We start from the raw sequence: 56,399 nt of genomic DNA on the forward strand, positions 1-56,399 counted from the left end.
CGGCACCCAGTTCCTGGGGCTGGCCGGAGCCGGCTACGACACCGGCATCGCGGTGTGGAACTTCGAGTGGATGGCCACGCTGGTCCTGCTGGTCTTCGCGGTGCTCATCCTGCCGATCTACCTGCAGTCGAAGATCAGCACCGTCCCGGAGTTCCTGGAGCGGCGGTACGACAGGCGTTCCCGGTACGCCTTCTCCGGGTTCACGGTGCTCACGGGCATGCTCATCGACTCCGCCGGAGGCATGATCGCCGGCGCGCTGGTGCTGAACCTGCTGTTCCCGGGGGTTCCGCTGCTCGTGCACATCGTGGCGATCGCCGTCCTGGCGGGCGTGTACGTGATCCTCGGTGGGCTGCGGGCGGTGATGATCACCGACACCATCCAGGGCGTGCTGCTGTTCCTGGCGGCCGGCATCATCTTCGTCCTCGTGTTCCGGGAGTTCGACTACCAGTGGTCGGTGTTCCCCGAGCTCGCGCCGGAGGACGGCTTCACCATCGCGCCTCCGCCCGACGACGACTTCCTGCCGTGGCCGGGCATCTTCACCGGGGCCATCTGGCTCGGCTTCTACGTGTGGGTCGCCAACCACGTCGTCGTCCAGCGGGTGCTGGCGGCGAAGAACCTGGACCACGGCAGGTGGGGGGCGCTGTTCGCCGGCCTGATGCAGCTGCCGCTGCTCGTGCTGCTGATCTTCCCCGGGATCCTCGCCCGGGACGTCTTCCCGGACCTGGAGAACCCTGACCTCGCCTGGCCGTCGTTGATTTTCGAGTTCATCCCCGTCGGCCTGCGCGGGCTGATCGTCGCCGCGCTGCTCGCCGCGCTGATGTCCACCTTGGACTCGGTCCTGAACGGGGCCGCGAGCCTGGTGATCAACGACTTCGTCAAGACGCGCGACAAGGAGTACAGCGAGAAGCGGCTGCTGCTGATGAGCCGGGTGCTCGTCGGCATCTTCATGGTCGTCGCGGTGGCCTGGGCGCCGGTCATCCTGCAGTTCGACACGATCGTCGAGTACTTCCAGTCGTTCCTCGGCTACGTGACGATGCCGATCGTCGTCGTCCTCCTCGGCGGCATCTTCTGGAAGCGCGCCACCGCGCAGGCCGCCTTCTGGACGCTGGTGGTCGTGATCCCGATCGGGGTGGCCGGCTTCGTCACCGGGGAGATCTTCGAGCTGTACGGCGTCCAGTTCCTGTACGCGACCGGGATCATGCTGCTGCTCAGCGTCGCCACCCTGGTGGCCATCTCGCTGTTCACCGAGGCGCCGGACCGCGAGAAGATCGCCGAGGTGGTGTTCGACCGGCAGACGTGGCGCGAGGAGTCCGGGGAGCTCCGCGGCAAGCCCTGGTACAAGAACTACCGCCACCTCTCGCTCGGCCTGGCGGTGCTGACCGTCGCGGTGGTGGTGCCCTTCATCTGAGCCGTGCCGACCGCCCGTGCCTCAGGTGTGCCCGTCGTCTTGCCGGCGTGCGCCGGCTGGTCGACCCCCGGTGCGGCCGGCACCGGCAGGGCCCGCCGGCCCTGGCCGCGCGTCGCGCGCAGGCTCAGCCAGATCGAGGTACCGGTGATCGTGGTGACCACCGCGAGGCTGATCGTGGTGGGCACGTAGCGGACGTCGATCTCCAGCAGCATCGTGATGCCGACCCGGACCAGCACCAGGGGGATGGTCGCGCCGCGCGCTACCTCCGGCCCGGTCCGGTGGTGCCGCCGCGATCCGGCCGCGTGGTCCCGGCCACGCCGGTGGCGATCGCGGAGGACCGGGAGAGCACGGCGGCGCAGCCCAGGAGAAGGCCCCACAGCAGGAACCACGGGTCCCAGAACAGGACGTGCCAGCGCAGCGCGGTCGGATCGGCCGGGCGGAAGCCGGTCAGCCCGACCAGGGCGATCGCGCCGACCCCGATCTGGAGCGCCCCGTAGGCCGTCAGGAGCGCGGCGCCCAGCAAGGCGGTGCGGGTGACCAGGCGCCGGGGGAGCGGCCGGCCCCACGGCTGGATCAGCGCCAGGGCCAGCGCGGCGGCGGCGAGCTTCAGCGCGGTCGTCGTCGCACCGAGGGTCAGCGCCGTCGTGCCACCGCGACGGGCGAGCGCCTCGAGCTCGCCCCCGACCGTGGACAGCAGCGCGGTGCCGCCCGCCGTCCAGTAGGCGCTGACCCCGGCGGAGAGCACGGCCAGGGCTGCCGCACCGTACGCGGAGCCGCGCCGCAACCGCTCCCGCCGGACGCCGGCCGACATGCTCCGCAGCGCAGCCACCTCAGGTCCTCGGCTCGGTGCGGGGAGCGGTTCCGGGTTCCACGAGGCGAGGATCCACCGCGTCGTCGACGGGGACAGCGCCGCGCCTGCCCCCCGTCGCAGCAGAGCCGCCGCGACCGGTCCTGCCGACCAGGTGACGCCCCACGCACGGCCAGGACCAGACCGCCCACCGCCAGGAGCGCCGGAGCGGTGGCAGGAGCGGGGAGCGCGGCGACGGAGGAGCGATCGACGACGGCGGTGCCGAGCACCGGCCGCCCGCATCATGCGGGTCTGCACCCGTCGACCAGATGGCCCCGCCGGCGGCGCCCGGAGGGAGATGATCAGGGCGTCCAGCGCGGGCTTGATGCCGAAGGCGCGGGATTTGTGTAACGGGCAGCCGAAATGGGCACCCATGGAGCGATGATGTACCGCGCCGCCGCCGCCGTGCCGTTCCACGACCGGGACCGGGTGACCGCCGGACTCCGCGGGCAGCTGCGTGTGATGGCGGCCGCCGCGGGAGCGGATCCGGACTGGTCGACGCTCCGGGTGCAGGGACCGGCCAGACCCGCTTCGAGCCAGGGCACCGAGCTGACCGAGTGGACGGCGACCGTGGTGGTCACCGGGGGCGCGCCGGCGCTCGACGACCGGTTGATCGACGCGCTCCGGCCCGCGGCCCCGCGGCGGGCGGCGGCGAGCGCGGAGGTGACGTCCCCGCTGGTCGACCGCTGAGCCGCACGGTCACCTGGTTGAGCGTTCTCTCACATTCGCCCGCCCCGCTGGCAGGTGGCCGGCCGGCGCGGCATGCTCGACGGGTGCCGAGGAGTGTTGCGTTGACGCGTCGTCGCGCCGTCGACCTCCTGCGCACGGCGAGCCTGCTCTAGCGCGCCGCGCCGCCCAGCCTCCGCGCAGACACCCCGCGCCGCCCGTCGTCGGCGTGCGCCACCGCGCTGCGGGCCGGGCCCCGCCCGTGCCCTGCCCCGCCGAGCCATCCAGAGGCCACCGTGATCGAGCTGTCCGACGTCCGCAAGGTCTTCCCCGCACGCCGCGGGGCGGCCGAGGTCGTCGCCGTCGACGGCGTGAGCCTGTCCGTCGCCGCCGGCGAGTTCGCCGGCGTCGTGGGCCCCAGCGGCTCCGGCAAGAGCACCCTCGCCCGGCTGGTCAACCTGCTGGAGCGGCCGACGTCGGGCCGGGTGGTCGTCGACGGTCAGCCGCTCACCGATCTCGACGCCGACGGCGTGCGGCGCGCCCGCCGCACCGTCGGCATGGTGTTCCAGCACTTCAACCTGCTCGACTCCCGCACGGCCGCCGGCAACGTCGAGCACCCGCTGGAGCTCGCCGGTACCGGCCGGGCCGAACGGCGCCGCCGGGTGGCCGAGCTGCTCGACCTGGTCGGCCTGGCCGACCGGCACGCGGCCCGGCCGGCGCAGCTCTCGGGTGGCCAGAAGCAGCGCGTCGCGATCGCCCGAGCCCTGGCCGCCCGGCCGAAGGTGCTGCTCTGCGACGAGGCGACCAGCGCGCTCGATCCGGCGAGCACCACCGGTGTGCTGGACCTGCTGCGGCAGGTGCGCACCGAACTGGGTCTGACCGTCCTGCTCATCACCCACGAGATGGCGGTGGTCCGGGCGGTGTGCGACAGCGCGGTGCTGATGGACCGCGGCCGGGTCGTCGACGGCGGCCCGCTGACCGAGGTGCTGACCCGCCCGCGTTCGCCGCTGGCCGCCCAGCTGCTCCCGGCCCCGCCCGTCGCCGGCCGCGCCGGCGACCTGGTCCGGGTCACCGTCACCGACGCCGCGCCGGAGGGCCGCGTGCTGCGCACCCTGGCCGGCGAGCTGGGGCTCGACGTCGAGGTGGTGGGCGGCTCGGTGGAGACCGTCGCCGGCCGCCGCTTCGGCCGCCTGCTGCTCTCGGTCACCGGTGACGACGGGCGCCTCGACGGCGCCCTGCAGCGGCTCCGGGACGGTGGGTCGCTGGTCGAGCGTGCCCGCCCGGGCGACGAGCCGGCGCCGTGGCGGGAGCAGGAGCCGGCGGCCGAGCCGCCGCCCGGACCTGACGAACCCCGGTTCCTCGACGCCCCGGAGGTGCAGCGGTGAGCAACTGGGACCGGATCGCCCCGCAACTGGCCGAGGCCACGTGGGAGACGTTGTACATGGTGAGCGTGAGCACGCTGCTCACCGTGCTGATCGGCGTCCCGCTCGGGGTGCTGCTCACCGTCACCGCACCGGGCGCGCTCTCCCCGAGCCCGGTGCTGCACCGCGTCCTCGGCCTGGTGGTCAACCTGGGCCGGTCGCTGCCGTTCATCATCCTGCTGGTGCTCGTCGCCCCGGTGACCCGAGGCATCGTGGGCACCACGATCGGGTCGACGGCGACGATCGTGCCCCTGACCATCGGTGCCGTCCCCTTCCTCGCCCGGCTGGTGGAGACCAGCCTGCGGGAGGTCGGGCACGGCAAGGTCGAGGCGACGCTGGCCATGGGCGCCCGCCGCCGCGACGTCGTCCGCACGGTGCTGCTGCCCGAGGCGCTGCCGTCGCTGGTCGCGGGCGTCACCGTCACCGTCGTCGCCCTCATCAGCTACTCGGCGATGGCCGGTGCCATCGGCGGCGGAGGCCTCGGCGACTTCGCCATCCGCTACGGCTACCAGCAGTTCCGCACCGACATCACCGTGGTCACCGTCGTCCTGCTGCTCGTCCTGGTCCAGCTGCTGCAGTGGGCCGGCGACCGCTGGGCCCGCCGGCTCGCGCACGCCTGATCCTCCGCACCACCCGACCCCTCGCTAGGAGAACCCCGCACATGCTCCGCCCCACCCGGACCACCCTCGCCGCCGTCGCCACCGCCACGCTGCTCGGCCTGACCGCCTGCGGGGGTGGGGAGGCCGAGCTGTCGGCGGCGGACGAGCCGCTGCGCGTCGGCGCCTCCCCGGTGCCGCACGCGGAGATCCTGCGGTTCATCGACGAGGAGCTCGCGGACGACGCCGGGCTGGACCTGGAGATCGTCGAGTTCACCGACTACGTGCAGCCCAACGTCGCCCTCGACGACGGCTCGCTGGACGCCAACTACTTCCAGACGGTGCCCTACCTCGAGGAGCAGGAGGCCAGCGCCGGCTACGACTTCACCGCGCTGGAGCCGGTGCACATCGAGCCGCTGGGCATCTACTCCGACTCGCTGACCGCGCTGGCCGACCTCCCCGACGGCGCCACGGTCGCGATCCCGAACGACCCGACCAACGCCGCCCGGGCCCTGCGGCTGCTCGAGGCCAACGACCTCATCACGCTGGCCGACACGGGCGACTCCGCGCCGACGGCGCTGGACATCGACGGCAACCCGAAGAACCTGGAGATCCAGCAGGTCGAGGCCGCGCAGCTGCCGCGTTCGCTGGCCGACGTCGACGCCGCGGTCATCAACGGCAACTACGCGATCGACGCCGACCTCTCACCGGCCGAGGACGCCCTCGCGCTCGAGGCGGCCGAGGGCAACCCGAACGCGAACCTGCTCGTGGTCCGCAGCGGCGACGAGGACGCCGAGCGGATCGTCGCGCTGGAGGAGTTGCTGCACTCCGACGAGGTGCGGCAGTTCATCGAGGAGAACTACTCCGGCGCCGTCCTGCCGGCGTTCTGATCCGGCCCGGAGGGCCTCGGCCGGGCACGTCCACCTGCTGAGCCGGTGCCGTCGCCCACCGGGGCCCTCCGCCCGAGCACGGCGGCCAGGGAGGCGTCGGAGGCGGCCAGGGCTGCCCGGTCGAAGGTGCTGCTGCCGGCGACCAGCTCGGCCGCCCCCGTGCGGTCGAGCAGCTCCACCAGCCTGCTCTCCACCTGGGCGGGCGTGCCGGCGATCGCCGCCGCGGCCGTCTCCTCGAGGTACTGCTGCTGGCGGGGGGTGCGGTGCGCGGCGCGGACGGCGGCCACCGGTTCCAGCGCCGGGAAGGTGCCGGTGGTGCGGGCCCGGGCCATCGCCCACGCCTCGGGCAGCAACAGCTCCGCGGCCTCCGCCGGGGTGTCGGCGACGAGCACGTCGAGGCTGATGGCCACCCGCGGCTCCGGCTGCTGCGCGGAGGGCCGGAAGGTGCGCCGGTAGCCGGCCAGCGCGGCCAGCCCCGGCTCGGGGTCACCGGCCAGGCCCAGCAGCGGGCCCCCGACGATGACCGGCAGCCCCAGCCCGGCCGCGACCTGCAGCCCGCGCCCGGTCGCCAGCACGTGCAGCGGCACCGGTCCGGCGGGCTGCGGGTGCAGGGTGATCTCCGCCGTGCCGGTGAGGTAGGCGCGCAGCTCGGCGAGGTCGGCCGGGAAGTCCCGGTCGGTCTCCCGCAGGGCGCGGCGTACCGGTGCGGTGAAGCCGGGGGAGCGGCCCAGTCCCAGGTCGACCCGGGCGGGGGCGAAGGCGGACAGGGTGGCGAACTGCTCGGCGACGACGAGCGGCTGGTGGTGCGGCAGCATCACGCCGGCCGAGCCGAGCCGGATGGTCGTCGTCCGGCCGGCGACGGCGGCCAGCAGCACCGCCGGGGCGGCGCCGGCGATCCCCGGCACCCCGTGGTGCTCGGCGACCCAGAACCGGTCGAACCCGAGCAGTTCCGCGTGGACGGCGCGCGCGACGCTGCCGTCGAGCGCCGCGGCGTCGGGTTCGCCGATCCGGGTGCGGGAGCGGTCGAGCAGGGACAACCGCGGGGACGTGTCGGTCACGTCGGAGCCAGCGCCCTCCGGCCGGGAGCTGTTCCGGCGGCCGCCTGGGGAACGCGGCCGGCAGGGACCGGCGGCGGACCCCGGGCCACCTCGCCCATCGTCACGCCGCCCCGGTGCTCATCCCGCGAGCGCCTGGGACGCCTGCTGGTCCAGGTGCTCGTACGCCCAGGCGGCGAGGGTGCCGGGCGTCGTGGTCACCAGGCTCCGGCCGTCCTCCGGGACGAACCCGTCGCGCAGACCGGTGCTCATGCCGAGGATCGCCTCGACCTGGGGATCGGTGAGGCCCGCGGCCCGCAACCCGGAGCGGATGGCGTCGTCGGGCACGCGCTCGGCGCGCACGGAGCGCCCCGTCGCGGCGGACACGACGGCCGCGACCTGGGCCCAGCTGAGGTCCTCGGGTCCGTGGACGGCCTGGACGTGCCGGCCCGTCCAGGCGGTGGACAGCAGCCGCACGGCGGCGACGTCCCCGACGTCACGCGGGTCGACCCACGGGAGGGGCATGTCCACCGGCAGGGCGACGCGGAGGACGCCCTCGCCGAGGCCCGGGTCGAGCAGCAGGTTGGTGAAGAACATGCCGCAGCGCAGATGGGTGACCGAGGCGCCGGTGCCGTCGAGCGCCACCTCGGTGGCGGCCAGGCCGTCGATGTCCCCGGCGCCCGTGCGCTCCTCCGCGCCGACGCTGCTCTGGAGGACCGTGCGCGCGATGCCGTTGTCGACGACGGCGCGGGCGGCGATCCGGCCCAGCCGGCGCTGTGCCTCGACCGGGTCGTCGTCGTCGGTGGGCGGGTTGACCCAGTACAGGGCGTCGGCGCCCTCCGTCGCGCGCAGGACCACGTCGACGTCGCGCTGGTCTCCCTCGACCGTGTCGACCAGGGCGCGGGTGGCCGGGTCGAGCCGACCGGCGTCCCGGAGCAGCAGCGTCGGCCGCTGCCCGGCCTGCAGCAGCAGGCGCACGACGCGCGAGCCGACGGAACCGGTGGGGGTGGTGACGACGATCTTCACTGTTCCTCCTCTGCGTGCGGTGACCGCCCTGGAGCGCACCCGCGGGCTCGCCGCCCACCGGTGCCGACACGACATGCTGGTGCGGGGTACCGACAGGAACGGCGTCCGGTCGCGGGGGTCCGTTCGACCGGGCCGGCACCCGACGAAGCGACCGGGCCGGTGCGGGCGGAGAGCAGGGCCCGACCGCGGAAGACGACCCGATCGGGGGCGTCCGGAGGGGGGAGGCGTTGGTCCCTGCCCTGGGCGCCGGGCACACTGCCGGTGTGACGGGCGGCGGCGAGGCGAGTACCGATCCCGGGCTCAGGCTCCCCGCCCCGCGCGGTGGCGACGTCGGCGGGCCCGAGGCGGGCGCGCGGCTGCTCGTCCCCGGCGAGACCTGCTGGCGGATCGAGCAGGCCACCCGGTTCGCGGTCTTCGTCGACGCGGCCGGGTACTTCGCCACCCTCAAGCGCGCGGTGCTGGGTGCCCGGCGCCGGGTGCTCTTCATCGGCTGGGACTTCGATCCCCGGATCAGGCTCGACCCGCTGGACGGCGGCCGACCCCAGGACGACCGGCTGGGCGCGGTGCTCGAGCGAGCGGTGGAGCAGAACCCGCAGCTGCACGTCGGCGTCCTGCAGTGGGACCTGGGGATGCTGCGCGCGCTCGGCCGGGGGTTGAAGCCGATCGTGCTCCTGGACCGCAGCGCGCCCGACCGGCTGACCTTCGCCGTCGACACCCACCACCCGGTCGGCGGCGCGCACCACCAGAAGATCGTGGTGATCGACGACTCCCTCGCCTTCGCCGGCGGCATCGACGTCACCGCGGACCGCTGGGACACCTCCGACCACGCCGACGCCAACCCGCACCGGTGCCGGCCGGCGACCGGACCCGCACCGGGCCGGCGCACCGGGCCGTGGCACGACGCGACGAGCATCATGAGCGGCCCTGCCGCGCGCGCGCTCGCCGAGCTGGCCTGCGAGCGGTGGGAGAGCGGCACGGGCGAGCGCCTCGAGCCCCTTCCCGAGGAGCGGGACCACTGGCCCGAGGGGGTGGAGCCCTTGCTCACCGACGTGGACGTGGCGATCTCCCGCACCCGCCCCGAGCACGGTGGGACACCGCTGGTGCACGAGGTCGAGCTGCTGTGGCTGGCGGTGATCGCCGGTGCCCGCCGGGCGCTCTACGTCGAGAGCCAGTACTTCGCCAGCCGGCGGATCGCCGAGGCGATCGCCGAGCGGCTGCGCGAGCCCGACGGCCCCGACGTGGTCGTGGTCAACCCCTGGACAGCCGACGGCTGGCTCTCGGAGAAGGCGATGGGCACCGCGCGCGCCCGGGTGCTGGAGATCGTCCGCGAGGCCGACGTGCACGACCGGTTCCGGCTCTACACCCCGGTGAGCGAGGGGGGCGCGCACATCTACGTGCACGCCAAGATCACCGTCGTCGACGACCGGCTGCTGCGCATCGGCTCCAGCAACGTGAACAACCGCTCGATGGGCCTGGACACCGAGTGCGACCTGGCGATCGAGGCGGTGGAGGGACGGCCCGGGGCCGACGAGCTGGCCGACACGATCGTCGCCTTCCGGGACCGTCTGCTCGCCGAGCACCTGGGCTGCGCGCCGGAGGACGTCACCGCCGCGATCGCCGACACCGGTTCTCTGGTGCGGGGCATCGAGCGGCTGCGCCCGCCGACCGGCCGCTCGCTCGTGCCGTTCGAGCCGCCCGAGCTCGGCCCCGGCGACCGGGCGCTCGCGGAGTCGGAGGTCATGGACCCCGAGAAGACGCCGAACCGCTGGCGCAGGGTCGAGCGGTTCTTCGCCCGCCGACGGCGGCCGTGGAACCGGGTGCGCGCCTGACCCCCTTCGCCGATGGCCCGGTGACCGGTGGGCGGGCGGGCACCCTGCCGCCGTCTGGTTCGTTCACCGGGGACAGCCCGGTACGGACGTCAGAGGCGTAGGCGCCAGCCGCCTCGGTTTCGAGGGAGGACCGTCCACATGACCCGCAGGAGTGATCCGCAGCGATCGACCACCACGTCGCCGTCGCCGGCAGACCGGCGGGCGGTGCGAACCCGGGTGCTGAGGGTGCACCGCATCGGAGCAGCCGCCGTGGGTGTCGTCCTGCTCGTGTTCGCCGCCCTCGGCTTCGCCCGTGGCGTGCCGTTCTTCTCGACCACCGGCGAGTCGGTGGTGGGCATGTCGGCGAACGGCCTGCTGTCCACCGTCTCCGTGATCGTCGGGCTCGTGCTGATCGGTGGCGCGCTGGCGGGAGCAGGCGTGGCCTCGACGGTCATGATCGTCGTCGGGGTGCTGTTCCTGGTGTCGGCGCTCGGCAACCTGGCCGTGCTGCGCACCGACTACAACGTCTTCGCCTTCGACTTCACCAACGTGGTCTTCTCGGCCGTCGTCGGCCTGGTCCTGCTGCTGCTCGGTGCCTACGGCCGGATCAGCGGCAACCTCCCGGTCGAGAGCCCCTACCGGTCACCGGACGAGGCGGGCGACGAGTCCGGGCCGGTGGCGGAGACGCCGCAGACGCCGGCGGAATCCGCGGCGGACGAGGCGATGCACGAGGCCGAACGGGCGGTCGCCCAGGGGCAGGCGACCGACGAGCAGCGTCGCCGGGTGGAAGCCATGTCGCAGGCGCGCTCCCGGAAGGACCGGCGGAGGATGTGGATGGAGTTCGACGCCGGAGCCCGCTGACCGGCCTCGACCGCGAGGGCGGCCGCCGCTGGTGCCCACCGTCGGTGGCCCGTCGCTACGGCTCCACGTCCATGCGCCGCACCAGGTCCCCGTCGAAGGTGTGGACGTGGCGGACGTCGGAGCGGTCCAGCACGACACCGCTGGGGTCACGGACCACCTGCCGGACGCCGACCTCGACCGAGCCGTCCCCGCGGTCGGAGACGCTGGTCGGCCGCAGGTTCGGCCGGATCTCGGCCCACTGGCGCTCCCAGTAGTGCCGGACGGCGTCGCGCCCGACGACCCGGCCGCCCTCCCAGCCGTTCGGCCAGTCCACGTCCGGCGCCATCGCCGACAGCACCGTCTCGATGTCGCGTGCGTTGAACGCGTCGTACAGCGAGCGCAGCAGGGCCTGACGGTGGGCGGTCATGCTGGTCGGCCTCCGAGGACGAGGTCGTGGGCAAGGGCTGCAGCAGACGATCCGTGACGGGCACCGTAGCGCGGCCGACGACCTCGTGGATCCTGCAACGGCGCTCGGCCGTCCCTGGTCCCGCAGGCGCGGTGGATGGGTGACCGGGCTGCCGCCGGTGCGGCGCGTACCGGTTCAGCCGTCGCCCGGGTAGGGCGGTGCGCTGTCGGCCACGACGGCACCTCGTCGGCCGAGCGGCTGCTCCGGCCCGACCGTCGAGTCGCGCACGGTCTGCCGTTCGGTCTCCGCGTTCACCGCGGCACCGAGGAAGATGAAGGCGACGGTCGTCCACAGCCAGAACATGCTGATCGCCACGCCGGCGAGGGAGCCGTAGGTCGACTGGTAGTTCCCCAGGCTCTGCACGTAGGAGAAGAAGGCCAGGGTGGTGCCGAGCCAGGCGATGGTCGCGAGGACCGACCCCGGCGTGAGCCAGCGCCACCGGGCGTCCCTGCGGTCGGGAGCGACCCGGTAGAGGACCGCGAGGGCCGCCGCCATCAGGATGGCCAGGGCCACCCAGGACAGCACCGAGGCGGCGGTGCGGACGGCGCCGGGGGCGCCGGCGAGCTCGGCCCCGAGGATGCCGGCCGCGGCGATCAGGCCGGCGAGCGCCACGGCTCCACCGAGCACGAACACGAGGGCGAGCCCGCTGCGGCGCAGGAGCCCCCGCGTCTCCGTCTGGTGGTAGGCGATGCAGATGCCGTCGATGAGGTAGGTCATCGCGGTCGTCGCCGTCCACAGGGCGACCAGGAGGCCGGTGATCCCGCGGAAGGTGAGCACCTGCGCCGAGGCCGCGGTGATCGTCGTGAGCTGATCGGCCACGATCGACTCGAGGTCGTCGGGCAGCACGTCCGCCACCTCGGAGAGCTGCTGCAACGCCGTCCCCGGGGTGTTCACGACGCCGTAGATCGACACGGCGGTCACCAGCACGGGGGCGACCGACAGCACGGCGAAGAACGCCACCCCGGCGCTCTGGACCATCAGCCGGTCGGTGAGCAGCTGGCGCGCGGCCCGCCGCAGCAGGATGCGCCAGTCCGCCGCGGAGATGCGGTGCGGCGAGTCCGCGCCGTACCGCTCGGTCCCGTTCCCACGGTTCCCCGAGCCGGTCGGGGGACGCCCCTGCCGGGCCACAGTCATGACCCATCCCACCTCCGGCTGCCGGTGGCCGCAACGGCGCCGCGGCCCCGGCGCGCCCCCATCGCCCCGCCGCCGGTGGCCTCACCCCTCCTGGGGGCGGACCACCGTCAGCGCGATCCCGGCGGCCACGCGGTAGGGGTTGGTGGTCACCAGGCCGCCGACGACCTTCCGCAGCCGGGAGATCTCCGCCCGGACGGTGACGCAGTGCGCCGCGTCGCCGAACAACGCGGTGCTCAGCCGGTCGGCGCCCAGCCCCTGCCGGCCGGCCTGGTGCAGCAGGAGCAGGAGGTCGGCGTGCCGCCGGGTCAGCGGGGTCACCCACGGGTCGCCGCGCGACCGGAGGCGGAGCACGGGTGGACCGGTCAGGTCCAGTTCGGCGGTGACGGCGTCCCCCGGCTCGCGCGGCCTGACCAGCCAGCCCTCACCGACCCGTTCGGGCGTGCACAGCCCGAGGCCCGGAACAGCGAGCACCGTGCCGTCGCGCGGCACCGCGACCCGGTCGCGCGCGCTGATGCCCGACCGGTGAGCGACCCAGCCGTGGTCGTCGACCAGCAGCAGCGGGCCGGAGACGGTGGCCAGGACACCGCGGGCCGAGCGGCGCAGCCGCTCCAGCCGCTGCTCGTGGTGCCGCCACAGCTGGGCCTCCGCCAGCCGGACTGCGGTCTCGACGAGCGCCGCGATGACCGGGTGCAGGGTCAGCGCGGGTCCGCTGACGTCGACGACGCCCAGCAGATCCCCGCTGACGGGGTGGTGGATCGGCGCGGCCGTGCAGTACCAGGGGTGCTGGGCCTGCTCGAAGTGCTCGGCGGAGAACAGCTGCACAGGAGCCGCCTCGGCCAGCGCCGTCCCGATGGCGTTGGTGCCGACGGTGGCCTCGGTCCAGCGGGCCCCCTCGGTGAATCCCAGCGCATCGGCGCGCAGCCGCACGCGCGCGGAGCCCTCGCGCCAGAGGATCACGCCGTCGGCGTCGGTCACGGCCATGAGGAAGGACGACGCGTCGGCCACGCTGCCGAGGACCTGCCGGAGCTCGTCGATCACCGGCAGCAGGGGTGAGCACCGGCGTCGGCGCTCGACCTCGGCGGGGCGCAGCGGTTCGCGGGCGTTGGTGCGCGACGGGTCCAGCCCGAGGCCCAGCGCCCGTGCCCACGAGCGCGCGACGACCCCGCGGGGACGGACGGGCGGCCGGTTCCCTCCGATCACCGCGTCGTGCACGCGCACCAGCACGCGGGCGTGCTGCGACAGGTCGGTACCGGGAGCGATCGCCGAGTAGCCGGTCACGCGCACCTCCACCTCGCCCAGGCAGCACCCGGCCGCGTGCAACACGCTGCAACGCTTCCGCCGCCGGACCCCGGGCGCTGTGCTGCACATCACACCACGTCGAACCGTGCCCGCAGGAGGTAGCCGGCCATGACGCAGACCCTCGACACGACCACACAGGCCCCGGAGCAGCGGGCGGAGCGCTGGCTCGCCGACTTCGCCGACGCGCTGCAGGCCCGCGACGTCGCGCGTGCGGCCGGCATGTTCGCCGCCACCAGCTTCTGGCGCGACCTGATCGCCTTCAGCTGGAACATCACCACCGTCGAGAACCCGGCGGGGGTGCGCGACCTGCTGACCCAGACGCTGGAGCGCACCGACCCCTCGTCGTTCGGGCTGGCAGAGCCGCCCGAGGAGGCCGACGGCGTCACCACGGCGTGGTTCACCTTCGAGACCGCCGTCGGCCGCGGCACGGGACTGGTGCGCCTGGTCGAGGAGGACGGTGCGCCGAAGGCGTGGACGTTCCTCACGTCGGTCCACGAGCTCAAGGGCCACGAGGAACCACGCGGCACGGCCCGGCCCATGGGCGCCGAGCACGGGGCGGACAAGCAGCGCCTCACCTGGCTCGAGCGGCGGCAGAGGGAGCAGGCGGAGCTGGGGGTGAGCGCCCAGCCCTACGTGCTCGTCGTCGGCGGAGGGCAGGGTGGGATCGCGCTGGGCGCCCGGCTGCGGCAGCTCGGCGTGCCGGCGCTCGTCGTCGACAAGCACGACCGTCCGGGGGACCAGTGGCGCGGCCGGTACAAGTCCCTGTGCCTGCACGACCCGGTCTGGTACGACCACCTGCCGTACCTGAAGTTCCCGGACAACTGGCCGGTGTTCTCGCCCAAGGACAAGATCGGCGACTGGCTCGAGTCCTACGTCACGGTCATGGAGGTCCCGTACTGGGGCAGCACGGTGGCCACGGAGGCCGCCTACTCGCCCGAGAAGGGGGAGTGGACCGTCCAGGTCGAGCGGCACGGCAAACCGCTGACCCTGCGCCCGGCGCACGTCGTGCTGGCCACCGGGATGTCGGGCAAGCCGAACGTCCCGGTCATCCCCGGGCAGGACGTCTTCCGCGGCGACCAGCACCACTCGTCGGCGCACCCGGGCCCCGACGCCTACGCGGGCAAGAAGGTCGTCGTCATCGGCAGCAACAACTCCGCCTTCGACATCTGCGGTGCCCTCTGGGAGAACGACGCCGACGTCACCATGGTGCAGCGCTCGTCGACGCACATCGTCAAGAGCGACACGCTCATGGAGATCGGGCTCGGCGCGCTCTACTCCGAGCAGGCACTGGCCGCCGGCGTCACGACGGAGAAGGCGGACCTGATCTTCGCCTCGCTGCCGTACCGGATCATGCACGAGTTCCAGATCCCGCTGTACGACCAGATGAAGGAACGCGACGCCGACTTCTACGACCGCCTGGAGAAGGCCGGGTTCTGGCTCGACTTCGGCGAGGACGGCTCGGGGCTGTTCATGAAGTACCTCCGCCGCGGCTCGGGCTACTACATCGACGTCGGCGCCGCGGAACTGGTGGCCGACGGAGAGGTGAAGCTGGTCCACGGGATCGTCGACCACCTCACCGAGGACGCCGTCGTCCTCGAGGACGGCACCGAGCTGCCGGCCGACCTCGTCGTCTACGCCACCGGGTACGGGTCGATGAACGGGTGGGCGGCCGACCTGATCAGCCAGGAGGTGGCGGACAAGGTCGGCAAGGTCTGGGGCCTCGGCTCGGACACGACCAAGGACCCGGGGCCCTGGGAGGGCGAGCAGCGCAACATGTGGAAGCCCACCCAGCAGGAGGCGCTGTGGTTCCACGGCGGGAACCTGCACCAGTCGCGGCACTACTCGCTGTACCTCGCGCTGCAGCTCAAGGCGCGCTACGAGCGGATCCCGACCCCCGTCTACCGCCTGCAGGAGGTGCACCACCTGAGGTGACCGCTGCCGCGCTCCGCGCCGTACCCCGCTGGTGACCGCACCGGTGCGCACGCGCACGGACCGGGGCAGGGACCTTCCGCCCTGCCCCCGCGGCGCCGGGAGGAGCACCGTGGTCATCACCAGCGGCCTCGAGGAGGCGGGATGACCAGCAGGGAGAACGCACGGGAAGGACCGGGGGGCGGACGCGAGCGCCGGACGCCCGATCCGCTGCGGATGACGGAGTTCGAGAAGCGGATCTGCGAGTGGGAGGCGCGGCACGACGTCGCCGCCCGCGGCCACCGGGCCGCCCCCGACATCGTGCAGCACTACTTCGCCCACGAGCGGCTCAGTCAGGCCGCCCGTCCCCGTCCGGCCGGTGCGCCCGCCGGAAGCGCGCGACAGCGCCCCCGGCCGGCCGCCGAGCAGCCGCCGTCACGGGTCGGGGAGCTCTTCCGCCGCCTGGTCCACCGCGGCTGACCGAGGGCGCTGCTCGCCGGGCGTCGCTGCGCGCGGACCGCGCAGGTGCCCGACCGTGACCGGGCCCGCCACGGCGGCGGGCCCGGTCACGGGGGAGCCGCGGCGCCTGCCGGGGACGCGAGGCGGTCTCGTATCGTCCTGCGCCATGCACCCCCCGGCAGCCGTCGACGCGGGCCGTGGCTGGGTGATGGTCGCCGCGGCGTTCGCCGGCATGTTCGTCACGTTCGGGATCGCCTACTCCTTCGGCGCGTTCCTCGAGCCCATGGCGGCGGAGTTCGGCTCCGGTCGTGGCACCACGTCGATCTTCTTCGCCCTGACCTCGCTCACGTACTTCGGCCTCGGGGCGCTCAGCGGTGTCGCGGTGGATCGCTACGGCCCGCGACGGGTGCTGCTCGTCGGCGGGGTCGCCCTCGGGGCCGGGCTGACCGCGACGTCGCAGGCCGGCGAGCTGTGGGTCGGCCTGCTCACCTACGGGCTCGGGGTGGGCATCGGGGTCGCCTGCGCCTACGTCCCGATGGTGGCCGTCGTCAGCGGGTGGTTCGAGCGACGGCGGACCATCGCGGTCGGGGTGGCGGTGACGGGGATCGGCCTGGGGACGCTCGCCGTCGCGCCCCTGGCGGCTGCCCTGATCGGCGAGCTGGGCTGGCGGAACACGCACCTCGTGCTGGGCCTGGCCGGCGCGGTGGTCCTGCTGGCGTGCGCCTCGGTCGTGCGGCGCCCGCCGGTGCAGGCGGGCCCGGCTGCGCTGACGCTGCGCGAGGCCGTCCGGAACCGGGACTACCGACGGTTGTACCTGGCGTCGGGTCTCATGGCCGTCGCGCTGTTCGTGCCCTTCGTGCACCTGCCCGGGTACGCCGAGCAGGCCGGCGTCGACCGGGTCGCGGCGGCGGCGCTGGTCGGGGTGATCGGCGCCGCGAGCACCGCCGGTCGGCTGCTGCTCGGACTGGTCGCCGCGCGGACCGGGACGTTGCGCGCCTTCCAGGGGTGCTTCCTGACGATGGGCGTGAGCTTCGCGCTGTGGGGCGTCGGTGGCGGGTACGGCGTGCTGCTCGCCTTCGCCGTGGTGCTCGGTGTCGGCTACGGGGGTTTCGTCGCGATCGGGCCCGCGGTCGTCGCCGAGCGCTTCGGCACCACCCGCCTGGGCGGGCTGCTGGGAGTGCTCTACACGAGCGCCGGCCTGGGCTCGGCCGTGGGCGCTCCGCTCGCCGGCGCGGCGGTCGATGCCTCCGGCTCCTACACGCCGGTGATCGCCGGGTGCCTCGTCCTGGGGCTGGCCGCCTACCTTGCCGTGCTGGGCGTCGGTCGCACCTGACCGCGGCGGCCGGTCCCGGTCGCCCACCTGCGCCCGGTCGAGCGGGGTGCCGGCCACTCTCACGCCGCGTGGTCGGTGGAGCCGGAGCGCGTAGCCGCCGCGCTGCCTCGCGCCCGGCCCGATTGCGGACCGCGGGGACCACATGTGAGCTGGGTCACGCCTTCGCCGCGCCGTCGCGGAGGTCCCGATGCGCGTCGGCCTGGTGTGGCGCACCGCGGCCGACGATCAGCACGGCTCGCCATGCCCGACCGACCGCGCCCCGGAACCGGAGCGGTGGGTGACCCGGCGTCGCCCCGACCGGCCGGCAGAGACGTCCGCGCCGATCGGCGCGGGTGACCACGGAGGGGACGCGCGCGACGCGGGCCGTCCAGGACGACAGGAGGATCGCGGTGGCAGGGAACAAGGCCGTCCGGTACATGGGACCGGGCAAGGTGGAGATCGCGGACCTGGACTACCCCAAGCTGGAGCTGGAGAGCGGCCCGGGGGTGCACCCGTCCAACGTCGGTCGCAAGACCCCGCACGGCGTCATCCTGAAGACGGTGACCACCAACATCTGCGGCAGCGACCAGCACATGGTGCGCGGGCGCACGACCGCGCCCGAGGGGCTGGTCCTCGGGCACGAGATCACCGGGGAGGTCGTGGAGAAGGGGCCCGACGTCGAGTTCCTCGACGTCGGGGACATCGTCAGCGTGCCGTTCAACATCGCCTGCGGCCGCTGCCGCAACTGCAAGGAGGGCCGGACCGGTCTCTGCCTGACGGTCAACCCCGACCGTCCGGGCTCGGCGTACGGATACGTCGACATGGGCGGGTGGACCGGTGGCCAGGCCGAGTACGTGATGGTCCCGTACGCGGACTTCAACTGCCTGCGCTTCCCCGACCGCGACCAGGCGCTGGAGAAGATCCAGGACCTCACGATGTTGTCCGACATCTTCCCGACCGGTTACCACGGCTGCTACACGGCCGGGGTGACCACCGGGTCGACGGTGTACATCGCCGGCGCCGGCCCCGTGGGACTCGCCGCGGCCGTGTCGGCGCACCTGCTCGGGGCCGCGGTCGTGATCGTGGGTGACCTGATCGAGGACCGGCTGGCCCAGGCACGCAGCTTCGGCTGCGAGACGATCGACGTGTCCAAGGGCGACCCGAAGGACCAGATCGAGCAGATCCTGGGCGAGCCCGAGGTCGACTGCGGCGTCGACGCCGTGGGCTTCGAGGCCCGCGGGCACGGCGCGGGGGCGCAGCAGGAGGCGCCCGCGACCGTGCTGAACTCGCTGATGGAGATCACCCGGGCCGGCGGCGCCCTCGGCATCCCCGGGCTCTACGTCACCGGGGACCCGGGTGCGGCCGACGAGGCGGCGAAGACCGGGTCGCTGTCCATCCGGCTGGGGCTCGGCTGGGCGAAGTCGCACGTCTTCACGACCGGCCAGTGCCCGGTCATGCGGTACAACCGCCAGCTGATGATGGCCATCCTGCACGACAAGGTGCAGATCGCAAAGGCGGTCAACGCCACGGTCATCCCGCTGGAGGACGCGCCGCGCGGCTACACCGAGTTCGACCAGGGCGCGCCCCGCAAGTACGTGCTCGATCCCCACGGCATGGTGGGCGCGGCCGCCTGATCGCGGCCGGTCACAGGTGTCCCCGCACCGCCACGGCCGGCGGTGCGGGGACACCTGGCCACGCCCGCACCTACGCCCCGCGCGGGGAGCGGCGCAGGAAGTCGGCAGCGATCTGGTCGAACGTCGCCCACCGGACGCCGTCGTGCCGGTTGATGTGCTCGATCAGGCGCTCCAGCATGAGCAGCACCTGCGGGCGCCCGGCGACGTCCGGGTGGATGGTCATGGTGAAGACCGCGTAGTCCATCTCCCGGTGCACCCAGTCGAACTGGTCGCGCCACATCTGCTCGATGTCCCGCGGGTTGACGAAGCCGTGGCTGTTGGGGCTGGACTTGATGAACATCATCGGCGGCAGGTCGTCGAGGTACCAGTTGGCCGGGATCTCGACCAGGTCGGTCTCCTCCCCGCGCACGAGCGGCTCCATCCAGCTCTCCGCGGGCGCCGAGTAGTCGATCTTGGTCCACGTGTCGCCCACCCGGACGTAGTAGGGCTCGAAGTCCCGGTGCATGAGCGAGTGGTCGTAGGTGATGCCGCGTTCGAGCAGCAGCTCGTTGGTGACGCCGCTGAACTCCCACCACGGGGCGACGTAGCCGGTGGGTCGCCGCCCGGCCTTCTGCTCGATCAGCTCGATGCAGCGGTCCAGCACCGCCTGCTCCTGCTCCCGGCTCATCGCGATCGGGTTCTCGTGGCTGTAGCCGTGGACACCGATCTCGTGCCCGGCCGCGACGCAGGCGTCGAACTGCTCCGGGAAGGTCTCGATCGAGTGCCCCGGCCAGAAGAACGTCTGGGTGAGGCCGTTGCGCCGGAACAGCTCGAGGATGCGTGGGACGCCGACCTCGCCGGCGAACACACCCCGGGAGATGTCGTCCGGGGAGTCCTCCCCGCCGTACGAGCCCAGCCAGCCGCCCACGGCGTCGATGTCGACACCGAAGGCCACGAAGATCTCCTTGCTCATCGTCGTCGCGCTCCTTCGCGTAGGCCGCCCCGGGCCGGGGCGGTGGCTGTCAGCCGGTCAGGTGCTGGGCCAGGACCCGCTGCGGATCGTCGGGGACGAGGGCGAGCGCCGCCGACAGCAGCAGCCGCCCCTGCCACGGGCTCAGGTCACCGGCGAACACGGCTCCGCCGCGTGCGAGGCGGGCTCCGCCGGCGGCGTAGAGCGGCGCGACGGGGCCCGATGGCACCCGGGAGCACACCAGCACGGGGATCCCGCGGGTCACGAGCTCCTCGGCGGCCTCGGCGATCGCCGGGGGGACGTTGCCGGCGCCGAAGGCCTGCACGACCACTCCCGCGGCGCCGGCGGCCACCGCCGCGTGCAGCAGCGACGCGTCCGCGCCCAGGTAGCAGGCCACGACGTCGACGCGGGGCAGCTCCGAGCGCAGGTCGAGCGGCAGGGGTGGCCGGCGCGCGGGCGTGGCCAGCGGCAGCACCGACTCGCCGGCCAGCCGGATCACGGGTCCGCGGCCGGGGGCCCCGAACGCACCGCTGCGCAGAGTGTCTACCTTGCGCACCCCGCGGGCGGCGAAGGCCAGCCCGTCGAAGCAGAGCAGCGCACCGAGGTCCCGCGCCCCGGGGGAGGCGGCGACGCGCAGCGCATCGGCGAGGTTTGCGGGACCGTCGGGAGCCGGGCTGTCGAACGGGCGCTGAGCCCCGGTGAAGACGATCGGGCGCGGGTCGTCGTGCACGAGGTCGGCGAGGTACGCGGACTCCTCCATGGTGTCGGTGCCCTGGGTGACGACGACGCCGTCCACCCCCTCGGCCAGGCAGCGCCGGGCCTCGGCCACCAGCTCCCGCAGGTCGGACGTCGTGAGCGCGAAGCTGCTGACGGTGCCCAGGTCGCTGGTCGTCACGGTCAGGCCCGCCGGGGGACCGGCCGCGTCGAGCAGTTCGGCCGCGGGGGTGACGGCCGCGAGCCCCTCCGGCCCCTGCCGGCTGGCGATGGTGCCGCCCGTGGCGAGCAGGTGGACACGTGCCACGCGACCTCCGTCCGGGGCTGGAACCGCCATGCGGCGACGACGACCTGCCCCACGTTCCTCCCTCCGCCGCAGGCCGGCGACCGGAGACGCGCGGCGCCGAGCACAGGCGGACGTCGTCGATCCCACCCGCTCGTGGCGGCCGGACCGATGAGAACGGAGGGGGGCGGGGGTCTACCGGTCGTCAGCCACCCGGAACGGCAGGAGTCCCCATGACCAGCACCCCCCTCACCTCGGCGACCTTTCGCACCACGCTCTGGGCGAGCGGCGGGAACAACGTCGCCATCGTGGTGCCCGAGGACGTGGTGCGGAGCTTCGGCCGCGGCACGCGGGTACCCGTGGTCGTCACCGTCGACGGCGGCCACACCTACCGCACGACCATCGCCTCGATGGGCGGCCGGTTCCTCGTGACGTTCAACGCCGCGACCCGCGCGGCCACCGGTCGTGGAGCGGGGGACGACGTCGAGGTGCGGCTCGAGGTCGACGACGCACCGCGCAGCGTGGACGTGCCGCCCGCGCTCGCCGAGGCGTTCGCCGCCGACCCGGCCGCGGCCGCCGCCTGGGCGTCCCTCTCGTACAGCAAGCAGCGGGCGCACGCGGAGTCGGTCTCCGGTGCCCGGACGCCGGAGACGAGCGCCCGTCGCGTCACGAAGGTGCTGGACGCGCTCAGCTGATCCGACCCGCTGGTGGGCGGCGGCGCCCCGCCGCGTCGTCCGGTGCCGGAAGGCGCGGTCCCGCACGCCCGGCCGCTCCGCCCGGGAGTTGGCAGGATGCGGCCATGGCTTCGACGCGGGTACCGGCCGGCGGGGGAGGCACGGCCTTCGTCCTCGGCGGCGGGGGAGTGCTCGGTGCGGCCGAGGTCGGGATGCTCCAGGCCCTCTTCGAGCACGGGGTCCGCCCGGATCTGATCGTGGGCACGTCGGTGGGCGCGATCAACGGTGCGCTCGTCGCGGCCGACCCCACGCCGGCCGCGGTGGACCGGATGCGCGCCGTCTGGGAGGAGCTGGCGTCCGCGGGGGTCCTGTCCGGGTCCGTGCTGGCGCGCGTCGGGACGCTGGTGCGGACGCGTACCCACCTGCACCCGCGGGAGCCGCTGCGCGACCTGCTCACCCGGCACCTGCCGGTCCAGACCTTCGGGGAGCTGGAGGTCCCGTTCCAGTGCGTCGCCGCCAGCATCGAGCGGGCTGCCGAGCACTGGTTCGCCGACGGGCCGCTGGTCCCGGCGGTGCTCGCGTCCTGCGCGGTGCCGGGCCTTCTCCCGCCGGTCGAGCTCGACGGCGAGCACTACCTGGACGGCGGGCTGGTGCACAGCATCCCGGTGGGGCGGGCGGTGGCGCTGGGTGCCGACACGATCTACGTGCTCCACGTCGGGCGGATCGACCGGCCGCTGCGCCCGCCGGCCCGGCCCTGGGAGGTCGCGACGGTGGCGTTCGAGATCGCCCGGCGGCACCGGTTCGCAGCCGACCTCGCCGCCCTGCCACCGGGGGTGAGGCTGCACGTCCTGCCTTCCGGGGAGCAGGCCGAGCCCTCGGCCGGTGACCTGCGGAGCCTGCGGTACCGCGACTTCTCCGGGGTGCGAAAGCGCATCGACCGGGCCCGTGACGCCGCCCGCGAGCACCTGGCGCGGGCCCTCCCCTCCGATGACCGGACGGTCTGACGTGCTGCCACCCCGCCCCGTGCGCCGCCTCGCCGGCCCCCTCCTGCTGGCTGCCCTCCTGGCCGGGATCGTGCTGCTGCCCGTGCTGGTGATCGTGGCGGCGGTCGCCTCGGTGTGGCTCCCCGGCCGCTGGCGGGCGCTGCGCCTGCTGCTCTTCGTGCTGGTGTACGTGGCGCTGCAGGTCGCCGGCCAGGCGGCGGGCGCGGGGCTGTGGGCACTGCGCCGCGCGCGCCTGCTGACCGGATCGGCCTACCGCGCGGCGCACTACACCGTGCTGCGCGTGCTCCTCGACGTGCTCATGCGGGTGGCGCAGCGGATCTTCGCCCTGCGGCTGGTCACCGACGGCGCGTCCTGGTCACCGCTCGACGACGGCCAGCCCGGCTCGACGAACGCCATGATCGTGCTCTCCCGCCATGCGGGGCCGGGGGACTCGCTGCTGCTCGTGCACACCCTGATGAACCGTGACCACCTCCGCCGGCCGCGGATCGTGCTCAAGGACTTCCTCCAGCTGGATCCCCTGGTCGACCTCTACCTCAACCGGCTGCCCAACCACTTCGTCGCGGCCGGTCCGGCGGCGGCCGACACCTCCGTGCGCGCGATCGCGGATCTGGCCCGGGGGCTCGGCGAGGAGGACGCCCTCCTGATCTTCCCCGAGGGGGCGAACTTCACCCCGCAGCGTCGCTCCCGGGCCATCGAGCGGCTGCGCTCCCGGGGGCTGTCCTCGGCGGTCCGCCGGGCCGAGGCGATGCAGCACGTGCTGCCACCGCGGCCGGCCGGCGTCGCCGCCGCGCTCCAGGCGGCTCCGCACGCGGACGTCGTCTTCGTCGCGCACACCGGGCTGGAGCACCTGAACACGGTGCGGGACCTGTGGCGGGGCCTGCCCATGGACAAGACGCTGCACCTGCGCTGGTGGTTCGTCCCGGCCACCGACGTGCCCCGGGAGGCGACCGAGCAGGTCGACTGGCTGTACCACTGGTGGGAGGGGATCGACGCGTGGATCGACGCCACCCGGTCCCGGGAAGCGGCGCAGGGCGGCGGTGAGCTGACGCCCCGCGGGCGGTCCGGTGCGGCAACGAGGCGCAACGCTGGCGGCGCCTGACCATCGCATCCGTGCCGCGGGCCGGCCACGTCACCGCACTGGGGCGAGGCACTCCCGGCCGGTCCCCGCCATGCTGCTGGCAGCATGGCGGGGTGCGCGCCATGGTCGTCGACGCTGTCCGAGCACAGCCCCGGGTGCGGGAGGTGGCGGTGCCCACCGCGCCGACGAACGGGGTGGTCGTGCGTGTGATGGCCACCGGGCTGTGCCGCAGTGATTGGCACGCCTGGGCAGGGCACGACGACATCGCCTTCCCGCACGTGCCGGGGCATGAGCTCGCCGGTGTGGTGGTGGAGCTCGGTGCCGGTGTCCGTCGCTGGCGGACCGGTGACCGGGTCACCGTGCCGTTCGTCTGCGGCTGCGGCCGGTGCGCGTGGTGCCGGGCCGGGGAGGCCCAGGTCTGCCCCGATCAGCAGCAGCCCGGCTTCACCCACTGGGGATCGTTCGCCGAGTACGTGACCCTGCACGCCGCGGACACCAACCTCGTCGCCATTCCCGAGCAGGTGGGCTTCACGGCTGCGGCTAGCCTCGGCTGTCGGTTCGCCACCGCGTACCGGGCCCTGGTGGGCCGTGCGCGGGTCCGCGACGGAGAGTGGGTGACGGTGCTCGGGGCCGGCGGCCTGGGCCTCAGTGCGGTCATGATCGCCCGTGCGCTGGGAGGCCGGGTGATCGCGGTGGACCGCAATCCCGAGGCGCTCGAGGTCGCCTCCGCTCTGGGCGCGGAGCACACCCTGCGGGCGGATGGCATCGACGTCCCGGCCGTGGTCGGTGACCTGACCGGTGGCGGCAGCCACATCGCGATCGACGCCGTGGGCAGCGAGGCGACCTGTGCCGATGCCGTCCTCGCCCTGCGCCGTCGGGGCCGGCACGTCCAGGTCGGGCTGCTCCCGCCCGTCGGCGGGCACCCTCGGGTCCCGATGGAGCGGGTGATCGGCTGGGAGCTCGACCTGCTCGGCAGCCACGGGATGGCGGCGGCCGACTACCCGGGGATGCTGGCCCTCATCGAGCAGGGCGCGCTCGACCCCGAGCGGCTGGTGGAACGCACGATCGGACTGGACGAGGCGGCTGCGCTGCTCCCCGGGTTCGACCGCGCGACGGTGGCCGGCATGACCATGGTGGATCCGTCTCGCTGAACCAGGACCGGGGCCCTGCCCTGCCGCCGCACCCGTCCGCGAACCATGTCGACGTTCTCGTCGGCCACGCGGGACGAGCGCCCGGATCGCGAGGCGGATGCCCAGCCCGTCGGCGGGGACACGGCGGGGCCCGCGGTCACGGCGATGCGCGACCACGGGCCCCTGCGGGGCAACGGCTCAGATGAGCCGGGGGTCACCCACCTCGGCGGCCGACGCCGGTAGCCCGTTGGCCTCCAGGATCTCCACCAGCGTGCCGTCCTCGCGCATCTGCGCGATGTGGTCGTCGATCGCGGTGGCCAGGGCGTCGTTGCTCGGGTCGAGGAGCAGGCTGGTCTGCGACGGCTCCTCGGTGGCGGGAACGCGCGGGTCCTGCTCGAGCACGGCGATCTGGAAGTCAGTGCCCTCGGTCGACTGCGCTGCCGCGCCGTAGCCGTCGAGCCCGATGTCGAGCCGGCCGGCGGTGAGGTCCTGCGCGAGGCTCAGCGAGTCGGGGTAGGTGCGGAAGCTGGAGCCGAGCAGCTCCCGCAGCGCGTCGACCCAGAGGTAGCCCTCCACGGTGCCCACGGTCCTACCCATGAGGTCGTCCACGGTGGAGACGCCGTCCGTCGACATGACGGTCAGCTCGTCGAGGTAGACCGGGGCGCTGAGGGTGACGACCTCGCCGCGCGCCGCCGTCCGGTAGAAGCCGCCCACCGCGACGTCCACGCGACCGGTCTCCACGGCCGGTACCGCGGTGGCGTAGGTGTAGGGCGCGTACTCGATCGTCAGGCACTCGTCGGCGGCGATCTCCCGGAGGATGTCGCTGTCGATGCCCTGGGCCTCTCCGTCCTCCTCGAAGGAGTACGGCGGGGTGTTGGTGAGGGCGACGGTGAGCACGCCCTCCTCGACGGTCTCGAGCTCGTACGCGGGTTCGCAGTCGGCCGCCACCTCGTTGGTGGTGGACTCCGAGCCGCAGGCCACGAGGGCCACGGCGGAACCCAGGGCGATGACGGCGGCGCTCAGGCGGTGCGTCTTCACGGTGTCCTCCTCAGGACGATCGGGCCCGACGGCAGGAGAGCCGTCGCGCTGCGGTGCGGTGGAGCTCGGTGCGGGTGGAGCCGGTGGTGCGGTCAGAGGTGGCGGGACAGCCGCCGTTCGGTGCGGTTGGTCAGCCAGCCGGCGGGGATGGTCACGGCCAGGTAGAGGAGGCCGGCCAGCAGCAGGACGTCGAGATAGCGGAACGTGGCGGCGCCGATCGAGTACGCCTGGCTGAGCAGCTCGACGACCGAGATCGTGAACGTGAGGGAGGTGGCCTGGAAGATCAGGATCGCGAAGCCCATCAGGGACGGGAGGGCGATCCGCACCCCTTGCGGGACGACGACGAACCGCAGCGTGTCCCGGCGGGACATGCTCAGGGCGCCGGCCGCCTCGATCTCCCCGGCCGGCACCGCCTGCAGCCCGGCGCGGAGGATCTCGCTGGTGTAGCCGGCGGTCGTGAGGGACAGCGCCGCCACCGCTGAGACGAAGGCGGTCAGCGACAACCCGGCCGAGGGGAGCCCGTAGTAGACGAACTGCAGCATGACCAGCGCGGGCGTCCCGCGGCCGATCTCGACCAGCCCGATCGCCGTCCACCGGACCGGCCGCGACGCGGCCGAGCTGAGCAGCGCGAGGAGCAGACCGAGGGGCACGCCGATGGTCAGGCTGACCAGGGTGAGCTGGACGCTGGTACCCAGGCCCTCGAGCAGCCGGGGCAGCCACTCGCCCCACGAGGTGAACAGGCCGTTCATCGCGCGACCCTCGCCCGGAGCCGGGCGTCGAGGCCGCGGGAGAGCCAGGCCAGCGGCGCGCTGAGCAGGATGTAGATCGCCGCGGCCACGAAGAAGGGCGTCAGCCCCGATCCCATCGAACGCGCCGTCTGCGTGGCGCGGAACAGGATCTCGGTGACACCGATGGCCGACACGATCGTGGAGTCCTTGAGCAGGCTGATCGCGTAGGTGGTGACGGCGGGGAGCGAGACGCGGAACGCCTGCGGCGTGACGACGCGGACCATGAGGTCGGTCCGGCCCATGCCGAGCGCGGAGGCGGCTTCCCACTGGCCGCGGTGGACCGCCGAGAGCCCGCCGCGGTAGATCTCGGCCAGGTAGCCGGCGGAGATGATCCCGAGGCCGATGATGCCCGCCTCGATCGGCTCCAGCCGGATCAGGTCCCGGCCCAGGCCGAAGAAGATGAGGAAGAGCCACACGACCGGGGGGATGCCGCGGACGACGTCGATGATCGCCCGGCCCAGCCACCGCACCGGGGCCACCCGCGAGCGGCGGGCGGCGGCCAGGGGCACCGCGAGCACGGCGCCGAGCGCGAAGGCCAGGACCGTGACCAGGAGGGTGACCGGCACGCCCAGCAGCACTGCCTGGAGGACGTCCATCAGCGGTCGACCACCGCGCTGAGGAAACGGCGGGCGCGCTCCGTGGCCGGCGACCGGAGCACCTGCTCCGGGGTGCCCTCCTCGATGACCGCACCATCGGCCATGACGACCACCCGGTCGGCGACGTCGGCCGCGAAGTGGATCTCGTGGGTGACGACGACCATGGTCATGCCCTCGGCGGCCAGCTCCCGCATGACCGCGAGGACCTCCAGGCCGAGCTCGGGATCGAGCGCGGAGGTGGGCTCGTCGAAGAGCATCACCTCCGGGTCCAGGGCCAGGGCCCGGGCGATGGCGACCCGCTGCTGCTGGCCGCCGGAGCAGCGGGAAGGGTAGGTGTCGGCCTTGGCGCCGAGCCCGACGCGCTCGAGGAGCTGCCGGGAGCGCTCGTCGGCCTCGGCGCGGCTGCGGCCGAGCACCCGCTCCTGCGGCAGCGAGACGTTGCGCAGCACGGTCATGTGCGGGAACAGGTTGAACGACTGGAAGACCATGCCCACGCTGCGTCGCAGGGCGGCGAGGTCGCGGTTGGAGACCCCGGCGCCCGGCTCGACCGCGCGCCCGACGACCTCGACCCGGCCGGAGTCGGCCCGCTCGAGCAGGTTGATGCAGCGCAGCAGCGTGCTCTTGCCGGAGCCGCTCGGGCCGATGATGGCCACCACCTCGCCCCGGGCCACCTCCAGGGAGACGTCCTTCACGACGACGAGGTCGCCGAACTGCTTGTGGATGCGGTCGAGGACGACGGCGGGGCCTGACCCGCCCGCTCGCTCGGTGGTGGTCACGCCGCAACCTCCACGGCCTCGAGCACGACGTCGCGCACGGTGTCCACGTCGTCGTCGGTCATCGCGGTCGACAGGGCGAGCAGGCCGTTGGTGCCGGCCAGCACCCCGCGCTCGTAGAGCCGCCACCAGGTCGCGCCCGGGTCGGGGAGCAGCAGCCGGACCAGGGAGCCCGAGCCGCTGACCGGCACACCGCGGGCGGCCAACTGCTCGCGCAGCCGGTCGCCGCGGGCGTTGAGAGCCGCCACCTCGGCCGTGCCGAACAACCGAAGGGTCGCCGTCCCGGTGCGCATGGTCACGGGGTTGGCGCTGAAGGTGCCGCCCCAGCTGACCGCGCCGTCGGAGAGCGGGCTGAACGCGTCGAGCACCTCCCGGCGCCCACCCACCCCGCCGACGGGGAAGCCGCCCCCGATGACCTTCCCGACGGTGACCAGGTCGGGCTCGATGCCGTAGCGGCTGTGCAGCCCCCCTACCTCGAGGCGCAGGGTGATGACCTCGTCGACGACCAGCAGGGCCCCCGACCGGCCGGTCAGGGAGGCGACCAGCTCGACGAAGGCCGGATCCGCCGGGCGCAGACCGGCCCGGTTGGGCATGAGGTCGATCAGGACGGCGGCGACCTCGGTGCCCCGCGCCCGCATCAGCTCCGCCAGGGCCTCGCCGTCGCCCTGCGGCAGCGTCACCACCGACCCGGCCACGCTGCCCGGCACCCCGGGTGCGCTCGGGTCGACGACGGCGTCGTAGGTGCCGTGGTAGCTGCCGTCGAAGCGGACGACCAGGTCGCGGCCGGTGGCCGCCCGAGCACCGCGGAGGGCCATCATCACGGCCTCGGTGCCGGAGTTGCAGAACCGCCAGCTGGCCAGGCCGGTGCGGGCGCTCAGCAGCTCGGCGCAGACCACCTCGGACTCCGTCGGCAGACCGAAGGCGGAGCCGGCGGCGACCGCCTCGGTGGCCACCGCCACCAGCTCGGGGTGGGCGTGGCCGTGGATGAGCGCCGTGTAGTTGTTGTTGCAGTCCACGACCTCGTGGCCGGTGGCGTCGGTGACGACGCAACCGCGACCGGACACCGCGTACGGCGGGTGCGGCGGCACGAAGAGCGTGCTGCGGGTGTTGCCGCCCGGCATCACGCGGCGGGCGCGGTCCCGGAGCTCGGCGACCGTCACGGTGCCTCCTCGGTTGGTGGTGGGGTGGACGGGGGTCAGCCGACGACGGTGCGGCTCTGCTCGCGCATGAAGCCGGGCAGGTACCAGGGGCCCAGGCCGCCCTTGCCGGAGGAGCCGCTGGCCTTCCAGCCGCAGAAGGACTGGATGCCGGGCCAGGCGCCGGTGGTGGCGCCCGCGCGCCGGTTGACGTAGACGACGCCGGCCTCGATCTCGTCGAGGAAGCGCTCCTTCTCCTCCTCCCGGCCGGTGAAGATCCCGGCCGAGAGGCCGTAGTCGACGGCGTTGGCCTCGGCGATCGCGGCGTCGAACCCGTCGACGGCGGTGACCGTGACGAACGGCGCGAACAGCTCCTCGCGGGTCAGCGGGTGGCCCGGTGGCAGGTCCGTGACGACCGTCGGGCGGTAGAAGTTGCCGCCCAGCTCCTCGGCCTTGCCGCCGGTGACGACCCGGCCGTCCCGGGCGGCCGCGGTCAGGGCGTCGTCGATCCGGCGGGCGACCGCGTCGTCGGCGACCGGTCCCATGCCGGTGCGCGGGTCCGCGGGGTCCCCGACGACGATCGCCTCGGCCGCGGCGGCCAGCTTCTCGACCAGTTCGTCGGCGACGCTCCGGTCGACGACGACGCGGCGGCACGCGCTGCACTTCTGGCCGGACAGGCCGAAGGCGGAGCGGGCGATGCCGGCGGCGGCGTCGTCGAGGTCGGCGGTGGCGGTCACGAGCGCCGGGTTGCTGCCACCCATCTCGGCCAGCACCGGCCGGGCGTAGGCGCCCTCGCCCAGTTCGCGGACCAGCTGCCAGCCGACCGCCGCCGACCCGGTGAAGGCGATCCCGTCGACAGCGGCCCGGGCCAGCTCCCGGCCGGTGTCCGCGCCGCCGTGGACCACGTTGAGCACCCCCGCGGGGAGCGCGGCGCCGAGGATCTCCCAGGCGAGGGCGGTGGAGCGCGGCGTCTTGTCGGACGGCTTGGCCACCACGGTGTTGCCGGTGACCAGGGCGGCCGCCGCCATGTTGACCGCGAGGGCCACCGGGAAGTTGAACGGCGCGATGACGGCGAAGACGCCGAAGGGGCGCAGGACGTCGGTGTTGTTCTCACCCGGCGCCGACCGCAGCGGGGTGACGAAGCCGCCGTTGCGCTCCATCTCGGCGCAGTAGTGCTCGACGAGGTCGACGGCCTCCTGCGCCTCGGCCAGGGCCTCCAGCCGCGTCTTGCCCGTCTCGGCCGAGACGATCCCGGCGATCTCCGCGGTGCGCTCGGCGAAGCCGGCTTTCGCCTGCCGCAGCGCGGCGATGCGGTCGGCCGGGGAGGTGGTCCGCCAGCCGCGGGTCGCGGCGCGTGCGGCGGCCACCGCGTCGGCGACCACGGCGGCGTCGGCGGTGCGGGCCGTGGAGACGACCGTCCCCGGGGCGGAGGGGTCCTCGCGGGTGAACGTCGTCCCGCGCTCGTCGGGGGCGCCGCCGATGACGTGCGCGAGGACGGCGCCGCCCTTCCGGGCCTCGGCGAGAGCGGCCTCGAAGCGTGCGTCGAGCGCGGCGTCGCCCAGGTCGGTCGATGCGTAGTCGAGCTTGGTGGTCACCGGGTCTCCAATCGGTGGACGTCGGTCAGGGGGAGGTCAGGGGCCGTCGAGAGGTGCGGCAGGACCGCAGCCCGCGGTGGAGAGCCGGGCCGGGTCCCAGCCGGGGTCGGTCTCGGCGAAGGTGGGGGAGGTCGCGCCCACGAGCGCCTCGGCGGCCACCCGGCCGATGGCCGGCGCCAGCTGGATGCCGTTGCCTCCACCACCGAGGGCGCAGACGACGTCGGCTCGTGCCGGGTGCACCCCGACGATGGGCCGGTGGTCCGGGGTCATCGGGTAGATGCCGGTCCAGCTCCGGCCGATCGCCGCGCCATCGGTGTCGACGAGGCGCTCGGTCAGGCGCTCGATCAACTCCTCGACGAAGGAGTCCGGCACCCGGCCCAGCGGCACGTCAGGGGACACCGACTCGGCGATCGCCTCCTCCACGTGCAGGCCCGCGATCAGCTGGTCGGGGCGCTCGGACCGGAAGTACACGCCCGCCAGGCCGGAGCCGGGCACGTAGTCCATGACGAACGGCAGCGGAGGGGTGATCGGCTCGGCCAGCTCGATGGTCACCGCGCCGTGCAGCTGCGGCACCAGCGGCACCGGTGCCCCGAGCAGCTCGCCGACCACTCCGGCCCAGGGGCCGGCGGCGTTGACCACCACGTCGACCTCGACCGTCTCGCGAGGGGTGCGCAGCCGCCAGCCGGTGGATCGCGGGTCCGCGCCGACCACCGGGCTGTTGACCAGCACCCGCCCGCCCCGCTCCCGCACCAGCCGGGCGGCGAGCGTGCAGTACTCGTAACCGTCGATGTGCCCGTCGGAGGGGCCGAAGAGTCCACCGGCGAGGTCGTCGACCACCAGGTGCGGCCACCGCCGGGCGATCTCGGCCGACGTCAGCACCGCGGCGTCGGGCACGCCCGCCGCGTGCTGCCGCGCGACGCTCTGCCCGTAGGCCGCCATGTCGGCGTCGCTGCGGGCGGTGCGCAGGTAACCGCCGCGGACGAAGGTGAGGCCGTGATCGCGTTCCATCCGGTCGTAGAAGCGCCGGCCGTGCGCCCGGACCGCGATGTCGGCCGTGTCCACGTACTGGGTCTCGACCATGCCGACGGACAGCCCGGAGGACCCGTCGCCGGGGTGGCCGGCGTCGAGGACGACGACGTCGCGGACCCCGTGGTCCTGCAGCTCCGTGGCCGCGGCCAGGCCGCACACCCCGGCGCCGACCACGGCGACTCGGACATCACTCACGACGGGCTCCTCAGGGCTGGGCGACGGGCTCTCCGACGGCGACCGGTCGTCTGTGGACGGCGCGGTGACGCGAGGGGGCGGCGGGCCGGATCGTCGGCCGGCCGTTCCGAGGGGGTGCGGTGGGGTAAACCTATAGCGCTGTCGGTTTTAGTCAACGGCCGTCGGCCCGGCATTTACCGAAACGTGTCCTGACGGTCTCCGGCCGTGTGCCGGGGCCCGGGAGAGGGTTGGCTGCAGGCATGAGCGTTCGCGAGGCGGAAGACCGCAGGTACGGGTCCGTGAGGGTGCTCGGCTCCCCGGAGGGCGGCCGCTATCCCTGCGGCAACTCCCTGCTGATCTCAGGGTCCGAGGTGACCGTCCTGGTCGATCCGTCCCTCGAGGTGTCGCGCCGGGGGACGGCCACCGGTCCGGTCGACCTGGTCGCGGTCAGCCACGGGCACGAGGACCACGTCTCCGGGCTGCACGTCTTCCCCGACGTGCCCGCGCTGGCGCATCCGGCGGATGCGCCCGCGGTCCGCGACCCGGAGGTGCTCCTCGCCGGGTTCGGCATGGCGGCCCCCCAGGCGGAGGAGTTCCGGGCGAGCCTGAGCGGCACGTTCGCCTTCACCGGGCACGCGGACGTCCGCCCGGTCACCGACGGCGACGTCATCGACCTGGGGGGCCGGACCCTCACCGTCGTCCACCTGCCGGGGCATACCGCGGGACACTGCGGCTTCCTCGTCGAGCCCGACGGCTTCCTCTTCACCGGGGACATCGACCTGACGTCGTTCGGCCCCTACTACGGCGACCTCGGTAGCGACCTCGACGCGTACGAGGCCTCGCTGGCGCGGCTCCGGGACGTGGAGGCCCGCTGGTACGGCACCGGGCACCAGCAGGGGGTCCTCGAGGGTCGGGCGGCGTTCCTGGCCCGGCTGGATGCCTTCGCCTCGGTCATCCGCCGCCGCGAGGAGACGCTGCTCGCGATGCTGTCCGAGCCCCTGACCGTGGCGGACGTCGTCGCCCGGCGATTGGTGTACCGGTCGCACGTCCACCTGCCCTTCGTGGCGGCGGTCGAGCGCCGGACGGCGGAACTGCACCTCGACCGGCTGCTCAGGTCCGGCCTGGTCCGGGAGGACGACGGTGTCTTCCAAGCCGTCTAGTTCCATCCTTCCGGGCCCGGTCCGGCCCGGCCGGCCCCGTGCGCTCACTAGGGTGGCCGACGCGCCGTCGACCGCTGCGCCACGGGATGGGGGGTGAGGTGCGCACCGACCTGCTCTCGACCCTGACGCGACGGGTGCTCTTCGCGCCCCTCGCCGACCAGGGCCGGGCCGACGTCGTCGCCGTCCGCCTGCGCACCGCCATCACCCTCGGGGTGCTCGGCGAAGGCGAGCAGCTGCCGGCCGAGGCGGACCTGGCCGCGCAGTTCAACATCTCCCCGGTGACCCTGCGCGAAGCGCTCACCCAGCTCCGCGAGCAGGGGCTGGTGGCCACCCGCCGCGGCCGTGGGGGCGGGACCGTGGTCACCGCCGGGCGACCGGACCAGATCCGCGCCGCCGCGGACCAGGCCCGTGAGCTGTCCCGCCTGGACCTGCGCGACCTCGCCGACTGGCGCCGCGCTATCGCGGCGGAGTCGGCGACCCTGGCCGCCCGCCGCGCCTCCGGCGAGAACGTCGCGCTGCTCGAGCGGGGCAGCCGACGTCTGCTGACCGCCGGCGACGAGGTGGAGGCACGGCGGGCGGACAGCCGCTTCCTGATCGAGCTGGCCGCCGCGGCGCAGTCGGTCCGCCTGAGCACGAGCATGATCAGCCTGCAGGTGGAGTACGCGCCGCTGCTGACCCTGGCGTACATGGATACCGAGGTGAGGTCGACCGTGTCGCAGTTGTTCGAGGCCACCGTCCGAGCCGTCCGGGACGCCGAGCCCGAGGTCGCCCGCGAGTGCGTCGTCCGGGCGGTCGACCACGTGGCAGCCCGCGTGGCGCAGCTGCGCACCCGAGGGTGGGCGGAACGATGACCGTCGCGGCCCCGGGAGCGCCCGAGGAGGCACTGCGGGGCGCGGCCGCCGGCGTCGTCGCGCTGACCGCACCGGTGTTCACCGACCTCGCCGCACTCGGCGAGGCGGCCACCCGGCGACTGGACCTCGGCCGGCACCCGGTCTTCGACGAGTCGCGGGCCTGGGAGGTGCTCGAGCCCGACGTGAGCGTGATGCTGCGCAGCCGGCCGCTGGTCACGGGCGCCGGCATGGCGCTGCGGCCACCGGCGACCGCCTCGGCGGGGGAGGTGCCCTCCATGGCGTGGTGGGTCATCCGGGACGGCGAGATCCGCGCCAAGCAGCACGTGCTCAACCCGAGGTCCGACTCCTTCTACGACGTCTCGCAGGCCCGCTGGTTCCGCGTGCCGTGCGCCAGTGGGGCGCCCACGCTGCTGTCCCCCTACGTCGACAGCTGGGGTACCGACGACGTCACGATGACCGCAGCCGCACCGCTGACCGCATCGGGGGAGGTCCTCGGTGTCGTCGCCGCGGACCTCGACGTCCGCCGGTTCGTCGACGCCGCCGAGGGCCTGCTCGTCGAGGCGGAGGCCACCGCCCTGCTCGACGAGGAGGACCGGGTGATCACCGCCACCCATCCGCAGTTGGACACCGGCACGAGGTTGAGCGCCACGGAGCTGGGTCCGGTCCGGGCGCGCGCCGCGATCGCGGAGTTCGGCTGGACCGTCGTCCGTCTCTGAGGCGGCCTTCCCGCTACGCCTGCTGGCGAGGCAGCGGTCCCGCCCGCCGGCTCGCTGCGCGGCCTCACCCGCGGTGTGACCGCGCCGGCGAGGCCGGTGGGACCAGCAGGACGAGAGCTGCCGGCACGTCCGCCGGTCGGCCCGGCTGCGAGCGACCGGTCGTGGCGATGCCGCGGCGGGGGAGAGGGGTCGATGCGGCCGGGCTCACCCCCGGGCGGTGGCCAGGTAGACCGTGTTGGCGGCGGGGCGGCCCTGCAGGGGGTTGGGGAAGCTGACCACCTGCGCGTCGACATCGACGAAGACCGCCGCCAGGGCGGCCAGGTACTCCTCGTCGGATGGCTCGTTCGACCACAGCGAGAAGACGCCGCCGGGCCGGAGGAGGCCGGCCAGCCGTCGCATGCCCGGCGGGCGGTAGAAGGGGGCGCTGCCCTCGGCCAGCAGGTGCCCGGGGGAGTGGTCGATGTCCACGACGACGGCGTCGAAGACCCGGCCAGGGGCCGCCGGGTCCACGCCGTCTCCCGCGACCATCGCGAAGAAGTCCCCGTGCACCAGCCGGCACCGCGGGTCCGCGGCGATACCGCGCCCGAGTGGCAGCAGCGCCTGCTGGTGCCACTCGATGACCGGCTCCAGCAGGTCGACCACCACGAGCTCCCGGACCCGGGGGTCGGCGAGCACCGCCTGAGCGGTGTAGCGGAGCCCCAGGCCGCCGACCGCCACGTCGAGCCGGTCGCCGCCCGAGCGCGCCAGAGCCAGCCGGGCGACCTCCACCTCGGCGACGGTGAACAGCGAGGACATCAGGAACTCGTCGCCCAGCTTGACCTCGAACACGTCGGCCCCGGTCACCGGGTCGCGGCGCCGGCGGAGGCTCAGCTCGCCGATCGGCGTGGGGCTCCAGGCGAGCTCCTCCAAGCGCTTGCCCACCGACGCGCGTCTCCCTCCGCTGCTCCACCGCCCACGGCCGTCCTGCTCTCGTGGCACTCTCCCCGGCCTGGGCGGGTTGCGCGCGTCCGGCGCCCCGGGTGCGGCGTCGCCGTGGCACGCGGCTACGACATGTGCCCGCCGCTGACGAACTTCGGCTTTCTGCCGGGCGGAAGTGTTGCTAGCTTTGTGGCGCAGCACACACTCGGGGCCTGAGCGGGGCGTCCTCCGGTGGGTCGCACGCCCGGGGCCTCGGCCAGCGAACGGCCCGCTGAACAGGCGCTCTGCGATCGATGACGCGCGCCGTCACACCACTCGAGGGGATACCGTGAAGGTGAAGAGAAACCTGCGCCACACGCTGCGGGCCGCGCTGGTCGCCGCGCTGTCCGCACTGCTGTTCCTGGGGTTCGTCGGCACGGCGAGCGCGGCACCGCCCGCCCCTGGGTCCTCCGGGACCTCCGACTGCGCCGACCGGCCCGTGCCGGCGAGCAAGGTCTCCGTCCAGCTGTGGACGTTCGCCGAGTACATCGGCTTCGGCACCGACGCGGCCACCCAGGCCCGCCACGAGGAGGTGCTCCGTCGGCTCAGCGAGATGGGCTACCGCAACGTCGAGCCGTTCACCCTGAGCGGGATGACGGCGGAGCAGTACGCCGACCTCCTCCGGGAGTACCGGCTCCAGGCTTCCGGGCGGCACGTCGGCGTCGGCACACACACCGAGCCGGCGGACATCGCGCAGATCCTCGAGGAGAACCGGGTGCTGGGCGTCCGGTACTTCGGCTCCGGTGGCACCCCGCAGCTCACGACCGAGGCAGAGTGGATCGCCTACGCCGAGTACCTGAACACGGTGGGTGCGCAGGCCCGCCAGGCTGGGCAGTGGCTCATGGTCCACAACCACAACTGGGAGTTCGAGACCACCTTCGGCGACCGCACCGCCTTCGACATCCTCATGGAGCACACCGAGCGGCGGCACGTCGTGTCGCAGCTCGACCTGTACTGGGCGGTCTTCGCCGGTGCCGACCCGATCGACATCATCGAGCAGTACGGCAACCGGGTCCGGCTGTTCCACGTGAAGGACCTGAACGAGGAGCTGGACCGGCGGATCGAGATCGTCGGACGCGGGGACATCGACTTCGCGCCGATCTTCCGGGTGGCCGGCGGCAGCACCCGGTACTTCGTCGTCGAGCACGACCCGCGCTTCGGTGACCCCACGTTCGACCCCTTCGAGGCGGCGCGGGAGGGCTTCGCCTACCTCACCTGCTCGTCCCGCTGACGCAGGGCGCAGCGCGCTCTCCCGAGGAGGCGGTCCCGGACGTCAGGGACCGCCTCCTCCCGCGCGATGAGGCACACCACGTGGTGGGTCGAGGAGCTGCCCCGAGTGCTCGGCGGTCGTGCCTGCTCACACGCCCGCACCCGAGGCGGCGTCGGCGCTGAGGTGGGTGACCGGAACGCCGCAGCTCTTGCGCAGCCGCGCCGGCAGGTCGCGGCGGAGCCAGTGGGAGAGCGTGTGCGGCAGCGTCGACACCACGATCTCGTCCGCCGGGAAATGGCCGAGCGTGGCCAGGACGGCCTGGAGCGCGTCGGGGTCGCCGACCTCGCCGTCGACCTGGGCGCCCAGGGCACGGAGATCCTCCAGTGCCCGGTCGAGCCGCTGCCGGGCGAGGGCGTACGCGCGATCGGCCACGGAGGGACCCAGGCCCGCGTAGGCGCTGGGGCCCTCGACCTCGGCCTCTGCCGGGGTCAAGGGCGCGACGACGTGGAACTCGTGCGGTCCGGCGGTGATCCGATCCTGGACGGCCCGCCTGAGCGCGCCGGCGGAGAGGGTCTGGTTGGCGACGATCAAGCAGCGGCGCATGGCACGGTGCTCCTGTTCGGTGGACGCCCCGACCCGAGAAGTGTGACGCGCGTCATGGCGACGGTCCACCCAGCAGTGGCGAGGGAGGCCGGTGCCCGGATCCGGCCTGGTCGCCCGACCGGCGGGCCAGCATCCGTGGCCTCCCGTTCACCCCTGCGTGCGCTCCCGGACCGGGGGCTCCGGCGACGGGGACGGGATCCGGGGCAGCGGCGGCGCCACCGGCTGGGCGGTGAGCTCCTGGTAGGCGGTGGTGTGCGCGCGGAGCGCGGCGACCGCGTCGGCGACGTCGGTTGCCGGCCTGCCGGCCGCCGACGCGACGTCCTCCGCCTGCCGTACCGCGTCGCAGACGTCGGCGACCATGTCGAGGTACGCCCGGGCCTCCGGCTCCGGGTCGGCCTGCTCGGTCGGGTCAGCGGACAGCGCCCGTTGCCGCAGGCGCTGCTCGAGGCGGCTCCCCTCGGCCTCCAGCGACGGCAGCAGCTCGGGGACGTCGCCGAGGTGCGCGCCGGCGGCCTGGGCCGCGGCCACCTGGCGGCGCAGCCCGTCCCGCGCCCGGGCGACCTGGAGCTGGAGCTCCGCGGCCGAGCGCCGCCGGCCCGGCGGCAGACGACGCGCGGCGACGGCGGTGGCGCCCTGGACGCCGAGCACCCGGCCACGCGCGGCGAGCTCCCGGCCCCGGGCCGCCAGCGGGCTGCGCCGGAAGCGCCTGAGCACCAGCCATCCGGCGAGCGCGGCGACGAGCGCGAGCACGAGGAGCGCGCCGCCGAGGACGGCGACCACCGTGGGGTCCAGCGAGAGCAGGAAGGACAGCTCCTCGTCGGCCCGCACGTCCAGGGCGCCGGCGGTGCCGGTCGGCAGCGGGGTGGTCATGGGGCTCCTCGTCTCGCGCGGGGGTGGCCCAGGGAGAACGTCCGCCCCCCGGCCGGTGGTTCCCGAGCCGGCTCGGCCGCCTGGTCCGCCGCCGGATATCCCGCCACATCGACGTGGACCGCGAGGTGCTGCATCGACCATCCGTGGTGGGGGTAGCCGAGTGACGCGGTTACGACAGCGACGTCCAGCGAGAAGGAGCAGGCGATGACCACCAAGGCCGAGAAGTCGATCCAGGTCGACGTACCGGTGTCCACGGCCTACAACCAGTGGACCCAGTTCGAGGACTTCCCCTACTTCATGGGCGGGGTGAAGGAGGTGCACCAGCACAGCGACAAGCGCCTGCACTGGGTGGCGGAGATCGCGGGCGTCCGGCGCGAGTGGGAAGCCGTCATCATCGAGCAGGTGCCGGACCAGAAGATCGCCTGGGCCGCCCAGGACGGCGCGACGAACGCCGGCGCCGTGCGGTTCGAGCCGGTCGGTGCGGGATCCACCCTCGTCCACCTGTCGCTGGAGTACGAGCCGGAGGGGCTCGTGGAGAAGGTCGGCGACAAGCTCGGCGTCGTGGAACGGCAGGTCGAGTCCGACCTCCAGCGCTTCAAGTCGCTCGTGGAGAGCGAGGGCTACGCCACCGGCGGATGGCGCGGCACGATCAACCCGGGGGAGGACGTCGGCACCCCGGGGGTGAACGCGGCCTTCACCTCCCGCGGTGACAGCGGCAAGGCGGGCGTGTCGGGCAAGGCCGTGGCCGCGGGTGCGGCCGCGGTGGCCGGCGCAGCGGCCGCGGGTGCTGCCGCCGTCGCGTCCAGGAGCGGGCAGAGCGGCAGCCAGGAGGACACGAGCCGGCCTCAGGAGACGGTCGCGGCTGTGCCGCAGCCGCCGAGGGAGGCGGTGCGTGACGAGGTCATCGTGGACGAGTCCGATCCCGCGGGCTTCACCACCCGTACCTCCACCGAGGGTGCGGAGCGGGGGGCCACGGCTTCCGACGACGACCCCATGATCGGCGGCGGCAGCCGCTGACCCGCTCGGCGGCTCGGTCCGGGACGGCTACCTCGGAGCCGAGCCGCCGCTCGGCGGCTCAGGCCGGGGCCACCGGCGCAGCAGCCCGGACGGCCGCGGGACTCAGCGCACCGGGAGGTCCTGCGCCGCCGCCGCGACCTCCTGGGCGACCTCTTCGCCCCATGCCCGGACCGCCGCCCAGTCGCGGAAGTCACCGAGCGGAGCGCGCATCGCGGTCACCATCGCCCGCTCGGCGAAGCCGAGCCGTTCCTGCTCCAGGCGGCCAGGGAAGACGGCGTGCCCCCGCGCACCGAGCAGGTGCTTCAGCAGAGGGACGTCATGGGGCTCGGCCGGGGGGAACGGTGGTTCCCCGATCGGCCCGCTGGAGAACAGCCAGGTCGGGCGGGTGCGCAGGACGTCGGCGTAGGCGGCCGCGTACTCACGGGCCGGCTCGAGCCATCGGCCGGCGTAGACGGCGCTGCCCAGCACGACGGCGTCGAAAGGCGTGGGGTCCGGTCGCTGCTGCACGGGCGCGGCCACCGCCACGAGCGACGTGGACCGCCCCGCGTCGCACTCGCCCATGGCACGTGCCACGGCCGCCCCGATCTCGGCGGTGGCCCCGTGGCGGCTGGCGACGGCCACGAGCACCCGGACCGGCCTGCCGCTCACCGGGACGCTCCGGCCCCGGGCACGACCGCGGCCCTCACCTCGGCCTCGGCGACGATGCCGCCCGGCTGGTGGACGCCGTCCACCGTCGTCACCGCGGCGCAGCCGCTCTCTGCCGCGTACCCGGCGGACGGGTCCGGTCCTCCCCTGACGACCGCAGTGGTCGTGGCGTTCCTGGCCTGCACTGCGCCCCCTCCGGTCGTCGCTGAGATCCGACGCTAGGTCCGGCGGCTGCGCCGACCCAGGGTCGCCGGGCGCATCGGGCCGGGACCTTCGTCCTGGACGGTCGGGGCCGTCCGCCCGCGTCCGGACCCGCAACGCCCCCGGCATCGTGGCATCGGGGCCGGACGCCGGACCCGGAGCCGAGTAGCCGCCGACGCAGGGAGACCACCGTGACCATGCCGACCCCCCGACAGCCCGATCGCCCCGCGGACGACGGCGCCGCGACGCATCCGCGGATCGTCGTGGGCGTCGACGGCTCCCCGGGCGCCCGGCTCGCCCTCGCGTGGGCGCTCGCCGAGGCCGCCCGCCGCGGCGCGGAGCTGCTGGTGCTCAGCTCGTTCCCCGTGGAGGCCATCTGGCTGGACCCCGGCTACGTGGACCCGCGTCGCGTCGAGGCGATCCGCGAGGACACGGAGGACCGCGCACGAGGCCTGGTCGAGGAGGTGCTCGGCGACCCGGACGTGTCGGCGGTCGCCGGGACAGCGGACGTGCCGGTGCGCGTGGTCGCGGTGCCTGGTCCGGCGGCGCCGAACCTGGTGGAGCACGCCACCCGGGCAGAGCTCCTGGTCGTGGGCAGCCGGGGGCGTGGTGGCATCCGGAGCACGGTCCTGGGGTCGGTGGCGCTGCACTGCGCCACCCACGCCGCCTGCCCGGTCGTCGTCGTGCACGCCGCAGCCGGGAGCGCTCCCGAAGGCGCGACGGCACCCCGGGTGGTCGTCGGGCTGGACGACTCGCCGCACGCCGAGGCGGTCCTGGTCACCGCCGTCGCGGCGGCCGCTCGCCGGGGGGCGCGTGTCGAGGCCGTGCTCGCCTACGAGGAGCCGAACCCCTGGAGCGAGATGTACGCCGTGATGACGCGGGCTCCGGGACAGAGCCGCGCGCGGGCGCTCGAGTTCGCGCGGGGCGTCGTCGCCGAGGCGCTGGGCGAGGGGCAGTCGGCCGTGGACGTGACGGTCCTCGAGGGGCCGGCGGGCGAGATGCTCGCGCGGCGCGCCGCCGGCGCGGACCTGCTGGTCGTCGGGAGCCGCAGCCGGAACACCCTCACGGGGATGGTCCTCGGGTCGGTCGCGCTGCACTGCGTCATCCACGCCCCCTGTCCCGTGCTGGTCGTCCGGCCCGGGGCGGCGCCTGCCCCGCGACGGACCCAGGCGGCGGCGGAGCCCGTCGCCCTCGGCTGACTCCGAGGCCGGCGTGCCGGGTCACAGCAGTGACAGGTCGAGCCGTTCCGACAGCAGGTGCAGGGCGGCCCGTCCCGCTCGCGAATTGCCCTTCTCGTCCAGCGGCGGCGACCACGCGCAGACGCCGAAGCGCCCCGGCACGTCGCCCATGACCGCGCCGGCGACGCCGCTCTTGCACGGGAAGCCCAGGTCGTAGGCGAACTGGCCGGCGGCGTCGTAGGTGCCGCACGTCAGCATCACCGCATTGACCCGCCGCGCGAGCGGCTCGGAGAGCACCGCGGTCCCGGTGCGCGGCTCGATGCCGTCGTTGGCGAGGAAGCGGGCGGCCCTCGCCAGCGTCCGCGTGGTGACCGTGAGGGAGCAGAGCCGGGCGTACAGCTCGACGACCTCGTCGACCTCGTGGTGCAGGTTCCCGAAGGACCGCATGAGGTGGGCGATGGCGCGGTTGAGGTGGCTGCCCTCCCGCTCGGCCTCGAGGGCGGTGTCGTCGACCACCAGCTCGTCGCCGACCAGCTCTCCCAGGAGGTCGGCCACCGAGCCGAAGGGATCGTCCGCCTCGTCCAGGAGCACGTCGCTCACCACGAGGGCCCCGGCGTTGATGAACGGGTTCCGCGGCACGCCCTTCTCGTGCTCGAGCTGGATCAGCGAGTTGAACGGGTCTCCGGACGGCTCGCGGCCCAGCCGCTCGAACAGGTCCTCACCCACCCGCTGCAGGGCAGCCGTCAGCGCGAAGACCTTCACGACGCTCTGGACCGCGAAGCCGACGTCGGCGTCGCCGGTGACGTGCTCGGTCCCGTCGAGCTCGGCCAGGGCGAGGGCGAAGCGGGCGGGCTCGGCCGAGGGGAGCTCCTCGGGCTGCTCCTGGACCTCGCCCTCCCCGGCGAGGTGCCGCGACCGGTCGGCGACCTCGGCGAGCACCGCCTCCAGGTCGCTGGTCTCGTCAGCAGAGGGCGACGCGGGGGAGGAGGACATCGACCCTCGTTACCCGTCTGCCCGCGGCGGACACCCCCGCCCCGCGCGGCAGGCGCCGTCGCACGGTCGCTGGCAGGGTGGACGGCATGGCCGATTCCTCTCCCGTCGTCGTGGTGACCGGTGCGAACGGGTTGGTGGGCAGCGCGGTCTGCCGGGCGCTCGTCGAGCGGTCGGCGCACGTGCGCGCCGTGGTCCGCCGCGCCGGCAGCGCGCCCGCGCTCGACGGGGTCACCGAGCACGTCGGCGACTTCGCCGACGAGGGCTTCGCCCGCGCGGTGACCCGGGGCGCCGAGGCGGTCGTCACGACCGTCCACCCGATGGGCTCGCCCCGGGAGGTGCAGCACCGGGTGGGGGTGGAGGGGACGTCAGCCTTCGCCCGGGCCGCCCGGGACGCCGGCGTCGCCCGGCTCGTGCACGTGTCCACGGCCGGGGTCTACGACCGCTCGACCGGCGTCGGGGACGTGGCCGAGGACGGCGCCCTGCTGCCCGAGGGCAGCGGCGCCTATCCCGACACGAAGAACGCCGCCGACGCCGCGCTGGCGCAGGTCGGCGGGCTCACGACCGTGCTGGTCCGCCCGCCGGCGATCCTCGGTGCCGGCGAGACGTCGGTGTGGAACACGCTGCGACCGCAGGCGATCGGCGACGGTGACCGCCGGGCCAATCCCGCGCAGACCTGGGCGTGGGTGCACGTCGAGGACCTGGCTGCCCTGATCGCGGACGTCGCCACGGGCGCCGTCGCGACCGCCGACGACCCGGAGCGGGGCCCCGTGGCCGGGAGCACGACGCCGGTCATCGTCGCCGGCGAGCCGGCGACGTGGCGGGACTACCTCGGCACGGTGACCGACGCGCTGGGCGTCGAGCCCGAGTGGACCGACGAGCCGGTCTGGACCGGGCAGCTGCGCGCCGACCGCGCGCGCGGGTGGGGCTGGAGACCGCGCGTGAGCCTCGCGCAGGCCATGGCCGAGCTGCGGCAGGGCCTGACGAGCCGGTCGTGAGCCGGAGCCCGGACGTCGGCCGTCGACGTCCGCCCGGTGGGTGAGGCGCGACCCGGACGAGGCGCCCGTCGGAGCTAGCCGCCGTGCACGGGCCAGCCCGGCGCGCCGAGTTCCCGGGAGAGGGCCCGTGCCGCCTCGCGGACCGCCCCCCGGACGGAGTCGTCCACCGGCCAGGCCGCGGACGGGACGACGACGCCGATGGCGCCGGCGACATCGGCGTGGGATTCGAAGACCGGAGCGGCGAGCCCGCACTCGCCGAGAAGTGCCTCCTCCCGCTCCAGGGCGAGCGCGGTGGAGCGCACCTCCGCCAGCTCGGCCCGGAGCTCCGTCGCGGAGGTGATGGTCTCGCCCGTCATGCTCTTCAGCGGCGCCTCGAGCACCCCCGGGCCGGCCGCTCCGGAGAACGCGAGGATCGCCTTGCCCAGGGCGCAGGCGTGGGCGGGGATGACGATCCCCACCTCGGGCATCTGCCGGCTGCCGTCGGGGCGCGGCTCGTGGTGGATGATCACGACGTCGTCCAGCAGCAGGACGGCGGTCCGCACCGCGAAGCCGGTCCGGCGGGCCACCTCCTCGGCCCACGGGATCGTCCTGGAGCGCAGCTCGAGGGTGTCGAGGTAGACGTTGCCCAGCCGGAGGACCGCCGGACCCAGCTGGTAGCGACCTGACCCGCGCTCCTGCACCACCAGCCCGTGGGAGACGAGCGTGCGCACCAGCCCGTGGACGGTCGACGGGGGCAGCTCCAGCCTGGCGGCCAGCTCGGACAAGGCCATCCGGCGAGACCCCTGCAGAGCGGTCAGCACCCGGACCGCCCGGTCGACGGACTGAATCACCAGCCGCCCCTCCTGCTCGTCCTGGTTCGTGCGCCGGCGCCTTGTCGACCACCGGAGCCGCCTGTAACCTACGTCACACATTTGACGATGTCGAATGGTCTTCGGTGCTACGGAGGCGCCCGTGCGCGACGAGCCCTGTCCGACCCGGCGTCCGGCCGCCGGGTTCTCCGGCCTCGCCGCCGTGGGCCCCGCCGTGCTCCGCGCGCACCGCACGGCGGTGGAGGGCGTCGCGGCGCGGTGGCCGCACCCACCTGCACCGTCACCGCGCGGACACCCGCCGCACCGCGCCACCGCCCGACGTCGACATGGGCGCCCCCGACGAGGCCCGCGCACCCGCGACGGCCTCCTGACCCCTACGCCACCAGGAGAACCGACGTCATGAAGAAACTCGTCAACGACCCCGCGGACGTCGTCGCGGAAGCCCTGCAGGGGTTCGAGGCCGCGCATCCCGATCTGCGGGTGGACCACGCGAACAAGGTGATCCACCGCGGTGACCTGCCGAAACCGGGCAAGGTCGGCATCGTCTCCGGTGGGGGTTCCGGCCACGAGCCGCTGCACGGCGGGTTCGTGGGGCTGGGCATGCTCGACGCCGCCTGCGCCGGCGAGATCTTCACGTCCCCGGTGCCCGACCAGATGCTCGCTGCCACGAAGCTGGTCGACGGCGGCGCAGGAGTCCTGCACGTCGTCAAGAACTACACCGGCGACGTCATGAACTTCGAGATGGCCGCGGAGCTGGCCGAGGCCGAGACCGGGGCGCGGGTCGTCCCGGTCGTCACCGACGACGACGTCGCCGTCCAGGACAGCACGTGGACGGCGGGGCGGCGGGGCGTCGGCGTCACCGTCCTGGTGGAGAAGATCGCGGGTGCCGCCGCCGAGCAGGGCCGCTCGCTGGACGAGGTCGCCGAGGTGGCCCGGACCGTGAACGCCAACGGCCGCAGCATGGGCCTCGCGCTCACCAGCTGCACGCTGCCGGCGGTCGGTCACCCCTCCTTCGACCTGGGCGCCGACGAGATGGAGCTCGGCGTCGGCATCCACGGCGAGCCGGGCCGGGAGCGCATCCCGCTGGCGTCGGCCCGGGAGATCGCCGCCATGCTGGTCGAGCCGGTGCTCGAGGACCTGCCGTTCCGGTCGGGCGACGGCGTCGTCTGCTTCGTCAACGGCCTCGGCGGCACACCCCTGATCGAGCTGTACGTCATGTACAACGAGGTGGCGAAGATCCTGTCCGGCCGCGGCGTGCAGATCGCCCGTTCGCTGGTCGGGCCCTTCATCACCTCCCTCGACATGGCCGGCGCGTCGGTCACGCTGCTGCGCGTCGACGACGACCTGCTCTCGCTCTGGGATGCGCCCGTGCGGACGCCGGCGCTGCGCTGGGGGATCTGACCGATGGCAGACGGCATGACGACGGCCGACCTGGCGGACTGGGTACGGGCCTTCGCCCGGCTCGTCGACGAGCACGAGGACCTGCTCACGGAGCTCGACGCGGCGATCGGGGACGCCGACCACGGCGCCAACATGCACCGCGGGATGACCGCGGTGGTGACCGCGCTCGACGAGGGCGAGGTCACCACGCCGGGCGCCCTGCTCAAGAAGGTCGGCATGACGCTGGTGTCGACCGTCGGCGGTGCGAGCGGTCCGCTCTACGGAACCTTCTTCCTGCGGTTCGGCGGGGCCCTCGACGACGCCGAACCGGTGGGCCCCGACGGCTTCGCCGCCGGCCTCCGTGCCGGTCTCGACGGCGTGGTGACCCGCGGGAAGGCGGAGGCTCGGGACAAGACCATGTACGACGCCCTGGCCCCGGCGGTCGACGCGCTCGAGGCGGCGCTGGCCGACGGCGAACCGTGGGGAACGGCGCTCCAACGGTCGGCCGCGGCCGCGGCCGCGGGGCGGGACGCGACGATCCCGATGCCGGCCCGCAAGGGCCGGGCCAGCTATCTCGGGGAGCGGAGCACCGGCCACCAGGACCCCGGCGCCACCAGTGCGGCGCTGCTCGTCGCCGCGGCGGCGACGGCGCTGGGCGGCCGGCAGGACCGGGCGGCGTCGAGCGCCGGGCCGGCCGAGGGGATGCCGTCTCGGTGAGCGCGCCGAGCGGCGGTGGAGCGCAGGGCGTCGGGATCGTGGTCGTCTCGCACAGCCGGGCCCTGGCCACGGCCGCCGTCGCGCTGGCGACGGAGATGGTGCACGGTGCCGAGCCCCGCATCGCGGTCGCGGCCGGCCTCGACGACACGACCTTCGGCACGGACGCCGTCCAGATCGCCGCGGCCATCGAACGCGTCGACGGCGACGCCGGCGTGGTGGTCCTCATGGACCTGGGCAGCGCGGTGCTCAGCGCGGAGATGGCGCTCGACCTGCTGGACGACGACCTCGTCCGCGGCCGCGTGACGTTGTGCCCGGCACCGCTGGTCGAGGGGCTGGTCGTGGCCGCGGTCGCGGCTGCCGGCGGCGCATCCCGGCAGGAGGTCGCCGCCGAGGCCCGGGCGGCGCTCCTCGCGAAGGCCGGGCACCTGGGTGCCGACGAACCCGGAGGCCCGCCCGCGGAGGAGGACGGGGCCGCGGTCACCTCCACCTTCACCGTCGAGAACCCGCACGGACTCCACGCCCGACCCGCGGCCCGGCTCGTCGCCGAAGTGCGTCGACTGGACGCCACGGTGACGCTGCGCAACGTCACGACGGACGGCGCGGCCGTGCCGGCGGGCAGCCTCAGCCGGGTGGCGACCCTGGGGGCGCTGCAGGGGCACGTCATCGAGGTGGCGGCGACCGGACGGCAGGCGCGCGCCGCGCTGGAACACCTGCTGGCGCTGGCCGCGCGCGGGTTCGACGAGGCGGACGACGCCGGCGAGGACATCCCGGCGGGCGACGTGCCGCTCGCGCCCGGAACGCCGTCCCCGGCGGGCCCCGGGATCGGGATCGGGCCCGCCCGCCGGCTGCCCACGTGGTCGCCGACGCGCACGGAGGCGCCGGCCGGCCCTCCTGCGACGGAGCGGCGACGGCTGGCCGAGGCCGTGGCCGAGGCCCGCCGGGAGGTCGAGCGGCTCCGCGACGGCGCGCGGCAGGGCGCTGCCGGAATCTTCGAGGCCCACCTGCTGCTGCTCGACGACGCGGAGCTGCTGGGGGAGGCGCGGTCGCGGATCGACGCGGGCACCTCCGCGTCGGCGGCCTGGGAGGCGGCGGTCGGCACGGTGGAGCAGAGCTGGCTCGCCCTGTCCGACCCCTACCTGCGTGCTCGCGCAGCGGACGTCCGGGCGGTGGGGGAGCAGGTCCTGCGAGCGCTGGCCGGCGGCACCGCGGCGACGCCGGTGTCGGTGGACGGCGTCCTGCTCACCCCGGACCTGACACCGGCGCAGGCTGCAGCGCTCGATCCGCGCGCCGTGCGCGGCGTCGTCCTCGCCGGTGGGAGCGCCACCTCGCACGCGAGCATCCTCCTCCGCTCGCTCGGTATCCCGGCGGTCGTCACCGCCGGGCCCGGGGTCCTCGACGTGGCCGAGGGCACGGTGGTCGTCGTCGACGGCACGGCGGGGCGGGTCGTCGTGGATCCCGCCCCCGATGTGCTGGAGCAGTACGAGCGCGAGGCGAGCCGGCTCGCCGAGCAGGCGGAGCGTGCGGCGGCCGAAGCCACCCGCCCGGCGATGACCGCGGACGGCGTCCGGGTCGAGGTGGCAGCGAACCTCGCGTCCGTCGCCGACGCCCGTGCCGCGGCGGCGACCGGGGCCGACGGCGCCGGCCTGGTCCGGACCGAGCTGGTGTTCGTCGACCGCGACCGCCCGCCGTCCGTGGCGGAGCAGGAGCGCGACTACCGCGCGATGGCGGAGGTGTTCGGCGGGCGTCCGATCACGATCCGGACCCTCGACGTCGGCGGCGACAAGCCGCTGCGCTACCTCCCGCAACCGACCGAGGCGAACCCGTACCTCGGGGTGCGGGGCCTACGCCTCTCGCTCGCGCGGCCGGAGCTGCTCGTCGAGCAGCTGACCGCGATCTGCCGGGTCGCGCGTCGGGCACCGGTCAACGTCATGTTCCCGATGGTCACGACCGTCGACGAGCTGATCGCGGCCCGGCAGCTGCTCGAGCGGGCGGCCGGGGCGGAGGGGCTTCCGCCCTCCTTGCGGACCGGGATCATGGTGGAGGTGCCGGCGGCGGCGCTGACCATCGAGGCATTCCTGCCGTACCTGGACTTCGTCAGCATCGGGACGAACGACCTCACCCAGTACACGCTCGCCGTCGAACGCGGGAACCCGGCCGTGGCACCGCTGGCCGATCCGCTCCATCCGGCGGTGCTGCGCCTGATCGCCGAGGTGGGCAGCCGGGCGGCCGGTCGGGCTCCCGTCGCGGTGTGCGGCGAGATGGCAGCCGACCCGCTGGCCGTCCCCCTGCTGCTGGGCCTGGGCGTGACGGAGCTCAGCGTGGCGGGCTCCGCCGTGCCGCGCGTGAAGGCGGCGGTGCGGGCGCTGGCCCTGCGGGAGTGCGAGGAGCTGGCGAAGGAGTGCCTCGAAGCGGGAACCGTCGCCGACGTCCGCCGGCTGCTCGCCGACCGGGCGCACGCCCTCCGCCCGACCGGAGCGGTGGTGCCGTACGTCCGCTCCGCGTGACGACGGCGGCCGGATCAGTGCGGGTCCGGTGGTGGCGGCAGCAGCCAGAGCGCGCTCGCCAGCACTCCGTACACCACCGCCGGGCCGGTGTGCGGCAGTCGCTTGCCGGCGGCCGCCCGTGCCTGTCCGCGGCGGAAGATCCACCGCTCAGCGGTCAGCAGCCCGCCGACCCCCGCGGCGAGCGCGGCGGCCACGGACCCGAGGATGACGGCCTTGCTGCCGGCGGGCAGCGAACCGAGTGCCTGCGCCGGGGCGACCGCACCCTCGGCCCCGTGCCCCCCGGGTGCGGGGACCCACGCCGCCCGCGCGTCGGGCACGGACGCCGCGACGGCGACAGCGGTGAGCCCGGCCTTCGCCCAGCCGCGGGTCGTGCGTGAGGGGATGAAGTCCGGTGTGGCGTAGTACAGGGTCGTCGCCGCTGCGCTGACCAGGGGGGCGACAGCTCGGGAGGACGTCGACCGCGTGATCACCCGGCGATCCTCCCGTGCGCGAGGGGCCGCATCAACGAAATTCCCGCAGCTGCCGGCATCACCAGCAGGCGCCGCCCCACCGGCGCAGCGGACGTCGCGGCCGGGCGCAGGGCGTCCGGGAGGGAGCGGCACCGGGTTGTCGTCGGATCCCGGAGCCACCAAGGTGGACGCCACCCGGCGGGGACAGTCCGGCGCGACCGGTCCCCGGGACGGCTTGACCTGACGGAGGCAGCGTGTCCCCTGACGTCATCGGACTCAGCCTGCTGGTGCTGGGCGTCCTGCTCCTCGTCGCCAAGCTCGTCCGCATCCGGTCCCGGATCGCTCAGAAGCTCTTCCTCCCCAGCTCGATCATCGGCGGGTTCCTGGCCCTGCTCATCGGCCCCGAGGTGGTCGGCTCGGTGGCCGAGGCGATCGGCGGGGAGGACGCGCCGCTGACCGGTGGACTGTGGCCGGCGGAGTTCCTCGCGGTCTGGGCGTCGCTGCCGGGCCTGCTGATCTCCGTCGTGTTCGCGACCCTGTTCCTCGGCGAGCGGATCCCCAAGGTGAAGGAGGCCGCCGAGCTCGCCGGGCCGCAGCTGGCTCTCGGCGTCACCATGGCGTCGGGCCAGTACGTGATCGGGCTGCTGCTGGCCGTCCTGCTGCTCGTACCGTTCCTCGGCCAGGACCCCATGGTCGGTGCGCTCATCGAGGTGGGGTTCGAGGGCGGGCACGGCACGGCCGCGGGGCTGGGCACCACCTTCGCCGACCTCGGCCTCCCGGAGGGGCAGGACCTGGCGCTGGGCCTGGCCACGGTGGGCGTCGTCTCCGGCGTCGTCGTCGGCATCGCGCTGATCAACTGGGGCGTGCACACCGGCCGCGCCCAGGTGCTGGAGCACGACGCGAAGACGTCGCTGGCCGAGCAGCGCGGGCTCTACGAGCGCGAGGAGCAGCCGCCGGCCGCGCTGATGACGGTGCGCACCGCCTCGGTCGAGCCGCTGGCGATCCACTTCGCGATCGTCGCCGTGGCGATCCTCATCGGCCTCGGCCTGCTCGAGGGGCTGCAGGCCCTCGAGCAGGCGCTGTGGGCCGACACCGTCGCACTCTTCGAGTTCGTGCCGCTGTTCCCGCTGGCGATGATCGGCGGGGTGCTGGTGCAGAAGTTCGTCGACCGGTTCGATCGGACCGGCATCGTCGATCGGCGGATGATGCTGCGCATCCAGGGGATCGCGCTCGACCTGCTGATCATCAGCGCACTCGCCACGCTGTCCATCCAGGCGATCGCGGAGAACTGGGTGACGTTCCTCCTCCTCGCCGTCGCCGGCCTCTCGTGGAACGTGGGCGCCTTCGTCTTCCTGGCGCGCCGGATGATCCCGCGCTTCTGGTTCGAGCGCGGTATCGGCGACCTGGGGCAGTCCCTCGGCGTCACCGCCACCGGGCTGATCCTGATCCGGGTCGCCGACCCCAACGCCGCCACCCCGGCCATGGAGGCCTTCGGGTACAAGCAGCTGGCCTTCGAGCCCTTCTTCGGCGGCGGTCTGGTCACCGCGGCGTCGCTCCCGCTGATCGCCCAGTTCGGGCCGGTGCCGCTGCTGATCGCCATGTCCGTCCTCCTGGTCCTGTCGCTGGGGACCGGAATCCTGTGGTTCGGACGGCGGACGCCGGAAGAGGAGGAGGCACGGTCCCCGGACGGTTGACGGCCGGAGCGCCCTCGTCAGGCGGTAGGGACCGCGTCGGCCGGAGTCGTGTCCCGTTCGCCGTACCAGGCAGCCAGCCGGGCGAAGCCGGTGTCGAGGCCGACCTCCGGCCGCCAGCCGAGCGCGGTCCGGGTCCGCCGCTGGTCGAACCAGTGCGCCGTCGTCAGCTGCTCGGTGAGGAACCGGGTCAGTGGCGGGGTCGACCGCCGGCCGGCGGCCGACCAGGTCCTCTCCACCACGGCGCCGGCCAGCCAGGCTGCGTGCGCCGGCACCCGACGCCGGGGCCCGGGCACGCCGGCTGCCGAGCACAGCCGTCGCAGGATCTCCGCCACGGTGCGGGGCTCACCGTTGGAGACCACCAGCGCTTCCCCGTGGACGGGCCCGCACGCGTCGACCCCTGCCACGAGGGCGGCGGCGGCGTTGTCGACGTACGTGGTGTCGATCAGTGCGGCGCCGGAACCGATCAGCGGGAGACGACCGCTCCTGGCCCGCGCGACGATCCGCGCCACGAGTTGCTCGTCGCCGGGGCCCCACACCAGGTGCGGGCGGAGCACCAGCACCGCGAGGTCGGCCGAGTCCGCGCCGAGCGCCACCTGTTCGGCCAGCGCCTTGGACCTCGAGTAGGCACCTCGCGCCCGAGCCGGATCGGCGGGGCCCGCGCCCGCCCCGAACAGGGGCGACCCGGCGTGCGAGACCGAGGGGGAGGAGACGTGCACCAGCCGCTCGACGCCCGCGGCGGAGCAGGCGGCGACGACGTTGCGCGTGCCCTGGACGTTGGCCCGCGCGTACTCCTCCCACGTCCCGGTCACGTCGACCTTCGCGGCGAGGTGGACGACGGCGTCCTGCCCCGAGGCGGCCCGCGCCACCACGGACGGGTCGGCGATGTCCCCGAGCACCTCGGAGCAGGGCAGGCCCGAGGGACGGCGCTGGAGGACCGTCACCTCGTCGCCGCGCGCGATCAGGCGCTCGGCCGTGACCCGGCCGAGCATCCCGCTCGCGCCGGTGACCAGGACCCTCACGCCGTCCCGCCGCTCCGGGTCGCCCAGCGGACCGGTGTGCCGGAGAGGACCCGGGTCGCCCGGCGCGCCAGTGCCGCCCGGTCCACCTTCGACTGGTGCCGGATGTCGACCGGCAGCGCCGTCGTCTCGAGGACGGCGGCGAGGTCCGTACCGGCCGCGGCATGGATCCGGTCGGCGAGCGCGGGAGGAGCCACGGCGAGCCGGCCGGCGCGGGATGCACGACGGGGGGCACGGGCTACGGGCACGACGACGGCGACGACCACCTGCGCGCCTGCCGGACCGACGCCGACGACCGCCGCGGCGAAGACGTCGTCCAGGCGCTCGATCCGCTGCTCGGGGCCGACCGGGGTCACCGGCCCGTCCGCGGTGCTGATCACGTGCGCCAGCCGGCCCTCGATCCAGAGTCGTCCCGCGTCGTCCAGGTGCCCGACGTCCCCGGTGCGGTGCCAGCCCGGATCGCGGGCTGCGGAACGCTCGGTGGCCCACAGCGCGTCGTAGCGGTCCTTCACGTGCGGCGCGCGCACGCAGACCTCGCCGGGGACGTGGGGCGCCCCCGTGAGCGGGCCGTCGGCGGCCCCCAGCGGGGAGAGCGGGCTGACGCGGACCTCGACACCGGGCACCGGGCGGCCGACGCAGACGCCGTTCCCCGGCCCGGCGGCCTCGACGTCGTCCAGGGAGACGTCGGTGACCGGGAGCGCCTCGGTCATGCCGTACGGCGTGTGCGCCTCGGCCCGCGGGAACGTCTCGCGGAGGGCGTGCAGGAGCGGTGCCGGCACGGGCGCTCCGGCCGACATGAGCAGCCGGACCCGGCTCAGCGCCGAGCGCTGCTCCCCGGTCAGCTGCGCGGCGGTGGCGGCGACGCGGCGCAGCGCGGCCGGTGCGGCGAAGACCACCGTGGCGTCAACGGCGGCCGCCGCGTCGGCCAGCTTCGCGGCGGTCAGCGTGCCGGGCGCCGTGACGTCGATGTCGGGGACGGACGACGCGATCCCGAGCCCCGGTCCGAGGATGGAGAAGGGGGCGAACGCGGCCACCAGCGCATCACCCGGCGTGAGGCGGTAGGCGGTCCTGACCAGCTCCAGCTGAGCGCCGACCTGGCGTTGCGTGTAGACCACGCCCTTGGCGGGACCGGTGGCCCCGGAGGTGAAGACGACCGCGCAGTCGGCGTCCGGCGGGCCCTCCGCCGGCGCGGCCGAGGACCGGCCGAGCGCCTCCAGCGAGGCCAGGTCGTGCTCGGCGCCGAGGGCCCGGCGCAGCCGGGCCGTCGCTCGCCCCGCGACGATCCGCGTCCCGGGGAGGCCCATGGCCCGGGCGGCCACCAGGCCGGCGGTGCTGCCCAGGACGTGGTCCGGCGCCGCTCCCCGGAGCGCGCGGCGCATACCTCGGAAGCCGAGCCCCTTGTCGGCGACCACGATCACGGCGCCCGCGCGCCAGGTGGCGTAGACCGCTGCGGTCAGGTCCGCCGACGGTTCCAGCAGGAGCGCCACCCGCTCTCCCGGACGGACACCGGCCGCCGCCAGACCGGCGGCGAGATCGGCGACCCGGCGGGCCAGCTCCGCCCAGGTGATCGAGTCCCCGCCGGTCTCGACGACCGCCGGGGAGTCGTCCTCCGAGCGGGCGGCCAGGGCCGCCCAGGGCCTGGGGGGCTCCGCCGCCGTGCCGCGGCTGCCCGCGGTATCGGCGTCCGGGGCGGCGAACGTGTCGGTCACCCAGGTGGCCACCGCCTCGGCGTACTGGGGTGCGTCCTCGGGGAGGAGGTGGGAGGCGCCCTCGTAGCGGTGCACCGCCGCCCGGGGCAGGCGTTCCCGCAGGTCCGCCAGGTACTTCTCGCCGAAGACCGGGTCACGAGGGCCCCACAGCAGCAGCGCGGGGACGTCGAGCGTCCGGATGCCCTCGGCGATCGCCTCCTGCGCCGCACGGGAGGGGTGTCCCGGCCGGAACGGGATGTCGGCGACGAACTCGCCCACGGCCCGGCGCTGTGCCGCCGACGGGTAGGGCTGCGCGTAGGCCCGGCGGATCTCCCGGGGCAGCGGCGGCCACGACAGCGCCGTCGCCCCGCGGACGAACACCGAGCTGCCGACGGTGACGGCGGCGCGCAGGCCCGGCGCGTGCGCCAGCCGGATCAGCGCGGGCCCCAGGTCCCCCTCCGGCATGGCGACGGCGGTGTTGGTGAGGACCACGCCCCGCACGTCCTGCCGGTGCTCGAGCGCCCAGCCGAGGGAGATGATGCCGCCCCAGTCGTGGGCGACGGTGACGACCGGGCCGGTGACGCCCAGCGCGGCGGTGAGGTTCCCGAGGTCGGCCACCCGCTGGGTGAGGGTCCGCGGCGCGGCCGGCCGCTCGGACCAGCCCATGCCCAGCTGGTCGGGGGCGACGACGCGCCACCCCGGCGGGGCGGCGGCGACCAGGCGGCGCCACAGGTAGGACCAGGTCGGGTTGCCGTGGACGCACAGCAGGGTGCCGACCGGGTCGGGCACACCGTTGTCGAGCACGTGCCACAGGTGCTTCTCGCCGTCCGCACCGGGCACGGCGACCCACCGCGACCAGGACGGGTCCAGGCCCGGCAACCGGACCGTTGCGCCGGCTGTCACCAGGCGATCTCCAGGCAGCAGGCGTTGAGGCCCGAGCCGATCCCCATCAGCAGCACGCGGTCGCCGTCGGCCAGGGTGTCGGCCTGCCCCGCCAGCGTGAACGGCACCGACGCGGGGCCGAGGTTGCCGCGGGTGGGGAAGGTCGTCGGCACCCGTGCCCGATCGATGTCGAACCGGTCGCACAGCGCCCCGGTGTGCACCTTGGAGACCTGGTGGATGACGTAGCGGTCCATTCCCCGGGCCCAGTCGAACTCGTCCGCCGCCTCCGCCCACAGCTCACCGGAGAGGTCGAGGCCGGCGGCGAGGAGGCCCTTGAGATCGGTCTGCATCCCGTCGTTGTCGCCGGTGCACAGCCGGTGGTGCTCGGTCCCGGCCCGGCTGACCGAACCGACGAGCCGGTGGCCCTCGGGGTGCCGGTCGGCCCGGCCCAGCACCATGGCGACGGCGCCGGAGCCGAGGGTGAGGGTCGCGAAGTGCCCCATCACGTCCTTCGCCACGGTGTCCGGCCGGTTGAGCAGGTCGATGGTGCGCTCCTGCACGGGCCGTGCGTCCTCGCCGTTGACGACGAGCGCGTACTCGACCATCCCGACGTCGATCATCGCCGCGGCCAGCTCCATGCCGTTGATGAACCCCAGGCAGGCGTTGGTCACGTCGAAGTTCTGGCAGGAGCTCGGCAGCCCGAGGGAGTCGTGCACGGCGACGGCCGTCGACGGTTCCAGGTGCTTGCGGCTGACCGACGTGTTGACCATCAGGCCGATGTGCGCCGGGTCGACCCCGCTCTCGCTGATCGCCTTGGCGCCCGCGGTGGCGGCGCCGTCGACGAACGAGACCCCGTCGGCCCACCAGCGACGCTCCTCGATGCCCGCGAGCCGCTGCAGCAGCCCGGGGCGCAGCCCGACGCGCTGGTAGGTGTCACCCAGCTGTTCGTCGAACTCTGCCGACGTGACGATCTGGGACGCGTCCACCGTCTGCACGGTGAGGATCGCGGTGTTGCTGAATCGGTGTGTGGCGTTGCCGGTCATCAGGTCCACTCGTGAGGTGCGGCGGGCGGCCGCCGTCCTCATGCGCCACCCTCGTCCGGCGCGCTTACCCGTCGGGGCGACAGGTACACCGGCCGGGCCGTCGGCTCCAGCATCCCAGGCGGACGTGACCGGCGGGTAGCACCTCACTCCCAGCGGAAGAGCGCGGCCGCGAGAGCGCACGCGACGACGGCGGTGACGCCCGGGCCGACCAGGTGAGCGGGCTCGACGGGGACGCCGGCCCAGGCCGCGGACAGGCCCTCGACGGCGGCGCCGAAGGGGAGCCACCCGCCGACGGTCGCGACCGGCTCCGGCAGGGCGTCGCGCCCGCCGAACAGTCCTCCGAGCGCGCCGAGGGCGAAGAAGGCGACGAGGCCGATCGCGACCGCCGAGTTGGGCGTGGGTGCCACCGCGGCGACCACCATGCCGACCGCGTACATCGCCACCATGCCGGCCACCACGACACCGAGCGCCGTGCCCGCGTGCACCGGCAGGCGCGCGTCGAACGCCAGGAGCGCCACCAGCAGCGCAGCCACGACGCCGGTGATCGCCTGCAGCACGCTGACGACCGCCTGCGCCACCAGCACCATCGCCGGGGAGGCCGGCGTGACCGAGAGCCGGCGCAGGACCCCCGTGCGGCGGTAGTAGGCGAGGAAGCTCGGCATGTTTGATGATGCCGGTGGTGGCGATCACGATGGTGACCACCAGCGGCAGGACGAAGACCTCGAGCGCGGTCCGACCGTTGACCACCGTCTCGTCGCCGGCGGCCGAGGCGTTCATCACGAGGATGAGCAGCGGCAGGCCGATGGGGACGACGAGTCCGGCGGTGTCGCGCACGACCATCTTCGCTTCGCACCGGACCAGGGCCAGCCAGGCTCCCAGGCCCGGACCGCGGGGCTCGACCACGGTGCTCATCCGGCGTCCTCCAGCTCCTTGCCCGTCAGGGCGACGAAGGCCTCGTCGAGGGTCCCGGCGCCGGCCCGGCGCGCGAGGCCGGCGGGAGTGTCGAGGGCGACGACGCGCCCGGCGTCCAGCAGGGCGACCCGGTCGCAGAGATGCTCGACCTCGTCCATCGCGTGGCTCACCAGCAGGACCGTGACGCCCTCCTCGCGCAG

The 56,399-nt window shown here is 74.5% G+C and carries 54 protein-coding genes (2 of these 54 running past the window's edge); 26 read left to right on the forward strand and 28 right to left on the reverse strand.

Annotated elements, in window-relative coordinates; translation table 11 throughout:
- Positions 1-1,408 carry the 3' portion of a sodium:solute symporter family transporter gene (locus tag ACI79S_RS06695; RefSeq protein ID WP_456592658.1) on the forward strand. The gene continues 179 nt to the left of window position 1, outside the view, so 1,408 of the gene's 1,587 nt are visible here — the last part of the coding sequence; its start codon lies off the left edge, out of view; the stop codon is at positions 1,406-1,408.
- On the opposite strand, the gene ACI79S_RS06700 is transcribed toward ACI79S_RS06695, so the two are convergent.
- Both ACI79S_RS06700 and ACI79S_RS06705 read right to left on the reverse strand, forming a co-directional pair.
- Entirely contained in the window at positions 1,345-1,644 is a 300-nt protein-coding gene (locus tag ACI79S_RS06700; protein WP_456592659.1) for a hypothetical protein, read from the reverse strand. The two genes, ACI79S_RS06695 and ACI79S_RS06700, sit on opposite strands and share 64 nt — an antisense overlap.
- 23 nt (positions 1,645-1,667) lie before the next feature.
- Positions 1,668-2,237: a DUF3995 domain-containing protein gene (locus ACI79S_RS06705; protein ID WP_456592660.1), complete on the reverse strand. Its 570-nt coding sequence runs from the start codon at positions 2,235-2,237 to the stop codon at positions 1,668-1,670.
- Positions 2,238-2,618: 381 nt separating this feature from the next.
- On the opposite strand from ACI79S_RS06705, the gene ACI79S_RS06710 reads away from it, so the two are divergent.
- The 4 genes from ACI79S_RS06710 to ACI79S_RS06725 all read left to right on the forward strand — a co-directional run bounded on the left by ACI79S_RS06710 (position 2,619) and on the right by ACI79S_RS06725 (position 5,828).
- A complete protein-coding gene (locus tag ACI79S_RS06710; RefSeq protein ID WP_456592661.1) occupies positions 2,619-2,945 on the forward strand; it encodes a hypothetical protein in 327 nt (108 codons plus the stop codon).
- A 272-nt stretch (positions 2,946-3,217) separates the two neighbouring features.
- Entirely contained in the window at positions 3,218-4,306 is a 1,089-nt protein-coding gene (locus ACI79S_RS06715; protein WP_456592662.1) for a methionine ABC transporter ATP-binding protein, read from the forward strand.
- Positions 4,303-4,962, forward strand: a complete 660-nt coding sequence (locus tag ACI79S_RS06720; protein ID WP_456592663.1) for a methionine ABC transporter permease — start codon at positions 4,303-4,305, stop codon at positions 4,960-4,962. Before ACI79S_RS06715 ends, ACI79S_RS06720 begins: the two co-directional genes overlap by 4 nt.
- A gap of 41 nt (positions 4,963-5,003) precedes the next feature.
- Positions 5,004-5,828 carry a MetQ/NlpA family ABC transporter substrate-binding protein gene (locus ACI79S_RS06725; RefSeq protein ID WP_456592664.1) on the forward strand — a complete coding sequence of 275 codons (825 nt, stop codon included), beginning with the start codon at positions 5,004-5,006 and terminating at the stop codon, positions 5,826-5,828.
- Here ACI79S_RS06725 and ACI79S_RS06730 read toward each other — a convergent pair.
- On the reverse strand, positions 5,798-6,886 hold the full coding sequence (locus ACI79S_RS06730; protein ID WP_456592665.1) for an MsnO8 family LLM class oxidoreductase: 1,089 nt from the start codon (positions 6,884-6,886) through the stop codon (positions 5,798-5,800). The two genes, ACI79S_RS06725 and ACI79S_RS06730, sit on opposite strands and share 31 nt — an antisense overlap.
- A 117-nt stretch (positions 6,887-7,003) precedes the next feature.
- The gene (locus ACI79S_RS06735) at positions 7,004-7,888 is read right to left on the reverse strand and encodes an NmrA family NAD(P)-binding protein (RefSeq protein WP_456592666.1); all 885 of its coding nucleotides are present in this window, start codon (positions 7,886-7,888) and stop codon (positions 7,004-7,006) included.
- Between the two features lie 263 nt (positions 7,889-8,151).
- Here ACI79S_RS06735 and ACI79S_RS06740 point away from each other — a divergent pair, with 263 nt between their 5' ends.
- Together ACI79S_RS06740 and ACI79S_RS06745 are read left to right on the forward strand one after the other, a co-directional pair.
- Positions 8,152-9,717 carry a phospholipase D-like domain-containing protein gene (locus ACI79S_RS06740; RefSeq protein WP_456592667.1) on the forward strand — a complete coding sequence of 522 codons (1,566 nt, stop codon included), beginning with the start codon at positions 8,152-8,154 and terminating at the stop codon, positions 9,715-9,717.
- 225 nt (positions 9,718-9,942) lie between these two features.
- Positions 9,943-10,557 carry a DUF4383 domain-containing protein gene (locus tag ACI79S_RS06745; RefSeq protein ID WP_456592668.1) on the forward strand — a complete coding sequence of 205 codons (615 nt, stop codon included), beginning with the start codon at positions 9,943-9,945 and terminating at the stop codon, positions 10,555-10,557.
- Positions 10,558-10,612: 55 nt separating this feature from the next.
- Here ACI79S_RS06745 and ACI79S_RS06750 read toward each other — a convergent pair whose 3' ends face one another.
- The 3 genes from ACI79S_RS06750 to ACI79S_RS06760 all read right to left on the reverse strand — a co-directional run bounded on the left by ACI79S_RS06750 (position 10,613) and on the right by ACI79S_RS06760 (position 13,459).
- Entirely contained in the window at positions 10,613-10,963 is a 351-nt protein-coding gene (locus ACI79S_RS06750; protein WP_456592669.1) for a nuclear transport factor 2 family protein, read from the reverse strand.
- 174 nt (positions 10,964-11,137) lie between these two features.
- Positions 11,138-12,136, reverse strand: a complete 999-nt coding sequence (locus tag ACI79S_RS06755) for a YihY/virulence factor BrkB family protein (protein ID WP_456592670.1) — start codon at positions 12,134-12,136, stop codon at positions 11,138-11,140.
- Positions 12,137-12,217: 81 nt separating this feature from the next.
- On the reverse strand, positions 12,218-13,459 hold the full coding sequence (locus tag ACI79S_RS06760; RefSeq protein WP_456592671.1) for a GAF domain-containing protein: 1,242 nt from the start codon (positions 13,457-13,459) through the stop codon (positions 12,218-12,220).
- An 84-nt stretch (positions 13,460-13,543) separates the two neighbouring features.
- Between ACI79S_RS06760 and ACI79S_RS06765 the strand changes: the two genes are divergently transcribed.
- The 4 genes from ACI79S_RS06765 to fdhA all read left to right on the forward strand — a co-directional run bounded on the left by ACI79S_RS06765 (position 13,544) and on the right by fdhA (position 18,748).
- The gene (locus ACI79S_RS06765) at positions 13,544-15,367 is read left to right on the forward strand and encodes an NAD(P)-binding domain-containing protein (RefSeq protein WP_456592672.1); all 1,824 of its coding nucleotides are present in this window, start codon (positions 13,544-13,546) and stop codon (positions 15,365-15,367) included.
- A gap of 141 nt (positions 15,368-15,508) precedes the next feature.
- Positions 15,509-15,823 (forward strand): hypothetical protein, encoded by a 315-nt coding sequence (locus tag ACI79S_RS06770; protein ID WP_456592673.1) that lies wholly within the window; start codon positions 15,509-15,511, stop codon positions 15,821-15,823.
- 145 nt (positions 15,824-15,968) lie between these two features.
- Positions 15,969-17,135, forward strand: a complete 1,167-nt coding sequence (locus ACI79S_RS06775; RefSeq protein WP_456592674.1) for an MFS transporter — start codon at positions 15,969-15,971, stop codon at positions 17,133-17,135.
- A 389-nt stretch (positions 17,136-17,524) separates the two neighbouring features.
- Positions 17,525-18,748 carry a formaldehyde dehydrogenase, glutathione-independent gene (fdhA, locus tag ACI79S_RS06780; RefSeq protein ID WP_456592675.1) on the forward strand — a complete coding sequence of 408 codons (1,224 nt, stop codon included), beginning with the start codon at positions 17,525-17,527 and terminating at the stop codon, positions 18,746-18,748.
- A 70-nt stretch (positions 18,749-18,818) separates the two neighbouring features.
- Here fdhA and ACI79S_RS06785 read toward each other — a convergent pair whose 3' ends face one another.
- Together ACI79S_RS06785 and ACI79S_RS06790 are read right to left on the reverse strand one after the other, a co-directional pair.
- Complete coding sequence (locus tag ACI79S_RS06785; protein WP_456592676.1) at positions 18,819-19,700, reverse strand: polysaccharide deacetylase family protein; 882 nt, start codon at positions 19,698-19,700, stop codon at positions 18,819-18,821.
- 49 nt (positions 19,701-19,749) lie between these two features.
- Positions 19,750-20,718, reverse strand: coding sequence for an asparaginase (locus ACI79S_RS06790; RefSeq protein WP_456592677.1), 969 nt, complete (start codon positions 20,716-20,718; stop codon positions 19,750-19,752).
- A gap of 209 nt (positions 20,719-20,927) precedes the next feature.
- On the opposite strand from ACI79S_RS06790, the gene ACI79S_RS06795 reads away from it, so the two are divergent.
- From ACI79S_RS06795 to ACI79S_RS06810, 4 genes are all read left to right on the forward strand, one after another.
- On the forward strand, positions 20,928-21,389 hold the full coding sequence (locus ACI79S_RS06795; RefSeq protein WP_456592678.1) for a YdeI/OmpD-associated family protein: 462 nt from the start codon (positions 20,928-20,930) through the stop codon (positions 21,387-21,389).
- A 104-nt stretch (positions 21,390-21,493) separates the two neighbouring features.
- Positions 21,494-22,372: a patatin-like phospholipase family protein gene (locus ACI79S_RS06800; RefSeq protein WP_456592679.1), complete on the forward strand. Its 879-nt coding sequence runs from the start codon at positions 21,494-21,496 to the stop codon at positions 22,370-22,372.
- Positions 22,356-23,471, forward strand: a complete 1,116-nt coding sequence (locus ACI79S_RS06805) for a 1-acyl-sn-glycerol-3-phosphate acyltransferase (RefSeq protein ID WP_456592680.1) — start codon at positions 22,356-22,358, stop codon at positions 23,469-23,471. Before ACI79S_RS06800 ends, ACI79S_RS06805 begins: the two co-directional genes overlap by 17 nt.
- A 101-nt stretch (positions 23,472-23,572) precedes the next feature.
- Entirely contained in the window at positions 23,573-24,601 is a 1,029-nt protein-coding gene (locus tag ACI79S_RS06810) for a zinc-dependent alcohol dehydrogenase family protein (RefSeq protein WP_456592681.1), read from the forward strand.
- Between the two features lie 177 nt (positions 24,602-24,778).
- On the opposite strand, the gene ACI79S_RS06815 is transcribed toward ACI79S_RS06810, so the two are convergent.
- The 7 genes from ACI79S_RS06815 to ACI79S_RS06845 form a co-directional block, all read right to left on the reverse strand.
- Positions 24,779-25,618 carry a substrate-binding periplasmic protein gene (locus ACI79S_RS06815; protein WP_456592682.1) on the reverse strand — a complete coding sequence of 280 codons (840 nt, stop codon included), beginning with the start codon at positions 25,616-25,618 and terminating at the stop codon, positions 24,779-24,781.
- Between the two features lie 92 nt (positions 25,619-25,710).
- Positions 25,711-26,367 (reverse strand): amino acid ABC transporter permease, encoded by a 657-nt coding sequence (locus tag ACI79S_RS06820; protein WP_456592683.1) that lies wholly within the window; start codon positions 26,365-26,367, stop codon positions 25,711-25,713.
- Positions 26,364-27,002 (reverse strand): amino acid ABC transporter permease, encoded by a 639-nt coding sequence (locus tag ACI79S_RS06825; RefSeq protein ID WP_456592684.1) that lies wholly within the window; start codon positions 27,000-27,002, stop codon positions 26,364-26,366. The genes ACI79S_RS06820 and ACI79S_RS06825 overlap by 4 nt, the downstream gene beginning before the upstream one ends.
- Positions 27,002-27,778, reverse strand: coding sequence for an amino acid ABC transporter ATP-binding protein (locus ACI79S_RS06830; RefSeq protein ID WP_456592685.1), 777 nt, complete (start codon positions 27,776-27,778; stop codon positions 27,002-27,004). Before ACI79S_RS06830 ends, ACI79S_RS06825 begins: the two co-directional genes overlap by 1 nt.
- Positions 27,775-28,935: an aminotransferase class III-fold pyridoxal phosphate-dependent enzyme gene (locus tag ACI79S_RS06835; RefSeq protein WP_456592686.1), complete on the reverse strand. Its 1,161-nt coding sequence runs from the start codon at positions 28,933-28,935 to the stop codon at positions 27,775-27,777. The genes ACI79S_RS06830 and ACI79S_RS06835 overlap by 4 nt, the downstream gene beginning before the upstream one ends.
- A 35-nt stretch (positions 28,936-28,970) precedes the next feature.
- Positions 28,971-30,506, reverse strand: coding sequence for an aldehyde dehydrogenase family protein (locus tag ACI79S_RS06840; RefSeq protein ID WP_456592687.1), 1,536 nt, complete (start codon positions 30,504-30,506; stop codon positions 28,971-28,973).
- Between the two features lie 36 nt (positions 30,507-30,542).
- Positions 30,543-31,730, reverse strand: coding sequence for an NAD(P)/FAD-dependent oxidoreductase (locus ACI79S_RS06845; RefSeq protein WP_456592688.1), 1,188 nt, complete (start codon positions 31,728-31,730; stop codon positions 30,543-30,545).
- Positions 31,731-31,969: 239 nt separating this feature from the next.
- On the opposite strand from ACI79S_RS06845, the gene ACI79S_RS06850 reads away from it, so the two are divergent.
- From ACI79S_RS06850 to ACI79S_RS06860, 3 genes are all read left to right on the forward strand, one after another.
- Positions 31,970-32,869, forward strand: coding sequence for an MBL fold metallo-hydrolase (locus ACI79S_RS06850; protein WP_456592689.1), 900 nt, complete (start codon positions 31,970-31,972; stop codon positions 32,867-32,869).
- Between the two features lie 98 nt (positions 32,870-32,967).
- The gene (locus ACI79S_RS06855; RefSeq protein ID WP_456592690.1) at positions 32,968-33,720 is read left to right on the forward strand and encodes a FadR/GntR family transcriptional regulator; all 753 of its coding nucleotides are present in this window, start codon (positions 32,968-32,970) and stop codon (positions 33,718-33,720) included.
- Complete coding sequence (locus ACI79S_RS06860) at positions 33,717-34,436, forward strand: cache domain-containing protein (protein ID WP_456592691.1); 720 nt, start codon at positions 33,717-33,719, stop codon at positions 34,434-34,436. The genes ACI79S_RS06855 and ACI79S_RS06860 overlap by 4 nt, the downstream gene beginning before the upstream one ends.
- Before the next feature lie 204 nt (positions 34,437-34,640).
- Here the strand turns inward: ACI79S_RS06860 and ACI79S_RS06865 are convergent, their stop codons facing one another.
- A complete protein-coding gene (locus tag ACI79S_RS06865; RefSeq protein WP_456592692.1) occupies positions 34,641-35,357 on the reverse strand; it encodes a spermidine synthase in 717 nt (238 codons plus the stop codon).
- A gap of 325 nt (positions 35,358-35,682) precedes the next feature.
- Here ACI79S_RS06865 and ACI79S_RS06870 point away from each other — a divergent pair, with 325 nt between their 5' ends.
- On the forward strand, positions 35,683-36,624 hold the full coding sequence (locus ACI79S_RS06870; RefSeq protein WP_456592693.1) for a sugar phosphate isomerase/epimerase family protein: 942 nt from the start codon (positions 35,683-35,685) through the stop codon (positions 36,622-36,624).
- Between the two features lie 126 nt (positions 36,625-36,750).
- Here the strand turns inward: ACI79S_RS06870 and ACI79S_RS06875 are convergent, their stop codons facing one another.
- Together ACI79S_RS06875 and ACI79S_RS06880 are read right to left on the reverse strand one after the other, a co-directional pair.
- On the reverse strand, positions 36,751-37,206 hold the full coding sequence (locus ACI79S_RS06875; protein ID WP_456592694.1) for a hypothetical protein: 456 nt from the start codon (positions 37,204-37,206) through the stop codon (positions 36,751-36,753).
- 147 nt (positions 37,207-37,353) lie between these two features.
- On the reverse strand, positions 37,354-38,076 hold the full coding sequence (locus tag ACI79S_RS06880; RefSeq protein WP_456592695.1) for a hypothetical protein: 723 nt from the start codon (positions 38,074-38,076) through the stop codon (positions 37,354-37,356).
- 204 nt (positions 38,077-38,280) lie between these two features.
- Here ACI79S_RS06880 and ACI79S_RS06885 point away from each other — a divergent pair, with 204 nt between their 5' ends.
- Entirely contained in the window at positions 38,281-39,093 is an 813-nt protein-coding gene (locus ACI79S_RS06885; protein ID WP_456592696.1) for an SRPBCC family protein, read from the forward strand.
- Between the two features lie 102 nt (positions 39,094-39,195).
- Here the strand turns inward: ACI79S_RS06885 and ACI79S_RS06890 are convergent, their stop codons facing one another.
- Entirely contained in the window at positions 39,196-39,741 is a 546-nt protein-coding gene (locus ACI79S_RS06890) for a flavodoxin domain-containing protein (RefSeq protein WP_456592697.1), read from the reverse strand.
- 395 nt (positions 39,742-40,136) lie between these two features.
- Between ACI79S_RS06890 and ACI79S_RS06895 the strand changes: the two genes are divergently transcribed.
- Entirely contained in the window at positions 40,137-41,138 is a 1,002-nt protein-coding gene (locus ACI79S_RS06895; protein ID WP_456592785.1) for a universal stress protein, read from the forward strand.
- A gap of 21 nt (positions 41,139-41,159) precedes the next feature.
- Here the strand turns inward: ACI79S_RS06895 and glsA are convergent, their stop codons facing one another.
- Positions 41,160-42,110, reverse strand: a complete 951-nt coding sequence (glsA, locus tag ACI79S_RS06900) for a glutaminase A (protein WP_456592698.1) — start codon at positions 42,108-42,110, stop codon at positions 41,160-41,162.
- Positions 42,111-42,196: 86 nt separating this feature from the next.
- Between glsA and ACI79S_RS06905 the strand changes: the two genes are divergently transcribed.
- The gene (locus tag ACI79S_RS06905; RefSeq protein WP_456592699.1) at positions 42,197-43,105 is read left to right on the forward strand and encodes an NAD-dependent epimerase/dehydratase family protein; all 909 of its coding nucleotides are present in this window, start codon (positions 42,197-42,199) and stop codon (positions 43,103-43,105) included.
- 74 nt (positions 43,106-43,179) lie between these two features.
- On the opposite strand, the gene ACI79S_RS06910 is transcribed toward ACI79S_RS06905, so the two are convergent.
- Positions 43,180-43,935 carry an IclR family transcriptional regulator gene (locus ACI79S_RS06910; protein ID WP_456592700.1) on the reverse strand — a complete coding sequence of 252 codons (756 nt, stop codon included), beginning with the start codon at positions 43,933-43,935 and terminating at the stop codon, positions 43,180-43,182.
- Positions 43,936-44,313: 378 nt separating this feature from the next.
- On the opposite strand from ACI79S_RS06910, the gene dhaK reads away from it, so the two are divergent.
- The 3 genes from dhaK to ptsP are packed head-to-tail and all read left to right on the forward strand — an operon-like array spanning position 44,314 to position 48,515.
- Positions 44,314-45,315 (forward strand): dihydroxyacetone kinase subunit DhaK, encoded by a 1,002-nt coding sequence (dhaK, locus tag ACI79S_RS06915; protein ID WP_456592701.1) that lies wholly within the window; start codon positions 44,314-44,316, stop codon positions 45,313-45,315.
- A gap of 3 nt (positions 45,316-45,318) precedes the next feature.
- Entirely contained in the window at positions 45,319-46,011 is a 693-nt protein-coding gene (gene dhaL, locus ACI79S_RS06920) for a dihydroxyacetone kinase subunit DhaL (RefSeq protein WP_456592702.1), read from the forward strand.
- Entirely contained in the window at positions 46,008-48,515 is a 2,508-nt protein-coding gene (gene ptsP, locus ACI79S_RS06925) for a phosphoenolpyruvate--protein phosphotransferase (RefSeq protein ID WP_456592703.1), read from the forward strand. The genes dhaL and ptsP overlap by 4 nt, the downstream gene beginning before the upstream one ends.
- Before the next feature lie 14 nt (positions 48,516-48,529).
- Here ptsP and ACI79S_RS06930 read toward each other — a convergent pair whose 3' ends face one another.
- Entirely contained in the window at positions 48,530-48,985 is a 456-nt protein-coding gene (locus ACI79S_RS06930) for a hypothetical protein (RefSeq protein WP_456592704.1), read from the reverse strand.
- Positions 48,986-49,218: 233 nt separating this feature from the next.
- On the opposite strand from ACI79S_RS06930, the gene ACI79S_RS06935 reads away from it, so the two are divergent.
- On the forward strand, positions 49,219-50,658 hold the full coding sequence (locus ACI79S_RS06935) for a sodium/glutamate symporter (RefSeq protein ID WP_456592705.1): 1,440 nt from the start codon (positions 49,219-49,221) through the stop codon (positions 50,656-50,658).
- A gap of 17 nt (positions 50,659-50,675) precedes the next feature.
- Here the strand turns inward: ACI79S_RS06935 and ACI79S_RS06940 are convergent, their stop codons facing one another.
- The 5 genes from ACI79S_RS06940 to ACI79S_RS06960 all read right to left on the reverse strand — a co-directional run.
- Positions 50,676-51,677 carry an NAD-dependent epimerase/dehydratase family protein gene (locus ACI79S_RS06940; protein WP_456592706.1) on the reverse strand — a complete coding sequence of 334 codons (1,002 nt, stop codon included), beginning with the start codon at positions 51,675-51,677 and terminating at the stop codon, positions 50,676-50,678.
- Complete coding sequence (locus tag ACI79S_RS06945) at positions 51,674-54,265, reverse strand: alpha/beta fold hydrolase (RefSeq protein ID WP_456592707.1); 2,592 nt, start codon at positions 54,263-54,265, stop codon at positions 51,674-51,676. The genes ACI79S_RS06940 and ACI79S_RS06945 overlap by 4 nt, the downstream gene beginning before the upstream one ends.
- Complete coding sequence (locus ACI79S_RS06950) at positions 54,262-55,329, reverse strand: 3-oxoacyl-ACP synthase III (protein WP_456592708.1); 1,068 nt, start codon at positions 55,327-55,329, stop codon at positions 54,262-54,264. The genes ACI79S_RS06945 and ACI79S_RS06950 overlap by 4 nt, the downstream gene beginning before the upstream one ends.
- 101 nt (positions 55,330-55,430) lie before the next feature.
- Positions 55,431-55,949, reverse strand: a complete 519-nt coding sequence (locus ACI79S_RS06955) for an ABC transporter permease (protein ID WP_456592709.1) — start codon at positions 55,947-55,949, stop codon at positions 55,431-55,433.
- A gap of 246 nt (positions 55,950-56,195) precedes the next feature.
- Positions 56,196-56,399: the 3' end of an ABC transporter ATP-binding protein gene (locus ACI79S_RS06960; protein WP_456592710.1), read on the reverse strand. The gene runs 534 nt beyond the window's last position; the window shows 204 of its 738 coding nt (coding positions 535-738); its start codon lies off the right edge, out of view; it ends in the stop codon at positions 56,196-56,198.

The sequence above is a fragment of the Blastococcus sp. SYSU DS1024 genome, from assembly GCF_054050795.1.

Excerpts from the sequence above, each read along its gene's own strand:
- ACI79S_RS06955 (WP_456592709.1), bottom strand. The coding sequence starts at position 55,949 with ATGCCGAGCTTCCTCGCCTACTACCGCCGCACGGGGGTCCTGCGCCGG.
- ACI79S_RS06820 (WP_456592683.1), bottom strand. The coding sequence starts at position 26,367 with ATGAACGGCCTGTTCACCTCGTGGGGCGAGTGGCTGCCCCGGCTGCTC.
- ACI79S_RS06875 (WP_456592694.1), bottom strand. The coding sequence starts at position 37,206 with ATGCGCCGCTGCTTGATCGTCGCCAACCAGACCCTCTCCGCCGGCGCG.
- ACI79S_RS06880 (WP_456592695.1), bottom strand. The coding sequence starts at position 38,076 with ATGACCACCCCGCTGCCGACCGGCACCGCCGGCGCCCTGGACGTGCGG.
- ACI79S_RS06770 (WP_456592673.1), top strand. The coding sequence starts at position 15,509 with ATGACCAGCAGGGAGAACGCACGGGAAGGACCGGGGGGCGGACGCGAG.
- dhaK (WP_456592701.1), top strand. The coding sequence starts at position 44,314 with ATGAAGAAACTCGTCAACGACCCCGCGGACGTCGTCGCGGAAGCCCTG.
- dhaL (WP_456592702.1), top strand. The coding sequence starts at position 45,319 with ATGGCAGACGGCATGACGACGGCCGACCTGGCGGACTGGGTACGGGCC.
- ACI79S_RS06885 (WP_456592696.1), top strand. The coding sequence starts at position 38,281 with ATGACCACCAAGGCCGAGAAGTCGATCCAGGTCGACGTACCGGTGTCC.
- ACI79S_RS06895 (WP_456592785.1), top strand. The coding sequence starts at position 40,137 with ATGCCGACCCCCCGACAGCCCGATCGCCCCGCGGACGACGGCGCCGCG.
- ACI79S_RS06750 (WP_456592669.1), bottom strand. The coding sequence starts at position 10,963 with ATGACCGCCCACCGTCAGGCCCTGCTGCGCTCGCTGTACGACGCGTTC.
- ACI79S_RS06950 (WP_456592708.1), bottom strand. The coding sequence starts at position 55,329 with ATGAGGACGGCGGCCGCCCGCCGCACCTCACGAGTGGACCTGATGACC.
- ACI79S_RS06765 (WP_456592672.1), top strand. The coding sequence starts at position 13,544 with ATGACGCAGACCCTCGACACGACCACACAGGCCCCGGAGCAGCGGGCG.
- ACI79S_RS06860 (WP_456592691.1), top strand. The coding sequence starts at position 33,717 with ATGACCGTCGCGGCCCCGGGAGCGCCCGAGGAGGCACTGCGGGGCGCG.
- ACI79S_RS06805 (WP_456592680.1), top strand. The coding sequence starts at position 22,356 with ATGACCGGACGGTCTGACGTGCTGCCACCCCGCCCCGTGCGCCGCCTC.
- ACI79S_RS06710 (WP_456592661.1), top strand. The coding sequence starts at position 2,619 with ATGGGCACCCATGGAGCGATGATGTACCGCGCCGCCGCCGCCGTGCCG.
- ACI79S_RS06755 (WP_456592670.1), bottom strand. The coding sequence starts at position 12,136 with ATGACTGTGGCCCGGCAGGGGCGTCCCCCGACCGGCTCGGGGAACCGT.
- ACI79S_RS06810 (WP_456592681.1), top strand. The coding sequence starts at position 23,573 with ATGGTCGTCGACGCTGTCCGAGCACAGCCCCGGGTGCGGGAGGTGGCG.
- ACI79S_RS06905 (WP_456592699.1), top strand. The coding sequence starts at position 42,197 with ATGGCCGATTCCTCTCCCGTCGTCGTGGTGACCGGTGCGAACGGGTTG.
- ACI79S_RS06800 (WP_456592679.1), top strand. The coding sequence starts at position 21,494 with ATGGCTTCGACGCGGGTACCGGCCGGCGGGGGAGGCACGGCCTTCGTC.
- ACI79S_RS06850 (WP_456592689.1), top strand. The coding sequence starts at position 31,970 with ATGAGCGTTCGCGAGGCGGAAGACCGCAGGTACGGGTCCGTGAGGGTG.
- ACI79S_RS06725 (WP_456592664.1), top strand. The coding sequence starts at position 5,004 with ATGCTCCGCCCCACCCGGACCACCCTCGCCGCCGTCGCCACCGCCACG.
- ACI79S_RS06785 (WP_456592676.1), bottom strand. The coding sequence starts at position 19,700 with ATGAGCAAGGAGATCTTCGTGGCCTTCGGTGTCGACATCGACGCCGTG.
- ACI79S_RS06795 (WP_456592678.1), top strand. The coding sequence starts at position 20,928 with ATGACCAGCACCCCCCTCACCTCGGCGACCTTTCGCACCACGCTCTGG.
- glsA (WP_456592698.1), bottom strand. The coding sequence starts at position 42,110 with ATGTCCTCCTCCCCCGCGTCGCCCTCTGCTGACGAGACCAGCGACCTG.
- ACI79S_RS06775 (WP_456592674.1), top strand. The coding sequence starts at position 15,969 with ATGCACCCCCCGGCAGCCGTCGACGCGGGCCGTGGCTGGGTGATGGTC.
- ACI79S_RS06825 (WP_456592684.1), bottom strand. The coding sequence starts at position 27,002 with ATGGACGTCCTCCAGGCAGTGCTGCTGGGCGTGCCGGTCACCCTCCTG.